This is a genomic window from Marinitoga sp. 1138 (assembly GCF_013363265.1).
In the GTDB taxonomy this organism is placed as follows: domain Bacteria; phylum Thermotogota; class Thermotogae; order Petrotogales; family Petrotogaceae; genus Marinitoga; species Marinitoga piezophila.
On the sequence record NZ_LBFA01000006.1, the window covers coordinates 1 to 57,671 of the forward strand.

General features: G+C 29.5%; 57 protein-coding genes, 6 tRNA genes and 1 riboswitch (1 of these 64 running past the window's edge). Of the genes, 40 read left to right on the top strand and 23 right to left on the bottom strand.

Translation table 11 applies throughout. The features are described from left to right. From XO11_RS01865 to XO11_RS01895, 7 genes are all read left to right on the top strand, one after another. A partial coding sequence (locus tag XO11_RS01865) for a PD-(D/E)XK nuclease domain-containing protein (protein WP_175418076.1) occupies nt 1-283 on the top strand: 283 nt, incomplete at its 5' end. 188 nt (nt 284-471) lie between these two features. Then, nucleotides 472-2,214 carry a DUF262 domain-containing protein gene (locus tag XO11_RS01870; protein ID WP_175418077.1) on the top strand — a complete coding sequence of 581 codons (1,743 nt, stop codon included), beginning with the start codon at nt 472-474 and terminating at the stop codon, nt 2,212-2,214. Nucleotides 2,215-2,241: 27 nt separating this feature from the next. After that, on the top strand, nt 2,242-2,409 hold the full coding sequence (locus XO11_RS01875) for a hypothetical protein (RefSeq protein WP_175418078.1): 168 nt from the start codon (nt 2,242-2,244) through the stop codon (nt 2,407-2,409). Nucleotides 2,410-2,646: 237 nt separating this feature from the next. Then, nucleotides 2,647-3,564, top strand: a complete 918-nt coding sequence (locus XO11_RS01880; RefSeq protein ID WP_175418079.1) for a carbohydrate kinase — start codon at nt 2,647-2,649, stop codon at nt 3,562-3,564. Next, on the top strand, nt 3,554-6,505 hold the full coding sequence (locus tag XO11_RS01885) for a glycoside hydrolase family 38 C-terminal domain-containing protein (protein ID WP_175418080.1): 2,952 nt from the start codon (nt 3,554-3,556) through the stop codon (nt 6,503-6,505). The genes XO11_RS01880 and XO11_RS01885 overlap by 11 nt, the downstream gene beginning before the upstream one ends. A gap of 551 nt (nt 6,506-7,056) precedes the next feature. Then, nucleotides 7,057-8,787 carry an ABC transporter ATP-binding protein gene (locus tag XO11_RS01890; RefSeq protein ID WP_175418081.1) on the top strand — a complete coding sequence of 577 codons (1,731 nt, stop codon included), beginning with the start codon at nt 7,057-7,059 and terminating at the stop codon, nt 8,785-8,787. Further along, entirely contained in the window at nt 8,788-10,542 is a 1,755-nt protein-coding gene (locus XO11_RS01895) for an ABC transporter ATP-binding protein (protein WP_175418082.1), read from the top strand. It begins immediately after the preceding gene. Nucleotides 10,543-10,640: 98 nt separating this feature from the next. Here XO11_RS01895 and XO11_RS01900 read toward each other — a convergent pair whose 3' ends face one another. Further along, on the bottom strand, nt 10,641-11,915 hold the full coding sequence (locus XO11_RS01900; protein WP_175418083.1) for a TrpB-like pyridoxal phosphate-dependent enzyme: 1,275 nt from the start codon (nt 11,913-11,915) through the stop codon (nt 10,641-10,643). Nucleotides 11,916-12,266: 351 nt separating this feature from the next. Here XO11_RS01900 and XO11_RS01905 point away from each other — a divergent pair, with 351 nt between their 5' ends. After that, nucleotides 12,267-13,076: a hypothetical protein gene (locus XO11_RS01905; protein ID WP_014295813.1), complete on the top strand. Its 810-nt coding sequence runs from the start codon at nt 12,267-12,269 to the stop codon at nt 13,074-13,076. Between the two features lie 41 nt (nt 13,077-13,117). Here the strand turns inward: XO11_RS01905 and XO11_RS01910 are convergent. The 3 genes from XO11_RS01910 to XO11_RS01920 all read right to left on the bottom strand — a co-directional run bounded on the left by XO11_RS01910 (nt 13,118) and on the right by XO11_RS01920 (nt 14,684). Further along, a tRNA-Glu gene (locus tag XO11_RS01910) sits at nt 13,118-13,192 on the bottom strand. Nucleotides 13,193-13,238: 46 nt separating this feature from the next. Continuing rightward, a complete protein-coding gene (locus XO11_RS01915; protein WP_254873287.1) occupies nt 13,239-14,096 on the bottom strand; it encodes a sugar transferase in 858 nt (285 codons plus the stop codon). Nucleotides 14,097-14,162: 66 nt separating this feature from the next. Continuing rightward, nucleotides 14,163-14,684 (bottom strand): DUF402 domain-containing protein, encoded by a 522-nt coding sequence (locus XO11_RS01920; RefSeq protein ID WP_041638434.1) that lies wholly within the window; start codon nt 14,682-14,684, stop codon nt 14,163-14,165. Between the two features lie 157 nt (nt 14,685-14,841). On the opposite strand from XO11_RS01920, the gene XO11_RS01925 reads away from it, so the two are divergent. From XO11_RS01925 to XO11_RS02020, 20 genes are all read left to right on the top strand, one after another. Continuing rightward, the gene (locus tag XO11_RS01925; protein WP_175418084.1) at nt 14,842-16,452 is read left to right on the top strand and encodes a DNA repair protein RecN; all 1,611 of its coding nucleotides are present in this window, start codon (nt 14,842-14,844) and stop codon (nt 16,450-16,452) included. Nucleotide 16,453: 1 nt separating this feature from the next. Beyond that, nucleotides 16,454-17,068, top strand: a complete 615-nt coding sequence (locus XO11_RS01930) for a hypothetical protein (RefSeq protein ID WP_014295871.1) — start codon at nt 16,454-16,456, stop codon at nt 17,066-17,068. Continuing rightward, nucleotides 17,053-17,973 carry a UDP-N-acetylmuramate dehydrogenase gene (gene murB / locus XO11_RS01935; protein WP_368494355.1) on the top strand — a complete coding sequence of 307 codons (921 nt, stop codon included), beginning with the start codon at nt 17,053-17,055 and terminating at the stop codon, nt 17,971-17,973. The genes XO11_RS01930 and murB overlap by 16 nt, the downstream gene beginning before the upstream one ends. A gap of 27 nt (nt 17,974-18,000) precedes the next feature. Beyond that, entirely contained in the window at nt 18,001-18,771 is a 771-nt protein-coding gene (locus tag XO11_RS01940; RefSeq protein ID WP_175418085.1) for a YdcF family protein, read from the top strand. Between the two features lie 17 nt (nt 18,772-18,788). Continuing rightward, complete coding sequence (gene yqeH / locus XO11_RS01945) at nt 18,789-19,910, top strand: ribosome biogenesis GTPase YqeH (RefSeq protein WP_175418086.1); 1,122 nt, start codon at nt 18,789-18,791, stop codon at nt 19,908-19,910. Nucleotides 19,911-19,928: 18 nt separating this feature from the next. After that, nucleotides 19,929-20,516 carry a phosphate propanoyltransferase gene (pduL, locus tag XO11_RS01950; RefSeq protein WP_014295875.1) on the top strand — a complete coding sequence of 196 codons (588 nt, stop codon included), beginning with the start codon at nt 19,929-19,931 and terminating at the stop codon, nt 20,514-20,516. A gap of 98 nt (nt 20,517-20,614) precedes the next feature. Continuing rightward, nucleotides 20,615-20,692 (top strand) — tRNA-Thr (locus XO11_RS01955). A 65-nt stretch (nt 20,693-20,757) separates the two neighbouring features. Then, on the top strand, nt 20,758-21,504 hold the full coding sequence (locus XO11_RS01960) for a class I SAM-dependent methyltransferase (RefSeq protein WP_175418087.1): 747 nt from the start codon (nt 20,758-20,760) through the stop codon (nt 21,502-21,504). A gap of 1 nt (nt 21,505) precedes the next feature. Further along, on the top strand, nt 21,506-22,135 hold the full coding sequence (locus tag XO11_RS01965) for a sigma-70 family RNA polymerase sigma factor (protein WP_014295877.1): 630 nt from the start codon (nt 21,506-21,508) through the stop codon (nt 22,133-22,135). Next, nucleotides 22,132-22,755 (top strand): hypothetical protein, encoded by a 624-nt coding sequence (locus tag XO11_RS01970; RefSeq protein ID WP_014295878.1) that lies wholly within the window; start codon nt 22,132-22,134, stop codon nt 22,753-22,755. Before XO11_RS01965 ends, XO11_RS01970 begins: the two co-directional genes overlap by 4 nt. A gap of 72 nt (nt 22,756-22,827) precedes the next feature. Then, a complete protein-coding gene (gene leuS, locus XO11_RS01975; protein ID WP_014295879.1) occupies nt 22,828-25,308 on the top strand; it encodes a leucine--tRNA ligase in 2,481 nt (826 codons plus the stop codon). Nucleotides 25,309-25,331: 23 nt separating this feature from the next. Next, nucleotides 25,332-26,015 carry a redox-sensing transcriptional repressor Rex gene (locus XO11_RS01980; RefSeq protein ID WP_014295880.1) on the top strand — a complete coding sequence of 228 codons (684 nt, stop codon included), beginning with the start codon at nt 25,332-25,334 and terminating at the stop codon, nt 26,013-26,015. A gap of 22 nt (nt 26,016-26,037) precedes the next feature. After that, nucleotides 26,038-26,124: transfer RNA gene (locus XO11_RS01985), tRNA-Leu, on the top strand. Nucleotides 26,125-26,182: 58 nt separating this feature from the next. Beyond that, a complete protein-coding gene (gene rsmI, locus XO11_RS01990; RefSeq protein WP_014295881.1) occupies nt 26,183-26,872 on the top strand; it encodes a 16S rRNA (cytidine(1402)-2'-O)-methyltransferase in 690 nt (229 codons plus the stop codon). Continuing rightward, a complete protein-coding gene (gene xseA, locus XO11_RS01995; protein WP_175418088.1) occupies nt 26,859-28,277 on the top strand; it encodes an exodeoxyribonuclease VII large subunit in 1,419 nt (472 codons plus the stop codon). The genes rsmI and xseA overlap by 14 nt, the downstream gene beginning before the upstream one ends. Next, on the top strand, nt 28,264-28,518 hold the full coding sequence (locus XO11_RS02000) for a hypothetical protein (RefSeq protein ID WP_014295883.1): 255 nt from the start codon (nt 28,264-28,266) through the stop codon (nt 28,516-28,518). The genes xseA and XO11_RS02000 overlap by 14 nt, the downstream gene beginning before the upstream one ends. Before the next feature lie 22 nt (nt 28,519-28,540). Further along, complete coding sequence (locus XO11_RS02005; protein WP_014295884.1) at nt 28,541-29,314, top strand: hypothetical protein; 774 nt, start codon at nt 28,541-28,543, stop codon at nt 29,312-29,314. A 2-nt stretch (nt 29,315-29,316) separates the two neighbouring features. Beyond that, complete coding sequence (locus tag XO11_RS02010) at nt 29,317-30,450, top strand: glycosyltransferase family 2 protein (RefSeq protein WP_014295885.1); 1,134 nt, start codon at nt 29,317-29,319, stop codon at nt 30,448-30,450. Nucleotides 30,451-30,509: 59 nt separating this feature from the next. Beyond that, nucleotides 30,510-31,415, top strand: coding sequence for an aldo/keto reductase (locus XO11_RS02015; protein WP_175418166.1), 906 nt, complete (start codon nt 30,510-30,512; stop codon nt 31,413-31,415). A gap of 19 nt (nt 31,416-31,434) precedes the next feature. After that, nucleotides 31,435-32,358: a 1-phosphofructokinase family hexose kinase gene (locus tag XO11_RS02020; RefSeq protein WP_075780251.1), complete on the top strand. Its 924-nt coding sequence runs from the start codon at nt 31,435-31,437 to the stop codon at nt 32,356-32,358. A gap of 28 nt (nt 32,359-32,386) precedes the next feature. Here XO11_RS02020 and pyrE read toward each other — a convergent pair whose 3' ends face one another. The 9 genes from pyrE to XO11_RS02065 all read right to left on the bottom strand — a co-directional run bounded on the left by pyrE (nt 32,387) and on the right by XO11_RS02065 (nt 38,546). After that, nucleotides 32,387-32,947 (bottom strand): orotate phosphoribosyltransferase, encoded by a 561-nt coding sequence (gene pyrE / locus XO11_RS02025; protein ID WP_175418089.1) that lies wholly within the window; start codon nt 32,945-32,947, stop codon nt 32,387-32,389. 12 nt (nt 32,948-32,959) lie between these two features. Further along, a complete protein-coding gene (gene pyrF, locus XO11_RS02030) occupies nt 32,960-33,718 on the bottom strand; it encodes an orotidine-5'-phosphate decarboxylase (RefSeq protein WP_014295889.1) in 759 nt (252 codons plus the stop codon). 3 nt (nt 33,719-33,721) lie between these two features. Further along, nucleotides 33,722-34,612, bottom strand: coding sequence for a dihydroorotate dehydrogenase (locus XO11_RS02035; RefSeq protein ID WP_014295890.1), 891 nt, complete (start codon nt 34,610-34,612; stop codon nt 33,722-33,724). Further along, complete coding sequence (locus tag XO11_RS02040; RefSeq protein ID WP_083635623.1) at nt 34,606-35,316, bottom strand: FAD-binding oxidoreductase; 711 nt, start codon at nt 35,314-35,316, stop codon at nt 34,606-34,608. The genes XO11_RS02035 and XO11_RS02040 overlap by 7 nt, the downstream gene beginning before the upstream one ends. After that, nucleotides 35,300-36,508: a dihydroorotase gene (locus XO11_RS02045; protein WP_175418090.1), complete on the bottom strand. Its 1,209-nt coding sequence runs from the start codon at nt 36,506-36,508 to the stop codon at nt 35,300-35,302. Before XO11_RS02045 ends, XO11_RS02040 begins: the two co-directional genes overlap by 17 nt. A 9-nt stretch (nt 36,509-36,517) precedes the next feature. Beyond that, on the bottom strand, nt 36,518-38,092 hold the full coding sequence (locus tag XO11_RS02050; RefSeq protein ID WP_175418167.1) for a bifunctional aspartate carbamoyltransferase catalytic subunit/aspartate carbamoyltransferase regulatory subunit: 1,575 nt from the start codon (nt 38,090-38,092) through the stop codon (nt 36,518-36,520). 199 nt (nt 38,093-38,291) lie between these two features. Beyond that, a tRNA-Phe gene (locus XO11_RS02055) sits at nt 38,292-38,367 on the bottom strand. 12 nt (nt 38,368-38,379) lie between these two features. Further along, nucleotides 38,380-38,455 (bottom strand) — tRNA-Val (locus XO11_RS02060). A gap of 15 nt (nt 38,456-38,470) precedes the next feature. Then, nucleotides 38,471-38,546, bottom strand: a tRNA-Glu gene (locus XO11_RS02065). Nucleotides 38,547-38,732: 186 nt separating this feature from the next. Beyond that, nucleotides 38,733-38,834: riboswitch (purine riboswitch) on the top strand. Between the two features lie 75 nt (nt 38,835-38,909). On the opposite strand from XO11_RS02065, the gene purE reads away from it, so the two are divergent. The 10 genes from purE to purD are packed head-to-tail and all read left to right on the top strand — an operon-like array spanning nt 38,910 to nt 48,775. Beyond that, the gene (gene purE / locus XO11_RS02070; protein ID WP_075780252.1) at nt 38,910-39,320 is read left to right on the top strand and encodes a 5-(carboxyamino)imidazole ribonucleotide mutase; all 411 of its coding nucleotides are present in this window, start codon (nt 38,910-38,912) and stop codon (nt 39,318-39,320) included. 2 nt (nt 39,321-39,322) lie between these two features. Further along, a complete protein-coding gene (gene purC / locus XO11_RS02075) occupies nt 39,323-40,024 on the top strand; it encodes a phosphoribosylaminoimidazolesuccinocarboxamide synthase (protein ID WP_041638732.1) in 702 nt (233 codons plus the stop codon). Then, on the top strand, nt 40,021-40,287 hold the full coding sequence (gene purS / locus XO11_RS02080) for a phosphoribosylformylglycinamidine synthase subunit PurS (RefSeq protein ID WP_014295896.1): 267 nt from the start codon (nt 40,021-40,023) through the stop codon (nt 40,285-40,287). Before purC ends, purS begins: the two co-directional genes overlap by 4 nt. Beyond that, entirely contained in the window at nt 40,287-40,958 is a 672-nt protein-coding gene (gene purQ / locus XO11_RS02085) for a phosphoribosylformylglycinamidine synthase subunit PurQ (RefSeq protein WP_148265185.1), read from the top strand. The genes purS and purQ overlap by 1 nt, the downstream gene beginning before the upstream one ends. Further along, nucleotides 40,945-43,101, top strand: a complete 2,157-nt coding sequence (purL, locus tag XO11_RS02090; protein ID WP_075780253.1) for a phosphoribosylformylglycinamidine synthase subunit PurL — start codon at nt 40,945-40,947, stop codon at nt 43,099-43,101. The genes purQ and purL overlap by 14 nt, the downstream gene beginning before the upstream one ends. Before the next feature lie 2 nt (nt 43,102-43,103). Then, entirely contained in the window at nt 43,104-44,459 is a 1,356-nt protein-coding gene (gene purF / locus XO11_RS02095; RefSeq protein WP_014295899.1) for an amidophosphoribosyltransferase, read from the top strand. A 17-nt stretch (nt 44,460-44,476) separates the two neighbouring features. Continuing rightward, nucleotides 44,477-45,442, top strand: a complete 966-nt coding sequence (gene purM / locus XO11_RS02100) for a phosphoribosylformylglycinamidine cyclo-ligase (RefSeq protein WP_014295900.1) — start codon at nt 44,477-44,479, stop codon at nt 45,440-45,442. A 14-nt stretch (nt 45,443-45,456) separates the two neighbouring features. Further along, nucleotides 45,457-46,044 carry a phosphoribosylglycinamide formyltransferase gene (gene purN, locus XO11_RS02105; RefSeq protein WP_175418091.1) on the top strand — a complete coding sequence of 196 codons (588 nt, stop codon included), beginning with the start codon at nt 45,457-45,459 and terminating at the stop codon, nt 46,042-46,044. Beyond that, entirely contained in the window at nt 46,025-47,524 is a 1,500-nt protein-coding gene (gene purH, locus XO11_RS02110; RefSeq protein WP_175418092.1) for a bifunctional phosphoribosylaminoimidazolecarboxamide formyltransferase/IMP cyclohydrolase, read from the top strand. Before purN ends, purH begins: the two co-directional genes overlap by 20 nt. A 9-nt stretch (nt 47,525-47,533) precedes the next feature. Then, nucleotides 47,534-48,775 (top strand): phosphoribosylamine--glycine ligase, encoded by a 1,242-nt coding sequence (gene purD, locus XO11_RS02115; protein WP_175418093.1) that lies wholly within the window; start codon nt 47,534-47,536, stop codon nt 48,773-48,775. A 56-nt stretch (nt 48,776-48,831) separates the two neighbouring features. Here purD and XO11_RS02120 read toward each other — a convergent pair whose 3' ends face one another. Both XO11_RS02120 and XO11_RS02125 read right to left on the bottom strand, forming a co-directional pair. Further along, entirely contained in the window at nt 48,832-49,404 is a 573-nt protein-coding gene (locus XO11_RS02120) for a lysine exporter LysO family protein (RefSeq protein ID WP_014295904.1), read from the bottom strand. Then, the gene (locus XO11_RS02125; protein ID WP_041638440.1) at nt 49,401-49,676 is read right to left on the bottom strand and encodes a LysO family transporter; all 276 of its coding nucleotides are present in this window, start codon (nt 49,674-49,676) and stop codon (nt 49,401-49,403) included. The genes XO11_RS02120 and XO11_RS02125 overlap by 4 nt, the downstream gene beginning before the upstream one ends. Before the next feature lie 319 nt (nt 49,677-49,995). On the opposite strand from XO11_RS02125, the gene XO11_RS02130 reads away from it, so the two are divergent. Together XO11_RS02130 and XO11_RS02135 are read left to right on the top strand one after the other, a co-directional pair. Next, nucleotides 49,996-51,507 carry a sodium-dependent transporter gene (locus tag XO11_RS02130; protein WP_014295906.1) on the top strand — a complete coding sequence of 504 codons (1,512 nt, stop codon included), beginning with the start codon at nt 49,996-49,998 and terminating at the stop codon, nt 51,505-51,507. A 12-nt stretch (nt 51,508-51,519) separates the two neighbouring features. Next, nucleotides 51,520-51,618 (top strand): MetS family NSS transporter small subunit, encoded by a 99-nt coding sequence (locus XO11_RS02135; protein ID WP_014295907.1) that lies wholly within the window; start codon nt 51,520-51,522, stop codon nt 51,616-51,618. A 37-nt stretch (nt 51,619-51,655) separates the two neighbouring features. Here the strand turns inward: XO11_RS02135 and XO11_RS02140 are convergent, their stop codons facing one another. The 8 genes in view from XO11_RS02140 to XO11_RS02175 are tightly spaced (at most 43 nt apart) and all read right to left on the bottom strand, a layout consistent with a single transcriptional unit that may run on beyond the window. Continuing rightward, entirely contained in the window at nt 51,656-52,765 is a 1,110-nt protein-coding gene (locus XO11_RS02140) for an SLC13 family permease (RefSeq protein WP_014295908.1), read from the bottom strand. Nucleotides 52,766-52,805: 40 nt separating this feature from the next. Then, nucleotides 52,806-53,762: a HAMP domain-containing sensor histidine kinase gene (locus XO11_RS02145; RefSeq protein WP_014295909.1), complete on the bottom strand. Its 957-nt coding sequence runs from the start codon at nt 53,760-53,762 to the stop codon at nt 52,806-52,808. A 1-nt stretch (nt 53,763) separates the two neighbouring features. Further along, the gene (locus tag XO11_RS02150; protein ID WP_014295910.1) at nt 53,764-54,441 is read right to left on the bottom strand and encodes a response regulator transcription factor; all 678 of its coding nucleotides are present in this window, start codon (nt 54,439-54,441) and stop codon (nt 53,764-53,766) included. Between the two features lie 10 nt (nt 54,442-54,451). Continuing rightward, nucleotides 54,452-55,114, bottom strand: coding sequence for a phosphate signaling complex protein PhoU (gene phoU, locus XO11_RS02155; protein WP_175418094.1), 663 nt, complete (start codon nt 55,112-55,114; stop codon nt 54,452-54,454). 13 nt (nt 55,115-55,127) lie between these two features. Further along, a complete protein-coding gene (gene pstB, locus XO11_RS02160; protein ID WP_175418095.1) occupies nt 55,128-55,910 on the bottom strand; it encodes a phosphate ABC transporter ATP-binding protein PstB in 783 nt (260 codons plus the stop codon). Further along, the gene (pstA, locus tag XO11_RS02165; protein WP_175418096.1) at nt 55,900-56,724 is read right to left on the bottom strand and encodes a phosphate ABC transporter permease PstA; all 825 of its coding nucleotides are present in this window, start codon (nt 56,722-56,724) and stop codon (nt 55,900-55,902) included. Before pstA ends, pstB begins: the two co-directional genes overlap by 11 nt. Beyond that, on the bottom strand, nt 56,711-57,550 hold the full coding sequence (locus tag XO11_RS02170) for a PstC family ABC transporter permease (protein WP_175418168.1): 840 nt from the start codon (nt 57,548-57,550) through the stop codon (nt 56,711-56,713). The genes pstA and XO11_RS02170 overlap by 14 nt, the downstream gene beginning before the upstream one ends. A gap of 43 nt (nt 57,551-57,593) precedes the next feature. Continuing rightward, a protein-coding gene (locus XO11_RS02175; protein ID WP_175418097.1) for a phosphate ABC transporter substrate-binding protein PstS family protein crosses the window boundary here: on the bottom strand, nt 57,594-57,671 show its end. The gene runs 753 nt beyond the window's last position; the window shows 78 of its 831 coding nt (coding positions 754-831); its start codon lies beyond the right edge, outside the window; its stop codon occupies nt 57,594-57,596.

Consider the following 57,671-nt stretch of genomic DNA (forward strand, 5'->3'; position numbering starts at 1 on the left):
AAAATATTATCACTCATTGATATTTACAATAATAGCCTCGGCAGGAATAGATGTAAAAGCAGAAGAATTGACAAATCTTGGAAGAAGTGATTTAGTAATAGATTTTGACGACAGGATATATTTATTTGAGATAAAACTGGATCAAAGTAGCGACGAAGCATTAAAACAAATAAAAGAAATGAAATACTATGAAAAATACAAAGGCAAAGAAATATATCTTATAGGAATGAATATTAATTCTGAAAAGAGGAATATTGATGATTATGTAATTGAAAAAATTTAATATTTCCACTCCAATCCCCGTTTAAACGGGGATTTTGTTATAAAAAAATCAAAAATAAAATATCCAGAAAATTACTTTTTAAAAACACCAAAAAATTTTGCTTTTTTAAGACATAGTGATATAATAAAAGTACAATTAAGTTAATTTTTTGTTTATAGAAAATAATTATAAAAAAGAGGTGTATTAATGTGAATAATTCGACAATGGTTTTTAATCAAAAAACTTACCAATTGTATAATTTGGTTTCAGATATTGAAAGCGGAATTATAGCCCTTCCAGATATTCAAAGACCTTTTGTTTGGAATCAAACAAAAGTTAGGGATTTGGTGGACTCTTTATACAAAGGATTACCTGTAGGAACAATCATTCTTTGGGAAGTAACAAATGTTGATAAATTTCATTCAATTGGAAATAATAAACTTAGGGATCCAAAATATCTTGTAATTGATGGTCAACAAAGATTAACTTCATTATATTCGATAATAATGAATAAACCTATAATAAATAAAAATTTTAAAGAGATTAAAATAAAAATTGCATTTAATCCTTTTGAAGAAAAGTTTGAAGTAAGTAATGCTGCATTAGAAAAAAATCCAGAGTGGATATCCGACATAAGTCAGGTTTTTAATAGTTCAACATATTCATTTATAACAGAATATCAGAGAAAATTACTCAAAAAAAATAGTGAAATAGAAAATAATGATGATAAACTTGAATTTGTTGCTGAGAGAATTTTAAAACTACGAAGCATATCAAATTATACTTTTTCTGTTTTAGAACTTTCTTCAGAATTAGATCCAGAAGAAGTAGCAGAAATTTTTGTTAGAATTAACAGCAAGGGAAAAACCTTGAATCAATCAGATTTTATATTGACTTTAATGTCTGTTTATTGGGATGAGGGAAGAAAGGAAATAGAAGAATTTTGTGAAATGTCGCAAAAGTTTTCTGAAGATAAGCAATCCTCTTTTAACCTAATACAAATTAAACCAAATCCAGAACATCTGGTTAGAAGTATAGTCGGTTATTCATTTTTGAGAGGAAGATTAAAATATGCTTATCTAATATTAAAAGGAAGAGATTTTGAAAATAGAGTGTTTTCAGAAGAATTAAGAATTAAAAACATGGATCTTTTTAAAAAAGGTCATAAAAAAGTTTTAAACCTAGTTAATTGGCATGATTATATAAAAATAATATATGATGCGGGATTTGTCAATGAAGATATGATAACTTCTAAAATAGCTTTTTTTATTACATATGTTTTATATCTTATTGGAAAAGAAAAAATTGAATTTCATGAATTAGAAAAAATTATAAAAAAATGGTTTGTTTTCTCTTTAATTACTCAAAGATATTCTGGTTCCCCAGAAAGTATAATAGAAAAAGATTTATTAGGAATAAAAAATGGTAATTTTGTAGAAGTGTTAAATAATATAATAAATAATGAATTGACGGAAAGTTTCTGGCAAATTACTTTACCTAAAGAAAAATTAATAACCTCTAATACTTCAACATATGCACTTTCTATATATGATGCTGCATTAATATATGAAGATAAATTTATTCCTTTTTCTAAGACCAAAATAAGAGAAAGAAGAAGTGGATTTATAAAAGAAAAAAAGAAAACAATTGAAAGGCATCATATATTTCCAAAAAATTATTTAAAAAATATTGGAATTACGGATACAAAAGAAATAAATCAAATTGCTAATTTGATTTATCTTGACTATAAAAATAATATAAATATTGGAGATAAAGCTCCTGAAGAATACTGGGAAATATTAACAAAAAATCTTTCAAATGAAGAAATAAATAAAATCTATACAGAATATGATTTACCGAAGGAATTCTGGAAAATGAGGTATCATGAATTTTTGGAGCAAAGAAGAAAACTAATGGCTGAAAGAATTAAAAAGTATTTTGAAAGTCTATAATAGTATATTTTTAAGAAGGTGATTCTTTTGAATGAACAAATGATTTTTGACAATAAAATAAATAAAGTTGGGGATGATTTAAAAAGAAGTATAGAAAAAGGTGATACATTATTTGTATTTACTGATGAAGCAGGTGATGATGGATTAAACAGTCAAGATAAATATAAAATAATAGTTTTTAACCACTCTTTTTGAGATAATTATTATAATCCATAAAAAATAGATGTATAATCAAACAATATATTTAATAATGACTGATAATATTTAATATTCAACATGAAATAGTGCAACAGTTTGTTGCACTATTTGTTTTTTCTATAAGAAAAATTTCTTAATATCTAAATTACGAAGCAAGTTGCTTCGTAATTATGGTAAAATTATATTAAAAGATATGTATGTTAATTTTAATGTGGATTGGTGGTGGGATAGGTTATGAAAAAAGTTTTAACCATAGGGGAATTGCTTATAGATTTTATATGTCTTGACAAAAATAAAAATATAATGGATGGAAATAGATTTGAGAAAAAAGCTGGAGGAGCTCCTGCTAATGTTGCTGCTGTTATATCTATTTTGGGTGGAGAAAGTTCTTTTTTAGGAAATGTGGGAAATGATCCTTTTGGTTTGTTTTTGGTAAATGAATTGAAGAAATTTAATGTGGATACATCTTTAATTACTTTTGATAATAATTTTAATACTACACTGGCTTTTGTTTCTTTAATGGATGATGGTGAAAGGGATTTTGTGTTTTTTAGGGGTGCAGATGGTAATTTAAAAATGCCAGATATGGATATTTTAAAAAGATATGATATTTTTCATTTTGGTTCAGCAACCGCTTTTTTAGGAAATGAATTAGAAAAAACTTATTTTAAAGTTTTTGAATTTGCAAGGAAGAATAAGAAGTTTATTTCTTTTGATATGAATTATAGGCAAGATTTATGGAAAGATACAGAAAAACTAATTTCTTTAAGCAAAAGAATAATTGAATATTCTGATTTTGTGAAATTTAGTGAGGAAGAATTGAGATTATTATCAAATAAAGATAGTATTGAAAAAGGGATTAAATTTGTTCATTCTATTGGAGCGAAAATGGTAGCGGTTACTCTGGGAAAAGAAGGATCAATTATAAGTGATGGGAAAGATATTAGAAAGATAGATAGTATTGAAATTAAGGCTGTAGATTCTACAGGAGCAGGAGATGCTTTTGTAGGAGCATTTTTATATAGGATAGCCCGGGGAGAAAATGATTATTTTAAGATTGCAAAGTTTGCCAATGAAATAGGTGGATTGGTTTGCACACAAAAGGGGGCTTTAACAGCTTTAAAATCTGGGAGGGAAGAAGATGTATCATAAATTAAATAATGAAATTAAAAGAATTAATAATGTTATAGAAGAATTATTGCCATATCAATATATGAAAATCATTGAAATTAATGATTGGGATTTCACTCAGAAAGATGTGTCAAAAAGAGTTAATATTGGTTATAATTGGGATTATAATCATTTCCCTGTAAAATTTAAGAAAGAGATTGATATTCCAAATGAATATTACGGAGAGTTCTGGTTTGGTGGCGAAACGTTAATAAAAGTTGATGGAAAACCATATGGTGAAATAAATGAATATCATAGAGAAATTGCTTTACCTTCTGGAAAGCATTTGATAGAGGCTGAAGTTGTTCCATATAATTTATTTGGAAGACCTTCAAAGGCTATTTTTGAAAGGGCAAATTTGATAAAAATAAACTTTGAAGTTAAAAAATTAATACGATATTTTACGGGTATATCTCAGATAATGCAGAATACTGATGATACTGCATTAATAGATGAATTGTCAGATTTAATAGACAAAACTTTTGGAATAATAAGTATTCCCAAAGAAACAAATACATATTTGAACTCTATTGAAAGAATGAATTTAAATTATAGGCAACTTTCAAATATCTGGTCCAGACCACGGTTTAATAAATTTCCCGGTGGGAATCTGGATGTATCAGAAGCTTTGAAGTACCTTGAATTAAGGTTAAAAGATTTGAGAAGCAAATATCCGAAAATTGGAAATATTTATGTAACAGGTCATGCACATATAGATTATGCATGGTTATGGCCTATAGAAGAAACAAAAAGGAAAATATTAAGAACCTTTTCTAATGCTGTTTTATTGGCAGAAAAATTTGATAAATTTACATTTACACAATCCAGCGCACAAATGTATGAAGATATAGAAGGTTCGGATTTGTTTGAGAAAATAAAAGAATTAGTTGAAAAAGGGAAATGGGATCCCAACGGCGGAATGTGGGTAGAATCAGACACAAAAATTCCATCTATAGAATCATTGATCAGACAATTTTATTATGCACAAAGATTTTTTAAGGAAAGATTTGATAAATATACTTCTGTCTGCTGGTTGCCCGATGTATTCGGATTTTCGTGGATATTGCCTCAAATAATTAAACAGGCAAAAATAAATTATTTTTTCACAACTAAGCTAACATGGAATGAGAAAAATCCTTTCCCTTATGACATTTGTTATTGGAAAGGCATAGATGGAACTAAAGTGTTATATCATAGTTTTTATAATCCCAAAGGAGGATATAATGGTTACTTAGATGCAGAATGTGCCATAAAAACTTTTAATAATTTCAGAGATAGAAAAATCTTTGATGGAACATTATTAACCTATGGTTATGGTGATGGTGGTGGAGGTCCGTCCGAAGAACATATGATGGATTTTGAAGTAACTAATAATCTACCATATGTTCCGGAATTAATACCAACAACTGGCGATAAATTTTTCAGGATATTAAACGAGAGTATAAAAGATAAAGAAATTCCTGTGTGGGATAATGAATTATATTTTGAATTTCACAGAGCAACACATTTTACTCAATTGAATATGAAAAAATATCATAAGTTGCTGGAGGATGAATTGTTTTTTGCAGAATATATTTTGGCAATTAATAATATTGAATATGATTTTTCTGATATATGGAAGAAGCTATTAACCAGGGAATTTCATGATATTATTCCAGGCTCTTCCATTAAGGAAGTATATGACGAAGCTGTTGATACGTTGAAAATGGAAATTAAAAATTGCAAAGATATTATAGATAGGAATTTAAATGATTCTGAGGAATGTGTTTTAATTAATTACAGTAATTATAATAGTGATATGTATTTTGAAAGTGAAAATGAATATAATTTACCTGCCCAAAAAACATATGATGGAAGATATATTTATGAAATAGAATCTATACCTTCATTTTCTAATCGAAATTTGGAAAGCGGAGAACCTATAATTGATAACTATAAAGAAGATGATGATTTGATTTTGGAAAATGAGTATTATCTGGTTATGGTATACAATGATGGAATTGAAATATACGATAAAAAGAAAGATAGAAATCTTTTTGAAGGAAAAGGGAATGTATTGACGCTGTATGAAGATATTCCATTTGCATGGGGAGCATGGGATATAGATTATAATTACAAAAAATTTGGAGAAATATTAAAAGCAAAAAAGATTTCGGTTGTGGAAAGTGGTAAATTAAGAAAGGTTATTAAACTCGAATACGAATATGAAACAACAAAAATAATTCAATATATCTCGCTCGCCAAAAACTCAAAAAGAGTGGATATTAAAACAGAAATCGACTGGCATTTGAGAAAAAAATTATTGAAAGCTATATTTCCAATAGATGTATTTTCAAGATATGCAAGATTTGATATATCAGGAGGTTACATAACAAGACCTTTACATAAAAATACTACATATGAACAGGCAATGTTTGAAGTATATATGCACAGATGGTTTGATATTTCAGAACCGGATTTTGGAGTGGCTATATTAAATAATGGTATTTATAGCACCTCAATCGATAATAATGTTTTTGGTTTGTCTTTAATACATGGTCCAATATATCCAGATTTATATGCAGATGAAGGGAAACATGAATTAATGTATTCTATTATGAGTCATTCAAATAATATTAGAGAAATAAACGAAGAAGCAGAAAAGATAAATAAGCCTTTGAGAATTTTAAAAAAGAAAGTAGAACTAAAAGATAAAATTCTCGATTTTAATCCTTTGAAAGTTGTAGCTGTTTTTAAAAAGGATAATAATTTAATAGTAAGGCTTGTAGAGGTTGAAGGTAAAAGAGGAATGTGCAAGTTTAATATAAAACATATGTATAATAATGTATATTTATCCAATATACTTTTAGATGAAAAACACCTTCTTTCAGAAAATGAATTTGAATATAAACCATTTAAAATATATACGTTAATTTTTGAATAAAATATTGATCAATTTATGGAAAAAATTTTTATTAGCTTAGAATAAATTAGATTTTTTAGTATAATTTAAAATAATCACATTTAATCCCAATCTATTAATTATTATAGCATTTTTTAATATAAAAAAAATATGTTATATTGTAAATAATGAAAAATTTCACGGAAGGAGGGTATCACATGAATAAATTAGCATTTGTAAGATTTGAATTATTACAATTTGATAGTGGGAGAAGTGTGTCTACTTCATGTGATAACCTCGCTCAAATAAAGGTCAATTGTTGTTGAATATAGACATAAAATTTGGGCTATGGTTATCACACCATAGCCCATTTTTTATATTTATCTACATAAAGGGCTATGGTGTATTTATACCATAGCCCTTTTTTATAAATTTTTCACAAAATTTAAGGAGGGGATTTTTATGAAAAAGTATAAGCATGATTTTTTGCTGAAAAACAAAAAAACATCATATTATGAAGGTTTTGACGTTATGGACAAGTTAAAAGATATTCTAATTGAACTAAAACGCTCACAGATTTAGGAGGTTATATCATGAAAAGTATTTTAAAATATGTTTCTCAACAGAAAAGATTTATTATTATTGCATCTTTATGCCTAATTGGCGGAGTATCAGCAGAGCTGATACTCCCATACCTGAATAAAATTGTTATAGATGACATTATCGTTGGTGGGAAAAGAAACTTATTATTTCCTGTTTTAGCCGGTATATTTTTTATAACTATCTTCAGAGCATTAATGGGGTATTCTCAGGAATTTTTATTTGATTTTACTGGTTCTCAGATAAGCAAAAATATCAAAAACGACCTTTTTAAACATATTCAAAAGTTACCTTTTACCTATTTTGATAAAACTAACACTGGAGAATTAATGTCCAGAATAGGAGAAGATGTAGATAATATCTGGAATGCTCTTGGTTTTGGAATAAGTATTGCTGTTGAGTTTGCATTATATTTTATTCTTGGAAGTCTTGTTTTATTTTATTTAAACTGGAAACTCGCTTTAATTAGTTTAATTTCAGCTCCTGCTATTGCATATCTTGCAACTAAATTAGAAAATGAAATAGGAAAAGCATTTGATAAGATAAGCGATCAGGCTGCTGTGATAAATACCACAGCTCAGGAAAATATTTCTGGCGTTCGTCTTGTTAAAGCCTTTGCAAGAGAAAAATATGAAATCATGAAATTTTTAAAATTAAATAACGAAAACTATGAATTAAATCTTGAAAAATCTCGAATATGGGGCAAATATTTTCCCACAATTGAATTTCTTGGCAATGGCGCTTTAATACTAGTTGTAACTGTAGGTGGAGCTTTAGTAATAAAAGGAAATATATCTATTGGTACTCTTGTTGCTTTCAACGGTTATATGTGGATGATTGTATGGCCAATGCGACTAATAGGATGGCTTTCCAATATTTTTTCTCAGGCAAATGCTTCAGCTAAAAAAATAGAAAAAATTTTAAAGGAAGATACGGAAGATTTTAAAGGAATAAAGATTGAAAAATTAAATGGTGAGATTGAATTTAAAAATGTAAGTTTTAAATATGATAATGAATACGTATTAAAAAATATAAATTTTAAGATTAAACCTGGAAAAACACTTGCAATAATGGGTCCAACTGGATGTGGAAAAAGTACATTAATAAGTTTATTATCCAGATTTTATGAAATCGATGAAGGTGAAATTTTAATTGACGGAATAAATATAAAAGATTTTTCTTTAAACACACTTAGAAAAAATATAAGCTATGTTTTCCAGGATACTTTTCTATTTTCAGATACAGTAAAAGAAAACATAAAATATGGAAAAGACAATATTGATGATAAAGAAATAATAAGCGCCTGTAAAGAAGCACAGGCTTATGATTTTATTATGAAATTACCAGAAAAATTTGACACAATTATTGGAGAAAGAGGGTTGGGATTATCGGGAGGCCAGAAACAAAGATTAACAATTGCAAGAGCGCTTATAAAAAAAGCTCCTATAATAATTTTTGATGATGCAACTTCAGCTCTTGATATGGATACAGAATATGAATTATTAAAAAGTATATATTCAAAAGAACTACAAAACACAAAAATTATTATTGCTCATCGAATCTCTGCTGTAAAAAATGCCGATGAAATAATTTATCTTGATAATGGCGAAATCATCGAAAGAGGAACACATGATGAATTATTAAATATGAAAGGAAGATATTATGAAATTTATGCTGAGCAATTTAAGGACTTTGAGGATTTAATTGAAGATGAGGTGGTATAAATGAATTTAAAATTTGAAAAAACAAAAACTATTTTAAGAATATTTTCATACTTAAAACCGTTCTTTAAACAAACAATTATGGTTATTTTTCTTATGATTATAGTAATGGGTATTAATTTAATAAACCCCTATTTCTTTAAAATAGCTATAGATAAATACATTGCAAATAATAATCTCAACGGTTTAATAATAGTTGGAGTAGCTGTAATGTTTTTAAACCTGCTCTCACTTTTTATTTCAAGAATGCGCATTATATTAATGGGTAAAATTACAAATAAAATCGTTGTGAATATTAGACATGAATTATACGAACACATACAAAAACTTTCATTTTCTTTTTTTGATACTAAACCTGTAGGAAAAATTTTAGCACGTGTTGTGAATGATGTAAATTCACTTCAACAACTATTTTCTAATAGTATAACAAGTTTAGTACCTGAATTTTTAACTCTTGTTTTTGTAGCAATAATAATGTTTTCGATGAACTTTAAACTAGCCCTTGCATCAATGATAATATTACCATTTCTGCTTTTTGGTTTATTTCTAATTGAAAACATTAGTAGAAAACGATGGATGAATTATAGAAAAAACCGTTCTGAATTAAATGCTTTTACACATGAAGATATATCAGGAATTAGAATTATTAAATCGTTTACTGCTGAAAATAAAACAAATAAAAAATTCAGATTTTTAACTCAAAAAAAGATGAATTCATTTGTTAATGCTGTAAAAATAAATGATTGGTTCTGGGCAATGGTTTTGGTTTCCTGGGGGATTGGAAGTGTTGTTGTATTTTATTTAAGTACCAAAATGATAGATTTAAATGAAATAACCGTTGGAACTGTTGTAGCTTTTATTGGTTATATAGGTATGTTCTGGAGACCTATTATGAATTTAAGTAATTTTTATAACTCGCTTGTTACCAATATTTCAGCAGCAGAAAGAATATTTGAGATACTGGATACTAAACCACTTATTGTTAATTCAAAAAATGCCAGAATTATGCCTGAAATAAAGGGAAAAGTTGAATTTAAAAATGTATATTTTTCATACGATAAAGAAATTATATTAAAAGACATGTCTTTTAAAGTAAATGCAGGAGAAACTATAGCTCTAGTCGGACCAACCGGTGCAGGAAAAACAACTGTAATTAATTTAATTAGCAGATTTTACGATCCCCAAAAAGGTAAAATATTAATTGATGGAATAGATATTAAAAACGTGGATCTTGAATCTTTACGCTCTCAAATGGGAATTATGCTGCAGGATACATTTCTATTTTCAGATACTATAAAAGAAAATATTAGATATGGAAAATTGGATGCCACAGATGAAGAAATTATCAATGTTGCTAAAGCTGTTCATGCTCACGAATTTATTATGAAATTAGAAAAAGGTTATGATACAAAAGTTAACGAAAGAGGTGTAAGATTATCAATTGGAGAAAGACAATTAATCTCTTTTGCAAGAGCCTTACTCGCAAATCCAAAAATCTTAATTTTAGACGAAGCGACATCAAATATTGATACACACACAGAAAAATTAGTACAAGATGGGATTAAAAAATTATTAAAAGGTAGAACATCATTTGTTATTGCTCATAGACTATCCACAATTAGAAATGCCGATAGAATATTTTATATTGATAATGGAAAAATCATTGAATCCGGGAATCATGATGAACTAATGTCTAAAAAAGGATTTTATTACAATTTATATCTTTCACAATTTAAGTTTCTTGAAATAGGTGCATAAACAAAAGTGGAACCTTAAAAATTAGAATATATTGTGATAATAAATGAGTTTATACTATAATTTAAGCCAGCCAGGATCAATCCTGGCTGGCTTTTTTATTAAGAATACGCTGTTAAATCAAGAAGCCCATGACCGGACAATGTAAATACAATAACCTTCTCTTCTTTATTTTCTTTTGCTTCAATTGCTTCCTTAATTGCACCAGCAATTGCATGGGAAGATTCAGGAGCTGGAACAATACCTTCTAATTTCGCAAACAATTTTGCAGCTTCAAAAGTTTCATCCTGTGAAAAAGCTACAGCATCTAAAAGCCCTTCGTGTTTTAACCTTGCAATAATTGGTGCAGAACCGTGATAACGCAATCCACCTGCATGAATCTTAGGAGGAATAAATTCCTTTCCCAATGTATACATCTTCATTAATGGAGTTAAACCTGCAGTATCACCATTATCGTATCTATACTCACCTTCAGTTAAAGAAGGACAGGACTTCGGCTCACATGCAAGAAATTTAATATTATCATTAGAAAGTTTTTCTGGAACAAACGGCAAAATTGTTCCACCAAGATTGGAACCTCCACCGTGACATCCTATAACAACATCAGCACTTTCATTAATCTTTTCAAGCTGTTTCTTAATTTCAAGTCCTATTATACTCTGATGCAATAAAACATGATTTAAAACACTGCCGAGAGCATATTTTGCATTCTTTTTGGTAAATACAACTTCCAATGCTTCACTAATTGCTATTCCTAAACTACCTGGATTATCTTCATCCATTGAAATCATCTTTTTACCAAATTCAGTATCTAAACTTGGACTTGGAGTAACCTTACCATTAAAAAGATTAATAAGATGTTTCCTCATTGGCTTTTGCTCAAAACTTGTCTTAACCATATATACCTCTATGTTCAATCCAAATTTTAGACCTGCATAAGATAAAGCGCTTCCCCATTGTCCAGCACCTGTTTCAGTGACAAGAATATCAACACCAGAAATTTTATTATAATATGCCTGAGGAATAGAAGTATTAGTCTTATGACTACCGGTTGGAGAAACACCTTCATATTTATAATAAATCCTTGCAGGTGTTTCAAGGTATTCTTCAAGATTAGTTGCTCTAATAAGTGGTGTTGGCCTGAAAATTGCATATTCCTCTAAAACTGCATCAGGAATCTTTATATATCTCTCCTTTGTAACTTCCTGCTCTACAATTGGTTTTGGAAAAATTGCCTCTAATTCTTCTGGTTTCATTATTTCCTTAGTTTGTGGATTTAAAGGCGGATCAAGTTCAAATGGCAAATCAGCTAATGCATTATACCAGTATTTTGGCATCTCCTCAACAGACAAATAAACTCTTTCTCTTTTACCCATAAAATCAACCCCTTTCTTTCAAATTTGTAATTTAAAATAAAAAAACCGGATATCCAATTTGGATATCCGGTGACTGCCTACATTAATTAATAATCACTCGCTTTAATGCCTCATTTTCCGAAGCATGACAAAGCAGTAGACACCCACCGGGCGTCCACCACCAATTTACTCTATTAAAATTTGTATTTACAACTATATTTCTATTATAATAATTTCCCATACACAAAACCTCTTTATAATAATTTTTGTATATTATACTACAAAAATTTCAAAAAGTAAAGTCTTCCACCAAAAATAATGTATAATATATTATATTAAATATAAAAACTCATGAAAGGAGAAAAATGGAAAATGAAAATAAATACAGAAATAATAGATACATATTTAATGGAAAAAAATTTAAAAAAAATCTCAAACAATAAAATCTTTTCTCTTATTGAAAATGGAAAAATTTTATTTGAAGCACCTCCAGAGGAATCTTATCAAAAAATTAAAAACACTTATAATTTATTCAAAAATATCATTTTTTCATTTAAACCTTGTAATTATAATATATGGAAAAATATATTTGAAATATCTGATAATACAGATAATAGCTTCATTATTTTCCCAATCATTGGCGCTCCATCTCCCTACGAAGCAATGATAAGATATGATGAAAACGGAAATACTTTGATGATTTTCGATATATATTTACTTGGAAAAAATATTGACAATCTTCCAAAGTTAAAAGAAAATATATCCTTATTAATCACTCATGAATTAGCTCATTACTACATTCATCAAAGATTTCAATATCCACAAAAAATCGAAAATCAATTAAAATATTTATTTTTTGACGAGGGATTTGCACATTTTTTATCCTATTCAAATAACATAGAACAAATTAATTGGAACGAAAAAAAATATATTAAAAAAAGAGAATATTCATATGAAATGTTAAAAGAAAAATTGAAAAATAAATTAGATAAAAATCTTTTAATAAAGGGAATTACAGCAAATAATTATTGGGATAAATATATTGCAATATCAGGAATGTTCGCCATTATAGATTTCTGGCATTCAAACAATAAAAAACTTGATTCATTAAAATTATTATATAAAAAAGGACCAGAATATCTGTGGAATTTCTGGGAAATCAATTATTTAACAAAAACTTGATAAAAAAACAGCGACGTTTTAATAAACGTCGCTGTTTTTTATGGCAGCCCCACGGGGAATCGAACCCCGACTCTCGGACTGAGAATCCGATGGACTAGCCGTTATCCTATGGGGCCATAAATTGCAATCCTATTATACCATAAAATTTTATATTTGTAAATATCATAAAGAACCTTGATCTTTAAAAATTGCTAAAAAGGTTAATAATAATATTTTTATATCGAGTAACAAACTTTTATTTTTTACATAATAAAGATCATATTCTGTTTTTATTTTATAATCCTCCAGGTTTGTTGTATATTTAAATTTAACCTGAGCCCAGCCTGTAATACCAGGATTTACCAAAAGACGATAATTATAAAATTCTATATTTTCCATGCACATATCATGAAATGAAATCATTTCCGGTCTTGGACCTATAAAGTTCATATTTCCTTTTAATACATTAAAAAATTGCGGCAATTCGTCAAGCCTTGTTTTTCTTAAAAACTTACAGAATTTATTAATATGATTATTGTGTATTGTTCTAAATTTATACATCAAAAATTTTTTTTCATTTTTCCCAACTCGAGTTTGTTTGAATATTACAGGTTTCCCTAACATAAAATAGTTTATGGTATATATTACTATTAATAATGGTGAAGCAATAATTAAAAATAATAAAGTTATAATTATATCAAGAAATCTATTTTCACTTTTTTCAATAAAAAATTCAGAATAATAATATTTGAATTTTTTTAATACAATTAAAGGAATTCTCTGTAAATATTTTTCAGCAATTTCAGGTAATATTTCTATAATATAACCATTCTTTTGTGCATCTTCTAACTCTTTTTTTATATAATGTTCCAGTGAAGGATCGGCAATTAAAATCCTATCAAAATACTTTAGGTTTTCTTTAAACGAGGTCGGATTCGGATTTAAATATCCGCCAAATTGCATTTTATTATTTGTTTTTAGTGTTATTTCATCTAATATTTTTTTAAAATCTTCCTTTTTACCAATTACAAGATATTTCATTTTAATCGCTCCTGAATTTACATTAAATAGGCTTCAATAAATATTTCACCGTAGTTTTCAATAATCCTAAATATTTAATAACCATTCAATAGATTCATCAGACAAATTTTGTTTTAATGTGTTTAAAACACCAAGTTGTTCAAAATGATTTATTAAAAATGTGCTATATTCCAATACATTAAAGAAATCAGATTGCTGGATATTTTTTCTTCTATATTCCAAAATCAATTCATCCATATCATCAATTACAAATTTCAAATCTCTTTTTATAATAATATCCAATTCTAAATCTATAAATTCAATACTGTTATTTTTTGATGAATATTTACCGAAGTCAATGTAAATCAAATAATCTTTAAGAGGTGAATTAAAAGCTGTTTTAAATGTGGTAAGCATTATTAATTTTTCAGGTATAACTAATCTTTTAATTTTTTCTATGGAATTATGATTATCAAGTGTTATCCACTTTCTTTCTATACCATAATAATTATCAAATTCCATTATTTCATCAATATTAACCTCTACTTTTCTTGTAGGTGAAACAAGAGTTTCTTTTTTTTCATTTAAATAGAAAATATAATCTTTCATTTTCATCTCTCCCTCTTAAACTAAAGTAAAATTAAGGTTAAATTTATTATAACATAAATGATTACAATCGTCAAATTTTTGAATTCATTACAATGATTTCTAAAATTAAAGAAAATGAGGTAAAATATAAATAATCTACGGATGTTGGAGGTGCCATATGATTCATTCATTATCAATAAAAAATTTTGGATTATTTAAAGATATTTCTGTTGATTTCTCCGAAGGGTTAAATGTTATAACCGGAGAATCTGGTGCTGGAAAATCCATGTTTATTAAAGCCCTAATATCATTATTAAGTGGTAATATACCAAAAAACTTGAGAGGAGAAAATGGATCTATTTCAGCTTTTATTACTGTTTCTGATGAAATAAAAAAAGAAATTGAAGATTTTTTAAATTTAGAAAATGACGAGATTATTTTAAATGTAAATTTCACCGAAAAAAGAGCTGTCTTTAGAGCTAATGGAACTATTATCCCAAAAAGTTTTTTAGAAAAAATTGGTTCATATGTTATGGAAGTTCATACTCAAGATTCCCAAGTATTATTAAGGACACCTTCATATCACAATTTATTGGCATATAATATACTAAAAAAGGAATTGAATTCTCTTATTGAAAAATATAATTTAAAATTTAAAGAATATACTACTTTAAAAAACAAAATGAGTAAAATTCCTGATGATCCTTCTGAAATTTATAGAAAAATTGATATATTAAAATACCAAATTGACGAAATAGAAAGCATTTCCCCAGAAGAAGATGAAGATGAAAAATTACGTGAAGAATATAAGAAATTAAGCAATATAGAAGAAATCAAGAATAAACTTTCGAAAACATTAGCTTTATTAAAAGATGAAGAAGAAAACATAGATGTTTTAATTGGAGAAGTTGTTGATGATTTATCTGATATTTCTGAATATGGATATTCTTCAGAACTCGATATTGCCGTTTCAATTCAGGATTTAATAAACGAATTATACAGTGAAGTTGAAAATAAATTATACGAAATTGAAAGTGACCCGGAAAAATTTGAAGAAATATCAAATAGATTAAGCGAAATCAATAATTTAAAAAGAAAATATGGGCCTACTCTTGAGGATGTCTTTGAACATTATAATTCATTTAAAAAAGAATTAGATGATCTTCTTTCATTGGAAAAGCTTATAAATGAATTAAAACCAACTATGGACAAAATAAAAAAAGAGTTATTCAAAATTGGTGAAGAAATAAAGATTCAGGGGGAAAAGGTTCTTAAAAAAATCGAAAAATCCATTAAAACAGAACTCAAAAATTTAAATATGGAACATACAGAAATTAAGTTTGAATTTTCAAAATTAGAAGAACCTTCAAGATATGGAACATATAGTATAAGATTAAAAGCTAAAACTACTAAACAATCGCCATTACTACCTATTGAAAAAATTGCTTCAGGCGGTGAACTCTCAAGGATTGTTTTAGCTATAGAAAAGGCGCTTGGAGATATGCATATTGTCGAAACAATGCTTTTTGATGAAATTGATTCTGGTGTTGGCCAGAGAATGGCTGATATTATAGGTAAAAAATTAAAGGACTTTTCTAAAAACAAACAATTAATTGTAATAACACATATGCCTCAGGTTGCCAATTATGCCGATAAACATTTTAAGATTTACAAATACGAAGAGGATGGAATAACCTTCTCAAACTTAAAGGAATTAAACAAAGATGAAAGAATAGAAGAGATAAAAGAAATGTATGGTGAAATAGTATTTGAAAAAGAGGTGGAATAATATGAAAAGAGAAGATGTTATACAAAGAATAATCGAGGAAAAAGGTGTAACAGCTATTCCTATATTGATTGATATGATGGAAGACAGTGATGCTGAAACATATGAACTAATAATGGATATAATAGATATAATGGGTGCTGAAGCAAAAGAATACTTATTTAAAGAATTTTTAAAAAGATTCAATCAAAAAAATCTTGATGATGTAGTCATGTTATATTTAATAGACATCTTATCAGAATTAGAATGTAAAGAATTAGCTCCATATCTTGAAAGAATGCTCGAACTTTATTCTGATGAAAGAGCTTTTCCAATAATCATAGAGGCACTATTAAGACTAACAAAAGATGAGAAATATCTTGATATTCTTGCTACTTATTTAAACGATGAAGGCGAAATACAGGAATTGGCTGTTATGGCAATGGCTGAACTTCCTGTTAGCAAAAGCATTAACTATTTACTCAATAAATATACTGAAAATATTTCTAAACAGCAAAAAGCATTAATTCTTGATTCTATACAAAAAATGTTGGTGAAAAATAAAGATTTATTACCTATAGTTAAAGAACATCCAGCAGGTGATGAAATATCAGAAATGCTGGAGTGGATGTTGAAATGAACAACCTTGAAACAATAGCAAAAGATTTATATCTTATGGGTTGTAATGTTTTAATAAACGAACCCATGTCTAAACACACAACTTTTAGAATTGGGGGAAAAGTAGCATTATATGTTACTCCAAAAACAAAAAATATTTTTATTGAGGTTTTGAATTATCTTGATAAAAATAATATAGAGTATAAAATAATAGGTGGTGGTGCTAATTTAATTGTTAGCGATAAATTTCATGATTTTGTTGTTATAAGTACTGAATATATTTCTGGATATGAAATTGAAAATGAAAAAATTATTGCTGAAAGTGGAATTCCGCTTTCAAGATTGTCTTTTATAGCATTGGAAAATAGTTTAAGCGGAATGGAATTTGCATGTGGAATTCCCGGAAGTTTAGGCGGTGCAATATTTATGAACGCCGGTGCTTATGGTGGAGAAATGAAAAACATAATCGAAACTGTTGAAGTTTATGATCTAAAATCAAAAAAAATACTTTTTTTAGGTAATTCAAACTGTAAGTTTGGTTATAGAACAAGTATTTTTCAGAAAAATAATCTGATTATTTTAGGGGCAACAATTGCATTAAAAAAGGGAATTCATGAAAAAATAAAACAAGAGATTTTTAATTTGTTGGAAAAGCGCTGGAGTAAACAACCTTTAGAATATCCAAGTGCAGGAAGCATATTCAAGCGACCAGAACCAACTTTTTATGTAGGCACCACAATTGAAAAACTCAATTTAAAAGGATTTTCAATTGGAGGAGCTCAAATTTCCGAAAAACACGGAGGTTTTATTATAAATAAAGAAAATGCTACTTTTGAAGATGTTCAGCAACTTATTAATCATGTAAAAAAAATTGTTAAAGAAAAATATAATAAAGACTTAAAAGTTGAACCGGAAATCTGGGATTAATTTTTCAAATGCTAAAAGGAGGGTTTTATGGTAATAATAATAAGAAAAATTATACAATCTTTTATTGAATTACCGGGTTTATTTGTTGCCCTTGTAATTCTCCTTTTATTAAAATCAAAGGAACAGAAAAATTTCAAAAAGTATGTTATAATTGTCGCGGCTATAATTTACCTATTATCAATTCCATATAGTGCAAGATATATTACTCGCCCTTTGGAAGATTTATATCCACCAATTAACTATGAAAAAATAGATAAAAATATTCCTTCTATAATAGTGATTCTCGGTGGAGGTTCTATTCAAAACATTCCTGGTGAAGAAATAGGAGAATTATCTGATCAGGCTTTCAAAAGGGTTTTTAAGGGATATGAATTATATAAAAATACAAAATTTCCTATAGTCATTAGCGGTGGAAGTTTACCAGAAACTGATTATATACCAGAAGCATTAGTAATGAGGGAATATCTTGTAAGATTTGGGGTTTCACCATCAGACATATTTATGGAACCTGATTCGATGACAACAAAAGAAAATGCTATTTTTGTAAAAAACTTAATTGATAATATGAAATTAGAAAAGGTATATCTTGTTACATCGGCTATTCATTTACCACGTTCATATAAAATTTTTAAAACATATATAAAAGATGTTGAAATTATTCCTGTTCCTTCAAACTATTTAGTTACCAGAGGAAAAGTTACATGGATAGATTTTAAACCTGATATATCTGCATTATATGCTAATGCGCTCGCATTTCATGAATATCTTGGTTTAATTTTCTTTTCAATAACAAAATAAAAATGGGGTGATTGTATATGAAATGTCACGGTTGCGGAGTTGAAATACAAACTGTTGACCCTCAAAAGCCTGGTTTTTTACCTGAACATGTTTTTGAGAAATTCCTTTCAAATGAAGAAGAAGCATTATGCCAGAGATGTTTTAAATTAAAACATTATGGCGAATTAATGCCTATGAAAATCGATATTAATTTCCTTTCTGAATTAAAAAAGATTATCAAGAATTTCGATACCGTTCTATGGGTTATTGATATAATTGATTTTGAAGGTACCTATGACAAACAAATACTTGAATTAGTAAAAGATAAAAATGTATTCTTAATCATCAACAAAGTTGATCTACTTCCCAAAAGCGTTGCTTTTGCTGAATTAAAGGATTGGGTATTAGAAAGAGTAAAAAATGACTTAAATATTAAAAAAGATAATATTCGTTTAATAAGTGCGAAAAAGAATTTTGGTATAAATAGATTGATGAAGATTTTAAAAGGGCAAAATATTAATAAGGCTATTGTTGTTGGCACAACAAATGTTGGGAAATCATCTTTACTTAATACAATAACAAATGTAAAAATAACAACAAGTTCATTTCCAGGAACAACTTTAGGAGTTGTAAGGAGAAAAATTTCTGATTATGGTATTGAATTATATGATACACCTGGAATTGAAACAAATAATAGATTTACAGATTTTTTTGACATATACACTCAGGTTGAAATGATTCCTAAAAGAACTATTAGCAGAAAAACATTTAAACCCGACGTTGGAAAAGTTATATTTATCAGTTCACTATTTAGATTTAAGATATTATCACCTGCTCATGATGATTTAAAACCAATATTCTTAATATTTGCACCTGAAAATATTTCTTTCCATCAAACCAAAGAAGAACGCGTGGAAGATTTATTGCAAAATAGAATAGGCGAAGTTTTATATCCGCCATATGAGAAAAATTATCCTTTAGATATTGAATATGAAAAAGAAATAGTGATGATTGAAGAAAACGAAGAGTTGGCATTGCCGGGCCTTGGGTGGATATCTGTAAGAAGAGGTCCTTTGAATATTGAAGTAGTAAAACCTAAAAATATAGAAATGGTAATAAGAAAACCTTTAATTTCTCCTAAAAAAGGAAATATTATTTAAATACGGAGGTGTATTATAATGAAAGTAAAGGAACCAGGCATTGTTGTTGGCGTTTCAAACAGACATGTTCATCTTTCAAAAGAAGATTTAGAAATTTTATTCGGTGAAGGATATGAATTACATCCAATTAAAGATTTAAAACAGCCAGGTCAGTATGCAGCTGAAGAAGTTGTTACTCTTGAAGGCCCTAAAGGAAAAATAGAAAGAGTAAGAGTTTTAGGTCCTGTTAGAAAAGAAACACAGGTTGAAATTTCACAAACAGATGCTTTCAAATTAGGAGTAACAGCACCTGTTAGAGATTCAGGAGACTTAGATGGAACACCTGGAATTAAATTAATAGGACCAAAAGGTTCAGTTGAAATTAAAAAAGGTTTAATTCTTGCAAAAAGACATATTCACATGTTACCAGAAGATGCAGAAAAATATGGCGTTAAAGATAAAGACCTTGTATATGTAATTGTTGATAAAGGAGATAGAAAACTTATTTTTGGTGACGTTTTAGTAAGGGTAAGTCCAAAATATGCTTTAGAATTTCATGTTGATACAGATGAAGCAAATGCTGCATTATTAAAAACAGGAGATGAAGTTAAAATAGTTGAATTATAAGAAGCCGGGTAAAACCGGCTTTTCTTTATTTTTATAGATTATTTTTTTAGAAAAACTCTTGACTATTTTATAAGTTTATAGTATAATAGACTGGGTTTGCAGGTGTAGCTTCAACAGGTTAGAGCGCTGCCTTGGTAAGGCAGAGGTTGTGGGTTCGAGTCCCATCACCTGCTCCATAGTAACACCCCGATTAATTCGGGGTTTTTATTTTATATTTTTATTTTTCTCTGGAGGAACATTTATGAAATCATGGGAATATTACAACAAAATAGCAAAAGAATATGATGAAATGTATGAGGATTCATACTGGCAAATGCATAATGCTGTTTCTGAAAAAATTATTTTTAATAATATAGATATTTCTAATGGGAAATTGCTCGACATTGGAGCAGGAACTGGTTTTTGGAGTAAAATTTTCCTTGATAACGGTTTCGATGTTTATGCCTTAGAACCTGCTGAAAATATGGTTAATACGCTTAAAGAAAGATTTAAAAAAACAAATTTAAAAGTTTTTAAAGGAATTGGAGAAAATTTACCTTTTGAAAATTCCTCATTTGATATTATAATTGCTATGGGAGATGTATTAAGCTATTCTGAAGATATAAACTTATTTATCTCAGAAGTATACCGTGTTTTAAAAAAAGACGGTATCTTTATTGGAACTGTCGATAATTTAAATAAATTTATCCTCGATGCTTTTTTTTCAAAAGAATTTGGTATAATAAAATCAATGGAGAAATTCAAAACTGCGAAGGTGGGGGTTTCAAATATAATGTCATTTAAATCTAACCTTTTTACTTATGATTCCTTATATAATCTTTTACACAAAAAATTTAAAAAAGTTGATATTTTCTCAATAATGCCATTTACCTGGGAATTTAATGAAGATTTCTCAAAATATTGGGCTGACGTATTAGAATTAGAATTGCATTTTTCAAAAAGTTTTTATGATACTGCTGAACACCTTTTATATATGGTTGTGAAATAATATGAGTAAATATAAATTACGTACCTTAAGAGAAAAAGCACTTGTTAAATTAGCACAAGCTGGAGATAATGAAGCATTAAATATGATCATTGCTAAATTCGAGCCAATGATCATATCTATTGCTTCTAAATATTTTGGTGCCTGGGCAGAATTTCAAGATTTAATGCAAATTGGTTATGTTGGATTAATTCAGGCTGTCTATTCATATAATGAAGAAAAAACCACCAAATTCTCTACATTTGCTTATCTTAATATTTCTTCTGAAATAAAATCTTTTATTACATATCTCAACAGAGAAAAAAATAAAGTTCTTTCTGATGCTGTAAGTATTGAATCAATGTTTGAAAACTATTCTGAAGATTCCGATTATTACTTTGAAGTACCTTCAGAAGTTGATCTTCATCAATCGGCTATATATAATTATATTTTTGAAAGAACTATAGATCAAATGAAAGACCTGGAAAAAGATATTGTAAAAATGTGGTTGGAAAATAATTCATACGATGAAATTTCACAAAATATTGGCGTTCCAAAGAAAAAGGTTGATAATACCATTCAAAAATTCAAAAAAATAGCAAATAGAGTAATGAAATATGTAAATAATACCATATCCAATGGAGGGACATTATGAAGTTCACACGCATTCTTTTATACATAGCAATATTGCTTTCAATAATATCTATTACATTATCAATTTCTAATGAATTTAGATATGCTAAATTCAAAAATTATATGGAAAGTATGTTCAATAGACAAAATGCCAAGGTAACTGACTCACTTTCACAAATGAATTTGAAACTATCAGAATTAGAAAAATATTTTGCTCCTAATGGCGTTGTTGAAAAATTTATAAACTATAAAACAAACCTTGAAAAACATCTAAGCGACCTTGAAAAACTTCTAACTCTAGCTCAGGAAGATCAGAATGTAGGATACTTTCAAATATATATTACCGGCTCAAGAGAAGTCTGGATAGGAATTAAAAATAAAAATAGCAAATATATATTTCAGGGAATGCTAAAACCAGGATTAAATCCTTATAAATTTTATTTTTTTAAAGATCCGTCTGTAAAAACCTCATATACAATTGATATACCTTATGACGCCAAAATACAAACAGCAAATCCAGATAATGTTTACTTTTTAATTCAAGAACCTGGCCAACGCAGATTAAAAAAAATGCCTTCTTCAAAGCTTGATAATATTTCAGAGGACCTAAACCTTTATATTCCAACAATAAGAGGTAAATAAAATTTGATATTTCACAAAAAATCTGGTATAATAAATGAGAAAGTTATCACTTGGGTAATAGGAGGGAAGATCATGGAATTCGATCATATTCAAATAGAGAAAAAATGGCAAAAAAAATGGTCCGATAAAAATGTTTTTAAAACGGAACAAAGGAATGAAAAAGAAAAATATTATGTACTCACAATGTTCCCTTATCCTTCAGGAACTATTCATGTTGGACACGTTAAAAATTATGTTATAGGTGATGTTGTTGCAAGATATAAAAAAATGCAGGGATACAATGTTTTGCATCCTTTTGGTTATGATGCATTTGGATTACCTGCAGAAAATGCAGCAATAAAACGTAACGTAAATCCTGGAGAATGGACATTTAAAAATATTGAAACGATTAGAGAACAGATTAAAAAAATCGGTATAAGTTATGATTGGGATAGAGAAATTGCTACATGTACAGAAGATTATTATAAATGGACACAATGGATATTCTTAAAATTATACGAAAAAGGACTTGCATACAAAAAACATGCAGCTGTAAACTGGTGTCCAAGCTGTAAAACTGTTCTTGCAAATGAACAGGTAGTTAATGGGAAATGTGAAAGATGTGGAACAGATATTGAAATGAAAAAACTTGAACAATGGTATTTCAAAATAACAGATTACTCTGAAAGATTGTTAAATGATCTCGAAAAACTTGAAGGATGGCCTGAAAATGTAAAAGTAATGCAGAAAAACTGGATAGGAAAAAGTGTTGGTGCTGAAGTTAACTTTAAAATCGACGGAACAGATAAAGAATTAAAAGTATTTACAACAAGACCTGATACATTATGGGGTGTTACATTTATGGCATTAGCCCCAGAATCACCACTTGTTGAAGAATTAACAACCCCTGAACAAAAAGAAGAAGTAGAATCATTCTTAAATAGAGTAAATAAAGAAGATAAATTTAAGAGAATTGCGCAGGGAGCTAAAAAAGATGGTGCATTTACTGGAAGTTATGCTGTTAATCCTGTAAATGGAGAAAAAATCCCTATATACGTTGCTAATTACATTTTATTTGAATATGGAACTGGTGCTATTATGGCTGTCCCAGCTCATGACCAGAGGGACTTTGAATTCGCTAAAGAATTCAATCTTCCAATTAGAGTTGTTATTACTCCAAAAGATAAAGAATTAAAAGCAGAAGATTTAGAAGAAGCTTTCACAGAAGATGGAATAATGATTAATTCCGACAAATTCAATGGAATGAAAAACAGAGAAGCTCTTACAAAAATTGTAGAGTGGCTTGAAGAAAATGGTTATGGTAAAAAAAGTATTCAATACAAATTAAGAGACTGGTTAATTTCAAGACAGAGATACTGGGGAGCACCTATACCTGTAGTGTATTGTGAAAAATGTGGAACAGTTCCTGTTCCTGAAAAGGATTTACCTGTAAAATTACCTACAGATGTAAAATTCGAACCTACTGGAAAAAGTCCATTGGCAACAAACGAAGATTTTATAAATACAACATGTCCAAAGTGTGGAGGTCCCGCACGAAGAGAAGTTGATACAATGGATACATTTGTTGACAGTAGCTGGTATTATTTGAGATATATTAATCCAAAAATGGAGGACAAACCATTCGATTCAGATGACGTAAATTACTGGCTTCCCGTAGATCAATATATTGGTGGTGTAGAACACGCTATATTGCATTTGCTTTACTCAAGATTTATAACAAAGGTTCTTCATGATCTTGGTTATGTTAATTTTGAAGAACCATTCTCAAATCTCTTTACTCAGGGTATGATTTACAAAGACGGAGCAAAAATGTCAAAATCTAAGGGAAATGTAGTTTCACCAGATGAAATGATAGAAAAATACGGTGCTGATACCTTGAGATTATACATGTTATTTATGGGTCCTCCTGAAAAAGATGCTGAATGGAATGATGCAGGATTAGAAGGTGTTGCAAGATTCATGAATAAAGTGTGGAATTCAATGACAAAGATCATTGAATTCTCAAAAGATGGCAATATTAATAATATCAACTTAACAACAAAAGAAGAGAAGAATTTAAGAAGAAAATTACATCAAATGATTAAAAAGATAACAAATGATATTGAAAAGAACTTCCAATTCAACACAGCAATTAGTGGTATGATGGAGCTTATTAACGAATTAAATGCCTATCTAAATTCTGTTCCACAAGAAAAATGGAATAAAGATTTACTTAAAGAATTATCTGAAGATTTTGTTATACTTATTTCACCATTTGCGCCACATCTTGCTGAAGAATTGTGGGAAATGATGGGACATGAAGATTTCGTGCTAAATGCACAGTGGCCTACAGTTGATGAAGAAGCTCTAAAAGTTGATGAAATTGAAATTGTTATCCAGATTAATGGAAAAGTTAGAGATAAAATGATTGTTGATGCATCTGCAAGCGAAGATGAAATAAAAGAAAAAGCATTTGAATTAGATAAAATTAAAAAATATGTAGAAAATGCAGAAATTAAAAAGGTTATCCTTGTAAAAGGAAAATTATTAAATATCGTTGTGAAAAATAAATAAATTTTTATAGGCAGGGGGTAATTATGAAAAATCCAAAAATACCTAAACCAACAATTAAAAGATTGGCAATATATTATAGATGCCTCGAAAACAAGGAAAGTGCTGGAATAAAAAAAACATCATCTAAAGACCTTGCAGAATCACTTGGAATAAAAGCAAGTCAAATAAGAAAAGACTTATCTTATTTTGGAGAATTTGGAAAACGCGGTGTAGGATACGATATTCCAAAACTAATGAAGTCAATTAAAAATATTCTTGGTTTACACAGAAGATGGAATGTAGCTATCATTGGTGTAGGTAATCTTGGTTCAGCTATTGCAAATTATACCGGTTTGGAACAAAATGGTTTCTTTATAAAAGCTGCTTTTGATAAAGATAAGAAAAAAATCGGAACTCAAATCGCCGCAGGAGTTCTTGTGTATGATATCAAAGAGTTAAAAAAAGTTTGTTCTGAAAAAAATATAGAAATCGCTATATTATCAGTTCCTGGTAAAACTGCACAAAAGGTTGCTGATCAGTTAGTTGAAACAGGAATAAAGGGAATTTTGAATTTTACACCTATAGCTTTACAATTGCCGGAAAATATTGCTGTTGAAAATGTTGATTTCACAGTTTCATTAAAGGCATTAACTTATGAAATTGTTTCTCAATATAAAGAAATATACGAAGTTGTCGAAGAAAACAATAATAATACTGAAGAACAATAAAGTCATTCAAAAATAAAATTGTGCCGAGATGGCGGAACTGGCAGACGCGTATGACTCAGGATCATATGGGCTTTTGCCCGTGCGGGTTCAAGTCCCGCTCTCGGCACCACCAAACCGGCTAAATGCCGGTTTTTTCTATTAATTATTTTTTATACTGAGGTGAATTTATGGGAAAATTATACATAATTGGAACACCAATTGGAAATTTGAAGGATATATCTTTAAGAGCTGTTGAAACTCTAAAAGAATCCGACGTTATTTTCGTTGAAGACAAGAGAGTTACCGTAAAATTACTAAATAGTCTTGAAATTGGAAAAAAAGAATTATTTACTTTTAGCGAATATAATGCAAACAAAGTACTTAAAAAAGCTCTTGATATTGTAAAGCAAAAAAACATTTGTTCTCTTGTTAGCGACGCTGGTATGCCTGTTATTTCTGATCCGGGATACCAATTGATTAATAAATGCTGGGAGGAAGGAATAGAAATTGACATTATTCCGGGTCCAAATGCTCCTTCTGCTGCAATTGCTTTAAGTGGATTCCCTGGATCTAAATATATGTTTTATGGCTTTTTACCAAGAGGAAAAAATAAAAGAAGAGTTTTAAGAAATATAAAGGATATCGATATACTTTTCGTATTTTTCGAATCCCCACAACGTCTTGTCAATACATTAAAAGAAATTCTGGAAATTATTGGCGATAGGGATATTTTTATAGCTCGTGAAATGACGAAAATACATCAGGAATTATTTAGAGGAAAGGTAAGCGAAGCATTGGCTCATTTTTCTGAAAATAAGGTTCGTGGTGAAATTACTGTAGTTTTATCCGGGAGAGATAGCAATAATGAAACAGTTTAAAGATTTAATTTCTTTAATAGATTGGGTAAGTTCAGAATTAAAAACAACTGAATTATTTTCTGATTCTATTACTTTTATAGGAGATATATCAAGAGCTAAATTAAGTACCTCAAAAGATTTATTTATTGAGGTGTCTCAGCGTTTAGGAACTGGTAAAACATACAAAATAAACATATTCCTTTCACGTTATTATGTAAAAACTTTACTTGAAAATTTAGAATTAAAAGATGTTTCTGATTTAGAAAATAAAAGCTGGAAAATTGTTGGAAGATTATCTTTTTGGCCATCATCTTCAAATATTGCTATTACTTTAAAATCTCTTTCACCAGTAGGTGAATCCAAACTTGAAAAACGTAGAAGAGTCATTTTAAATAAGCTTAAATTGGAAGGTCTTTTAAGAACAGCAAATAATACTTTGGAAATGTTACCTCCAATAAAAAAAATAGCTGTAATTTCTTCAGAAACTGCAGCTGGTTATGGAGATTTTGTAAAAAATATAAACAAAACAAAATATCCACCATTAATCCATCTTTATCCATCACCCATGCAGGGGGTAGAAGTTCCTGTAGGGATAATAAGTGCTTTAAAAAATATTTTAAAATCAAAAATAGATTATGATTTAGTAGTTATTATAAGAGGTGGCGGTTCTCAGGCTGATTTAATGTATTTTGATGATTTTAATCTGGCTCAACATATAGCTTATTTTTCAAATAACAAAATTCCAATTGTTACTGGTATAGGGCACGAACAGGATACCACAATTCTTGATTTTGTTTCATATATAAGATTTTCAACTCCAACCGAAGTTGCAAGGGCTATTAATAATCAAATTGAGTTCTTTCACCAAACATTACATGAAAAATTTCAGAATATTATATATGAAATAAACTCTAATTTTACAACAACAGAAATTAAGCTAAAAAACTTATCTGAAAATCTATCCATTTATTTTAATAACATCACAAAAAATCAAGAAAAATACTTAAAGGAAATGTCGAATAAAATCAATAACATAAACAAATTCTTTGAAATGAATGAGAAAGCACTTAATTCCAGATTAGATTTTATAAACTTAATTTCAAATCATATTAATAATAAACTGATAAACTTTTCTTCTGTAATTAATAATGAAAAAAATCTTATTCAAAAAAATATGGAAAATAAATTAAATATGTCCTTTCAACGCATTGATGAATTATATATCAAAATAACTCAAAATAGCCCATTTAGTGCATTTTTAAGCAACGGTGCAATTGTCATTCAAAATGGAGAAATTGTCAATACCATAAAAAATTTAAAAATAGATCCTGTAGAAATCAAATTCAAAGATGGTGAAGCCAAAGGGAAAATAGAAAGTATAAATTATTATAACAATATTGGAGGAGAAAAAAATGACAATAGATGAAATTTTATCCTTAAAGAAAAGTGATATTAAAAAAATGACCTTTAAAGATATTTTGTCTATGCTTGAAATGATTTCATATACTTTTCAACATAACAATGATCTTGATGTGGAATATGCTTTGGAAATATACAAAAAAAGTCTTGACCTTCTTATAATAGCAAGAGAAAAACTAATTCTTGCAAAAGAAGAAAAAGAAAAAATAGATAAAGCTTTCGAAGAAATTAAAAAAAATTTTGATTGATTTCAATTAAGGAGGCGTCCTGTTGAAAGTAGTTGAATATATAAAAAAAGAAAGTTATGAAGTTTCAAAATTTCTCTTTAAAGAACCAGAAATACGAGAAGCTTTATTTTCACCAAATAAAAAGTATTATAAAATAATTCATCATTTTAACTTATTCTTTTCTCTTATAAATATAATTCCCATCATTGGTTCAATTTACAATTTTAATCTCCCATATTTTATTGGATATACAATATACGCATTAGGAGTTTATTTTGTATGGGCTTTTGAATGGATGACAAATTTTGTTATTTTTGAAGAAATTAAAACTTTTACCATAATTCAAATAGCTCTACATAGTTTTTTTGGACTTTTCCTTGATTTTTACGACAAATATGATGCTTTTGATGATATTTTGCATTTAACGGGAGGAATATGGCTGGCATTAATTATTTTCCCGCTGATATTATCTCTTGAACTAACTTTTTCAAGACAAAAAATCCCTACTCTTATTTTAAAAGTCAACTTTTATACCTTTTCAGTTGCATTAAGCATGGGAACAATTTGGGAAATATTTGAATTTACTTCTGATTTAATCTTTGCAGGATATCCCGGTTATCGTTTAGCTCAGGAAGGAAGCTTATTTGATACAATGATGGACTTAATATACGATTCAATAGGTATTATTGTAGGCATATGGTTATTCTGGACCATATTAAAACGATTAAATAAAAATAGAGATATGTATTCTTTACTTGAAAAAATTGGATTGGCATTAAGAAAATTCATTGATAAAAACCAATTAAACGAGGGATGAAAATGTTGCAAATAATATTATATTCACTTATTTTATCCATGATGTTCCAGTTGCTGGGTAAATATATAAATTTATATAGAACAATGTTTAAAATGAAAGATTTAAAGGATATACAACATCCTAAAATCACTATAATCATACCAACTTATAACGAAGAAAAGGTTATAGAAAAAAGTATTCTAAGTATTGAAAAGAATTCATATAAAAATTACGAAATAATTGTAATTGATGACAATTCAAAAGACAATACTTATAAAATATTAAAAGATTTAGAAAACAAATTTTCAAATCTCAAAGTTTTTAAAAAAAAGGGAAAACAGGGAAAACCACAATCATTAAATGAGGCCTTTGAATATGCTTCAGGGGATGTTATATTATTCTTAGATGCTGATGCTATTCTTCCAGATGATTATCTTGAAAAACATATAAGATACTTTGCCAATAAAAATACAGAAATGATATATGTAGACTTTGAAGCTTATAATTACCATAAAAAATTAATCTTTGATTATCAGGAAATCTATTTTGAATTTAGTAGAAATATTTTATATTCAAATATATTTTCAAAAGCTGTTTTTATGGGAAACGGTGTATTTATTAAAAAAGATATTCTTAAAAAAATTATGCCAATAGATGTAAATACCCTTGTTGATGACGTACACATGGCAATAAAATTAAATGAAATAGGTATTACGCAGTTTTTTATCATTGAACCAAAAACAGAAATTCAATACGCAACTTCTTTAAAAGATTTATTTTTTCAACATAAAAGATGGTATATTGGAGGATTAGAAGAATTTTTTAAAGCATCTGTTAATAAAAGGTTTGATGTATTTATATTAAATGCTTTCGTTATTATAATGCTTTTTATTCCAATTTTTGCTGTTGCTATATCCTTTAAATATCCATTACTCACAAAAAATATTTTATTATACTACTTTACAATAATCTGGGGAACTCTATTAGCCTCTGTTTTCTTAAACAAAAAAATTAAACTTCCTGGAATTATTTTTAATTCATTAATCACAATACCTTTTATGATTATTTTTGAATATATTATTGTATTCAATTCATTTATTTCATTATTTAAAAAAGAAAGAATATGGTACAAAGTTAATAGAGATGAGGTAAAGTAACTCTCTAATATGGTATAATAATAATAACCTATATTATTATAAAATCAATATGGAGGGGGATTATGGTTGTAAACTTATCTAACAGCGGATTACATCTTTCAAGAATAATACATGGAATGATGAGATTAAACACCTGGGGATACACAATAGATGAATTTGAATATTTTATAGAAAAAGTCATGGATCTTGGTATTACCACATTTGACCATGCTGATATATATGGAAATGGAGAATGCGAAGAAATATTTGGAAGGTTATTAGAAAGAAATCCCAAAATCCGAAAAAAAATGCAACTTATTTCAAAATGTGGAATAATAAGAAAATCGGATAAATTTCCAGATAGGCGTGTAAAACACTATAACACGAGTAAAGAACATATAATAGAATCTGTAGAAAAATCTTTAAAAAATCTTCATACCGATTATCTTGATTTACTTTTAATTCATAGACCCGATCCGTTTATGAATCCAGATGAAATCGCTGAAGCCTTTTATGAACTAAAAAAATCAGGAAAAGTATTATATTTCGGTGTTTCTAATTTTACAATACAACAGTTTAAAACTTTGCAATCGCGTTTAAGTTTTCCTTTAATAACAAATCAAATAGAAATTTCACCATATAATCTAGAACACTTTTTCAATGAAAATATATATTTTTTACTTGAAAAAAGAATTAATCCAATGGCATGGTCTCCATTATCTGGCGGTAAATTATTTGACCCTGATGATGATAGGGGAGAAAGAATCAAAAAAGCTTTAAAAGAAGTGGCAAAAGATTTTGGAATTTCAGAAATTGAAAAAATAGTATATGCATGGTTATTAAACCATCCTGTTGGTATTTTACCAATTGTTGGAAGTGGGAAAATTGAAAGAATCAAAAATGCTGTAGAAGCTCTGGAAATAACCTTAACCCGCGAACAATGGTTTATGGTTTATGAAGCTTCATTAGGATATAAAGTTCCTTAATATATTGGGGGGGAGAACAATGATTTTTACATTAACAATGAATCCAAGTTTAGACAGGTATATTTATATTGACAAGCTTATACCCGATGACACAATAAGAGCAAAAAAAATAAAAGATTATCCAGCAGGAAAGGGAATAGACGTTTCAAGAGTAATAAAAGAATTAGGCGGTGTTTCAGTAGCTGTTGCATTATTAGGTGGGGATAACGGTCGAAAAATAGAAGAAATGCTTGACCAGGAAGGTGTAATATATTCTTCAGTTAGAATATCCCATGAAACACGTATGAATATAATCCTTGAAGAAGAAACTCAATACAGAATGAGTATGCCTGGAGAACATGTTAAAAGAGAAAAACTTCAAAAAGTTTTTGACATATTACAATCGCTGGTAAGAGAAGGAGATACTGTTGCTATATCAGGAAGTTTACCAAAAGGTGTTGATCCTGATTATTATACTGGTCTTATCTTTTCATTAAAACAATGGGGAGCAGAAGTTTTCTTTGATGCTGATGGAAAAAATTTAATTGCTGGTCTTGATGCTGAACCAGATTGTATTAAGCCGAATACTCATGAATTATCCCGTTTATTGGGAAAAGATGTCCCTGAAGATGATAAATATGAAATTGCCAGAGAAGCACGATATGTTCTTGAAAAATATCATTTAGATGAAATACTTGTATCAATGGGAAAATATGGAAGTGTTTATGCTAATTGGGATATGGCTATGTATGCTTATCCTGTTGATTTAGAAGTAAAAAGTGCAGTTGGAGCCGGTGATTCATTCTTAGCTGGATATATATTGAAAAAAAACGAAGGAATTGAAGAAGGATTTAGATGGGCAAATGCTGCAGGAAATGCTGCTGTATTAACTCCAGGAACAGAATTATGCAAAAAAGAAGATGTCTTAAAGCTACTTCCACAAATAAAAATTGAAATGTTATAAAAAACAGAGGCATATCGCCTCTGTTTTATTATTTTCTACTTCCAGGTTTTACTGCTGGAATATTCTCTTTACATAAGGGGCAATTGTCTGGTTCATATGTTTTTGCATCAATTTCTACCAATGATTGAATTTTAATATTATTAAGATCTTTTTTCTTGCTTCTATTTACAATACAACCAATGCCAATAATCTGCGGCTTATACTTTTCAAGAGCCTTTACAACCTCCAATGTGGATTTCCCTGTTGTAATTACATCCTCTATAATAATAACCTTTGCACTCTCTTCAATAAAAAAGTTTCTTCTAAGCTCCATAACTCCTTCCTTATTTCTTTCGGTAAATAAAAACGGTGTTTTAAGTCCTCTTGCAACTTCATATCCAATAATCAATCCTCCAAGCGCAGGAGAAACAACATAATCAGGTTTCTCATTAAATTTTTCTGACAAAGCTTTTCCAAGCATCTCTGCATATTCTGGATATTTTAAAGCCTGAGCACATTGAATATATGTATCTGAATGCAACCCTGAGGATAATAAAAAATGTCCATTTAATATTGCATTTGTCTTTTTCAATATCTCCATTATTTCCATTTTTTAACCCCCTTAGAAATTATAGTATTTTGAAATTAATTCATTGTATTCCTTAGCCTTTTCACGTGGATTTTCATTGAATATAATACCCCTTGAAACATTTATTACAATATTCTTATATCCTTTAAGATTTCTGAATAATTTCTCTACATTTCCCTGCTGTGCTCCGATTCCCGGTATTAAAAAAAGCATGTCTTCTGAATTTTCAACTATTTCATCAATAAATTCACTATTTGTAGCTCCCACTACAATTCCAATTTTATTTTTATATTCCTTATTCTTTTCATTCATCATCTTTGTTATTTTCAAATATAATTTTTCCGGAATTTCAAAATCATAAGCCCCTTTGTTTGTTGTTAATGCCAATGCAAATAGATGTGCATTTTGATATTCGAGATATGGAAGCATTGTATCAAATCCCATTAGAGGATTTACCGTCAATGAATCAACTTTTAATACATTAAAGTAATAATATGCATAAGCTGCTGCTGTATTTCCTATATCACTTCTTTTAGCATCGAGAATTATTGGAATACTCTCATCCTGTTTTATATATTCAATTGTTTTTTCCAGTATTTCAATACCTTTATGTCCCATCTTCTCATAAAAAGCTATATTTAATTTATAACCACATACAATATCAGAAGTTTCATCAATAATCTTTTTATTAAAATCCAGAACATCTCCATCTATTTTTTCAAAATCACTATCCAATCCCGCAAACAAAACGGATTTTTTACTTTCTCTTCTTTTCAAATATTTTTCAAGCATCTATTATCCCTCCAATGCGCAGTTAAATATTTTTTGATAGTCATGTACTTTAAAATATTCTTCTAATTCTTTTATAATATTTATTGGTCGTTCTGGATCAGACATAACTCCTGCTCCAATTCCAACAAGATTTGCCCCGGCCATTATAAACTCTATTGCATCTTCAAAAGTAAATACACCACCCATTCCTATAATTGGCAAATCTCTAAAGACTTTTCTTATTCTATACACAGTTGCAAGTGCTATAGGTTTTATAGCCGGTCCGCTAAAGCCACCAACTGCTCTTTTTAATATTGGTTTTCCGGTATTTATATCTATTTTAAGACCTTTGGGTGAATTAATAAGCGTTACTCCATCAACTCCACCTTTTACAGCACTTTCAACAAGATCTTCAAGAAATGTTTCCACACCAAGTTTTATAAATATAGGTTTTTTGGATATCTTCTTTGCTTCTTTTACAAGCGAATAAATACCTTCTTTATCAATTCCAAGTGGAATTCCATTTTTACCTACATTTGGACATGAAAGGTTTAATTCAAATATAACTGCTTTACTATCGTTTAATCTTTCTATTAGATTCAAATAATCTTCTTTTTTGTCACCACCTATACTTAAAATCACATTTGTATCCAGTGAATCAAGAAAATTCAAATCATCTTCTATAAATTTATCTATTCCAGGATTTTGCAAACCTATAGAATTTAATATACCAGCCTTTACATTTACAATACGTGGTGGTGGATTTCCTTCTTTTTCATCTGGTGTAACCGTTTTTGCTGTAAAACCTCCTAATTTATTTAAATCTATATATTTTGCCAATTCCTGACCATTTCCCCCGGGACCGGAAGCTATTATTATAGGATTTTTAAATTCTATCCCACATATATTTACCATTCTAAATCCACCTCACTTAAATCAAAAACGGGACCATCTTTACAAATCATCTTAATTCCATCTTTAGTCTTTATAGGACATCCTTTACACATTCCGACGCCACATCCCATTCTTGCTTCTAATGATGCATAAACCTTATATCCTTTAAATTCATTTTTTACTGCTTTTATCATATTTAAACTTCCACACACAAGAAATCCTGTATTCTTTGATGGATTTTCTCTTTTTATTCTTTCAATAACTGAAATTCCTTCTTCCTCGTCAATATGTAATTTATCCGTATCCAAAATACTTTTTATCTCATTTGTTCTAAAACCATAATATTCATTTTCCACAAGCTCAGGATATTCATTTTTAAAATGCATAAGAGGTGCTGAACCACAATCTCCGCCTATGAGAATATATTTTTTATTTTTATCTATAGTTTCTATAAATGACTTTCCATAAGGCCCTCTAATATCAATAAAATCTCCTATCTTCAATTTTTTTAATCTTCCTGTTAAATCTCCAACTACAGCAATTAAAAATTCTATTACCTTTCCTTTTTGAAAAATAACTGAAAATGGTTTTGGAAAATCATAATCCTCTGTTTTTACCATAAAAAACTGACCTGGTAAAACATTTATTATTTCAGATGTTTCTACTGAAAGAAACAAATAATTCTCTGTATTCTCTTTTCCTATAACCTTACATTTCATTTTCATTCATCCTTTCATCGTATTTTATTTCACCATTTACAATAGTCATTACTACTTTACCTTCCAATTCCTTATACGGCATATTTTTTCCTTTTGAATATATTTTTCCATCCCATTTTGAATTCAAATCTACAATAGTTATATCTGCAAAATATCCAGTTTTTATATCTCCTACCTTCTCTAAATTAAAAATCTTCGCAGGATTATATGTAACCTTTTCTACAATATCTGACAATGGAATATTGTATTTTCTGGATACTGTATAAATTGCCGGAAAAAATATATCAAGCCCGGATATTCCTGGTGGCGCCTGATTATAATCCCTTGATTTTTCTTCCATTGAATGTGGTGCATGATCGCTAATTATAATATCTATATATTCAAAATTATCTATTAAGTATTTTTGTGTATTTTTATCCGGCAATGGCGGATTTATTTTGTATATTGGATTACTTTTCCCGTGATTTTCGAATAATAAATGATGAAATGTAATTTCGCATGTTGCCTTTATTTTATTGCTTTTTGCGTATTTTAATAAATCTATTGAATTCTTAGTTGAAATATGGGCTATATGTATATGTGCATCTAAATACTTTGCTATCTCTATATTTCTTGCTATATTTAACGATTCAAATAAGGGTGTATTTCCAAATCTACTATCTTCACAATGGTCAATAACTATTCCATCATATTTTTTTGTTTCTTTTAATGCTTTAAACATTATTTCTGAATCATAAACCGGGGAGCCATCATCTGAAAAGAATTTAAATCCATTTTTTATATGTTCTTCAATATTAACAAGATCTTTTCCTTTTCTTTCCTTAGTAATTGCGCTTATAGGCATAACCTTTGCAAGATTTACTCTTTTGCTTTTTTCTACAACAAATTGAAGCGTTGTTAATGAATCCATTGCCGGAGAAGTATTTGGCATTACTCCAACAGTAGTTACTCCTCCATGAACAGCGGCCTTAAGGCCGCTTTCTATTGTCTCTTTATATTCAAATCCAGGTTCTCTTAAATGAACATGCATATCTATAATCCCCGGAATAATAGTTAATCCTTCTGCATCAATTATTTTATCAACATCATCTTTAATATTTTTCGCTATATCAACAATAATATTATCTTCAATTAAAATATCCTTTTTCCCTGATGTTGAATGTGAAATAATATCCCCATTTTTAATTAAAACTCTCACATCAACCACCTAAACATTCCAGATTTCTTCAAATGTATGAGGTGTTTCACAGAATTCACATACCAATTTACCTTCCTTATTTTTTATAAACGATCCTTTTATTCCTTCACCATTATTTGGATGTGAAATACAATTTTCATTTTTACATCTCAATTCTTCAAAACCATATACTCTTGGCGGAAGTGTAATTCTATATTTTTCAGTTACTCGAGCATTTTTTATAATATTAACTGTCACATTTGGTGAGATAGCTGATAACTTTTTAATTTCCTTTTTAGTTAAATATCTATCCGGCAAACTAATATATCCCTTAAACACACCATCCTTTGACTTAAAAATTCCATCTGCACTATCTACATCATATAACTTCAATATTTTTCTAATCTTCATAATCATATGATAAATTTCTTCTTCCGTTTTACCCTTAGCAATATGATCTATTACAGTTCCATTTTCTATAGGTTTAATTCCTCTTTTCCCTTCCTTTTGCACTCCATGCGTTCCATCAACAATAGGAGCTTTCACAACAAAATCCTCCTTTATTTCTTTTACGCTTTTCGAAGTATCAAAATCTGCTTTCAATGCTCCACCAAACATTGACAATAAAATTATTCGTGTCCAGTATCCGTTAATTGCCTGTCTTTCCCAACCATTTAATGGCAAATCATCTAAAAATGTTGGAATAGTAGGATAAAGTTTATGTCTTGGAAGAGGATGATAAAACTTAATATTATCAGGAATTTTTTCAAGGTAGGATTTCTGGAAAGTAACTGCTTTTCTTAAAATATGCTCTTTTTCTAAAATATCTTCACCCATTCTTTCTAATTGCAAACGTGTAAAATACCATATATTTGCAACGTCACCATGTTTTAAATACGAATCTATAGACTCAAATATTCTTACTTCAAAACCATTTTCTTTCATCTGGGAAATATAATGTGAAGGCATAGAAATTTCTTGCGGAGCAATAAGGTCAACCTTAACATTTTTGAAGATTTTTAATCCATTGACCTTGGAGTGTACTGTTCTACCATGGAGAAGATCGCCAACAAGCGCAATATGAATAAAGGAGTTATCGAAGTTATTTTGTTCAAGGAAGGTAAATTCGTCGAGGAGTTCTTGAGTGGGGTGTTCGTGTTTTCCATCACCGGCATTAATAAAAGAAGGAATAGGAAGGTCATTTCTAAGTGCAAATTTTGAAACAGATTGTTCTAAATATCTACATGTTCCTTCAAGTTTAGAACGTATCACAAAAATGGAATAATCACTGTAACCGGTTAGCATATTAAATGTATCTAAATAGCTTTCTTTCTTATTAAACGAGGAATGATTGGAATCAAAGATAGTAACTTTAGCTTTTTTGTGGAATTTTGCAGCATTAATGAAGGATTCTTTAGTGCGGGTACTTGGTTCTATAAAAACAATATAAATACCAACATTCTTATTAATCATAAATTCGGATAAATCCTGTTTCTCAAGCCATTTTTTCTTTAATTGTTTTGTTTTTTCATAAAGGAAAAGTTGTTCCTGAATAGAAAGATCGTTAATAACCGCAAGTGTTCTTCCAAGAAAATCGTGTTTCACGTTTTCCATACATCCACCTCCAGGAAAAAATTTTTTCCTGAAAATCATACAGAATTTTTCAGAAAAAATCAATTAAAACAAAGTAACTTTAATGTTAAAAAATAATATATTAGTATCAAAAATTATTTCAAACACTACTAAATAATGAGTTTAATAACTTTAAAATAAAAAAATCCCCGAACTAAGTTCGGGGATTTTTTGGTGGCCAGGGACAGAATCGAACTGTCGACACCTGGATTTTCAGTCCAGTGCTCTACCAACTGAGCTACCTGGCCACTATTTAAAAATGGTGGGTGCTGCAGGGATCGAACCTACGACCTTCTGCTTGTAAGGCAGACGCTCTCCCAGCTGAGCTAAGCACCCACTCATGTTTTTATCTGGCGCCCCCAACGGGATTTGAACCCGTGTCTTTGGCGTGAAAGGCCAATGTCCTAGGCCGCTAGACGATGGGGGCAATCTCTTTCACAACCGAGTTATATATTACCAGATTTTTCTTTAAAATTCAAGGAAGCAAATATTGAATTTATGTAAAAATTTGTTATTGTTGAATTCACGTTATTTTAATTATTTGGTTATTCCATTTTCATATTTTTTTTGATAGAATGCCGGTGTAAGGATATTTAAATTTATATAAGTTAATAAAAAATGTTTTTCCTCTTCCTGTATAATCCCGGGAATATGGCTCGGGAGTCTCTACCAGGCAGCCGTAAACTGTCTGACTACAGGAAGAGGGGTGTGGGATTATTGTATAGAATCACGCCTCTCTTCCTGAGAGGCGTTTTTTGTTTTTATTAAGATTTTTAAAAGGAGGTCTATTATGTCAAAAGTTTTAATTATTGCTGGTAGTAAATCCGATGAAACTTTTGTAAAACAGGCTCTTGATTTATTTGATGAATGGGGCATAGAGTACGAATTTAAAATTTACAGTGCCCACAGAAACCTCAAAGAATTAACAGAATTCCTCTCTACTCTCTCCTCCGAGTTTAAAGTTATCATAGCCGTTGCCGGTCTTGCCGCTGCTCTCCCAGGCGTTGTTGCTTCATTAACTACTCTTCCCGTAATAGGTGTACCAAATGCTGTTGGACCTCTTAATGGTGTTGATGCTTTACTTTCCATAGTTCAAATGCCCAAAGGTGTTCCAGTAGGAACAATGGGAATTGGAAATCACGGAATGAAAAACGCTGCATATTTTGCAAAAAGAATTCTGGATCTGGAGGGGAAAAAATGAATATAGAAAAATTTGAAATGTTATATGAAGGAAAAGCAAAAAAAATATTCAAATATAACGATGAAGAAGTTATTATATATTTCAAAGATGATGTAACTGCTTTTAATGGCATAAAAAAAGATTCTATTTCCGGGAAGGGAAAAATCAACAAAAAGATAACAACATTTTTCTTTGAACTGGTAGAAAAAGAGGGAATTCCAACACAATTCGTAAAAGATTTAGATGAAAATTCTTTTATCGCTAAAAAGGTTGAAATTATTCCTCTTGAAGTTATTGTAAGAAATTATACCGCGGGTAGTTTTTGCAAAAGGTATGGAGTAGAAAAAGGAATAAAACTGGAAAATCCTATAGTTGAATTTTCATTAAAAGACGACTCTTTAGGTGATCCCATGATATGTGAAAATGTCATTTTATCCTTAAACCTTGTGGAAAAAGACGTTCTTGAAAAACTTAAAGAATATGCTTTAAAAATAAACGAAATACTTTCAAAATTCCTTACAGAAAAAAATATAATACTTGTTGACTATAAGCTGGAATTTGGAAAATACAATGATAAAATATTATTAGCCGATGAAATTTCTCCTGATACTTGTAGATTCTGGGATAAAGATACAATGGATTCACTTGATAAAGATGTATATAGAGAAGAAAAAGGTGATTTAATTGACAAATACACAGAATTTTTAAGGAGGATTGACATATGAAAATATATAGATTTGAAGCTTTAATTACATTAAAAAACGGAATTTTAGACCCTCAAGGTGCAGCTACTCAAAAAGTATTGAAAAGATTGAATTATAAAATCGATAATGTAAGATTTGGTAAATTAATTACTTTTGATCTTGAAGCCGAGAATGAAGAAGATGCTAAAAAAATCGCCGAAGAAATAACATATAACTCTTTAATCAATCCAGTTTTGGAAAATTATGAATTAAAATTACTTGAAACAAGGGAGTTAGAAAAATGATAAATGCAGGAATAATAGTATTTCCAGGATCTAATTGTGATAGAGATGCGGAGTTTGCATTAAGAAAAGCTGGATTTAATACAGAATATGTATGGCATGATTTTAAAGAAATTGGAAAATACGATTTAATATTTATTCCAGGTGGATTTTCATATGGAGATTATTTAAGAGCAGGAGCTTTAGCAAAGTTTTCTCCTGTAATGAATGAAATAGAAAAATACGTTTCAAAAAAACAGGGATTTGTTCTTGGAATATGCAATGGATTTCAGATATTAACTGAATCTGGAATATTACCAGGTGCTTTAACTAAAAACACATCATTAAAGTTTATATGTAAAGATGTAGATGTAAAGGTAATTAACAAAACATGTTCATTTACAAAATTCGTTTCAAAAGAAGTTTTAAGAATACCAATTGCTCATGCTGAAGGAAATTATTATATAAGCGAATCAGAATACATAAAGTTAAAACAAGAACACAGAATAGCCTTTGAATATGTGGAAAATCCAAATGGTTCTGTTGGAAATATTGCAGGAGTTTATAATGAAAATTTTGCTGTGCTTGGAATGATGCCACACCCTGAAAGAAATTCTGTAAGAACACTTGGAAATGGTGATGGACTTGAAATATTGTTATCTATCAGGAGGTCTATAGAAGATGGAAAAAAATAAATTATATCTTGAATTGGGATTAAAGGATTTTGAATATGACAGAATAAAAGAATTGCTTAATAGAGAGCCAAATGAAGTTGAAACATACATGTTCTCCGCTCAATGGTCTGAACATTGTGGATACAAACATTCAAAAGAATTATTAAAAAAACTTCCAAAAAATATAGAAAATGAGAATGCAGGTTATGTATTAATAGACGATTATGCTGTTGTGTTTAAAGTTGAAAGCCATAACCATCCAAGTGCAGTTGAACCATATCAGGGTGCTGCAACTGGTATTGGTGGAATTGTCAGGGATGTACTCGCAATGGGAGCACGTCCTATTGCTTTACTTGACTCTTTAAGATTTGGAGACATTAAAGATCCAAAAGCAAAAAATATATTCGAAGGTGTTGTATCAGGAATTAGCGGGTATGGAAATTCCATAGGCGTTCCAACAGTTGCTGGTGAAACCTATTTCGACGATAATTACCAGACAAATCCACTTGTAAACGTAATGTGCGTGGGGCTTGTGGAAAAGGATAAAATAGCCTCTTCCAAAGCTCCTGCTGCAGAAAAATTATATGTGTATATTGGTTCTAAAACAGGAAGAGATGGAATACATGGTGCTTCATTTGCTTCAAAAGAATTATCTGGAAAGGACGAAAGGCCTTCAGTACAGGTTGGAGACCCATTCTCAGAAAAAAATCTCATTGAAGCAACACTTGAAATACTTGATATTCCTGGTGTTCTTGCATGTCAGGATATGGGAGCTGCTGGAATATTGAGCTCTTCATCAGAAATGTCTTTTAAAGGCGGATTCGGCTGCGAATTACACCTTGATAAAGTACCTTTAAGAGAAGAAGGAATGTCAGCATGGGAAATATTATTATCTGAGTCTCAGGAAAGAATGTTATTTCTTGTAGAACCAGGAGTTGAAGAAAAATTAGCCGAAATTGCAAAAAAATACTTCCTTGATTATGCAGTTATAGGCAAAACAATTGAAGGTAAAAATATGAAAATATACATGAATGGCAAATTAATGTCAGATATGCCTATAAATGCTCTTGTCGATGCCCCCTCCTTTTACAGAAAAACATCAACACCTTCATATATCCAAGAACTAAAGAAAGAAATTCCAAAAAGCGATATACCTTTAAAAAACGCCTTATTTAAAATATTAAAAGATCCTAATATTGCCAATAAATCCTGGATTTTCGAACAATATGATTATAAAGTAGGAACAAACACTGTAATAATTCCTGGAAAAGCCGATGCTTCTATACTCTGGATTAAAGAAACAAATAAAGGTATTGGTGTAACCATAGATGGCAACGGATTATACACATATATTAATCCATTCGAAGGAAGCAGAAATGTTGTATATGAAGCAGCAAGAAATCTTGTTGCTACGGGTGTAAAACCTCTCGGTGTAACAGATAATATGAATTTTGGAAATCCTGAAGATGACATGGTAATGTGGCAATTTGAACAGAGTATAGAAGGTATTACACAGGCATGTAAGGAATTATCTGTTCCTGTTACCGGAGGAAATGTTAGCTTTTATAATGAATCAGGTGAAAAAGCCATATTACCAACACCTGTAATTGGCATGGTTGGTGAAGCTGACTTAAATCATATTATGGATATGCAATTTAAAATGGCCTCAGATAAAGTATATTTAATTGGAAAAACTGAATTAGATAAAAATAAGCTTGGTGGAAGTCTTTACTTAAAAATCCTTTTTGATTTTATAGGAGGAGAATTGGATACAATAAACTCAGAATTTGAATTAAATTTACAAAACACAGTGCTTGAATTAATCAAAAATCATCTTGTAAATTCTGTTCATGATGTTTCAAAAGGCGGTCTTGCAATTGCAATAATAGAATCTGCGTTAAATGGCAAAAAAGGATTTAAAGGTAATATTGGCAATTCACTTGAAGAACTCTTTGGTGAAAATCAATCAAGATTTATTATTTCCGTTTCTCCGGAAAAAACAGAACTCTTTGAAACATTTATGAAGAAAACAGGAATACCATATAAAGCTATTGGTGAAGTAATGCCTATGAATTACGGTATAGACTTTGGATTTGGACAGATATATTATAAAAATTTATACGATGCATATTTCAATTCCATCAAGGAATATATGGAGGACTAAATATGTTAATGGAAGAATGCGGAATTTTCGGAACATTATTAAAAAACAATAATAACGCTGTGCCATATGTTGTTGAAGGGTTAATAGCCCTTCAACATCGCGGCCAGGAATCAGCAGGAATAGCATATGTCACAGAAGATGAATTAAAAGTATTTAAAAAAATGGGAATGGTAATGGATGTATTCCATAATGGAACAATGAAAAAACTAAATAGCCATATGGTTATAGGCCATGTAAGATATTCCACAAAAGGACGTTCTGAAATTCAAAATTCACAACCATTCCACGTTAGATTCAAAAATGAACATTTTGCTATAGCACATAATGGACAAATTGAGAACGCTGAACAGTTAAGAAAAGAACTTGAAGAACAGGGAACAATATTTTTGACAGAAACGGACACTGAATTAATATTACATATACTAATAAAAAAACTAAATAAAAAAATATCAGAATGGACATTCGAAGAAATAGCAAAAACAATATTTGAAAACATCTCACCTTCATATTCATTATTATTGTTATTTAAAGATAAGATAATAGCATTAAGAGATAAATATGGATATAGGCCTTTATATTACTATACAGACGAAAATGGAATATACATATCTTCTGAAGATAGCGGATTTTATTTTCTGGGACCAGATAAAAAAAATATCCAAGAAATAAAGCCTGGTGAAGCATATGAGTTTTCATTAAATGGAATTAAAAAATTTTCTGTAAATTCACAGGAAAAAAGATATTGTTTCTTTGAACATATATATTTTGCAAGACCAGATTCCAATCTCTTTGGGAAAAACGTTCATATGATGCGTGAAGAGCTTGGAAAAATGTGTGCAAAGGAAAATCCCGTAGAAGCCGATATTGTTGTCCCGGTACTTGATAGTGGTCTTTCCGCTGCATTAGGATATTCAAAAGAGAGTTGCATTCCCATAGACCTTGGTTTAATGAGAAATAGATATGTTGGAAGAACCTTTATTTCACCAAATCAAAGCGATAGAGAAATAGGTGTAAGAAGAAAATTACCTCCAATAGAAGGAGTTATAAAAGGCAAAAGAATAATACTTGTTGATGATTCCATAGTAAGAGGGACAACAATGAGAAAAATAGTGGATATGCTAAAAAAAGCCGGTGCAAAAGAGGTTCATGTTAGAATAGCCAGTCCCAAAGTAGTAAATATATGTAAATGGGGAGTGGATATTCCTGAAAAAGATGAATTAATTGCTGCAAATAAAAGCATAGAAGAAATGAAAAAAGCTTTTAATGCCGACTCTCTTGGATATGTCTCTCTTGAAGGAATTAAAAAAATACTAAAAGATGAATATAATAACTATTGTTTTCATTGTTTCATGAAATAAAAGCGAGAGGTGAAATTATGGATTATAAATCAAGCGGTGTAAATATAGATGAAGCAAATAGCATGATTTCAAAAGTTAAAGATAAATTAAAAGAAAATGCCGGGCTATATGCTGGACTTTTTCCATTAAAAAATATAATTAACGAATATGAAAATCCTGTACTCGTTTCAAGTACAGATGGTGTTGGAACAAAAATGATACTCCTTGAAGAAAGAAACAGATGGGATATAGTAGCTAATGATCTTGTTGGAATGGTATTAAATGATCTTGTATGTATGGGTGCAAAACCTTTATTCTTTTTAGATTATTATGCTACAGGAAAACTCGATGGAGAAAAAGGTGCTGCATTTTTAAACGAATTAATAAAAGTGCTTGAAAAAGTAAACTGCGAATTATTGGGCGGCGAAACTGCAGAATTACCAGGAATGCTTGTAAAAGACAGAGTGGATGTTGCTGGATTTGCTGTTGGAATAGTAGATAAAGATAAAATTCCAGGAAAAGAAAAGGTAAAAGAAGGAGATATCGTTATAGGGCTTCCTTCTTCCGGGTTTCATTCAAATGGATATTCACTTGTTAGAAAATTATTGGACGAAAATAGAATGAAATTTGATGAAAAAATCATAGCTCCTACAAAATTATATGTAAATGAAACACTTAAAATAAAAGATTATATACATGCTGCTGCACACATAACCGGTGGCGGAATTGGAGAAAATCTTTCAAGGGTTATTCCTGAAGGATATCTGGCAAATATTCATATTAACTGGAAAATACCTGAAGTATTCGAAAGAGCTCTAAACGCAGGTGTGAAAATAGAAGAGGCTTTTAGAGTATTTAATATGGGAATAGGAATGATTTATATATTACCTCAAGAAAATTTGCAAAAAGTAAAAGAAATACTCGAAGAAATGGATATTTCTATATATGAAATTGGAAAAATAATAAAAACAGATGAAGATGAAAAAGTTCGCATAAACCTTTAAAAGAGGTGAATTCAATGAAAAAAAGAATAATTGTACTTGCATCAGGAAATGGTTCCAATTTTGAAGCTATAGTAAAAAAGCTAAGAAACAAATATAAAATCAAACTAATAAGCGAAAATAAAAACGCTTATGTTTTACAAAGAGCCATAAAACTTGATATTGATTATGATTTAATAAACTACAAACTATATAAATCAAGAGAAGAATACAATCAAAAATTATTCGAATATCTAAAACGCGAAGAACCTGATTTAATAGTTCTTGCCGGATATATGAAAATACTCCCTGAATATATAGTTGAACATTTTGAAAATCAAATTATCAATATTCACCCCTCGTTATTGCCTGCATTCAAAGGCCTGAACGCTATAAAACAGGCCTTTGAATATGGCGTAAAATACACCGGTATAACCATACATTATGTTAATAATGAACTCGACGGAGGAAAAATAATAACACAGGAAGTTGTCAAAATAGAAAGAGAAGATACATTGGAAACACTTGAAGAGAAAATACATAAACTCGAACATAAATTATATCCAAAGGTAATAGATAAAATATTAAGACTTCAGGAGGTTGCATATGAAAAGAGCCTTAATTAGCGCTTATGATAAAAAAGATATAGAAATATTGGCAAAGAACCTTGTTGAAAATGGCTATGAAATAATATCAACAGGAAATACTGCAAAATATCTTGAAAAAAATGGAATAAATGTAATTCCCGTAGAAAGCATTACAGAATTCCCGGAAATACTTAATGGAAGAGTAAAAACATTACATCCCAAAATTCATGGAGGCGTTCTTGCAAGAAATATTGAAGAAGATTTAGAAGTTTTAAAAAAACATAACATAGAAAAAATAGATCTCGTATATGTAAACCTCTATCCATTTGAAGAAAAATTGAAAGAAGAACTTACAATACAGGAAAGGATAGAATTTATCGACATAGGTGGTCCAACATTAATAAGGGCTGCAGCTAAAAACTTCGAACACACAATAGTTATAGTTGATCCTGAGGATATTCCAATGGTTATAGAAAAAATCAAAGAAAATAATATTGACTTTGAAACAAGATTATCCCTTGCCTCAAAAGCTTTTAATCTTACAGCATATTATGATTCATTAATATCAAATTATCTCAACAAATTAATCAATAAAAAATTCCCAAAATATTATACCCCTTCATTAAAACTAAAAAACAAATTAAGATACGGAGAAAACCCTCATCAGGATGCAGTATTCTATGAAAACACATTTGAAGAAGGATTTTTCAACACCTTCGAACAATTAAATGGTAAAGAATTATCCTACAATAATTTAAAAGATATAGACGTTGCCTGGAAAGTGGTTAATGAATTTGATAATGAAAATGCATGTTGCGCTGTAAAACATCAAACCCCATGTGGTGTTGCAATAGGAAAAGATAATTTAGAAGCATATAAAAAAGCGTATGAATGTGATCCAATCTCCATATTCGGTGGAATTGTTGCCTTTAATCATACAGTAACTAAAGAAACGGCACTTGAAATGAAAAAACTCTTCTTAGAAGTAATAATTGCACCAGAATTTGAAGAAGAAGCATTAGAAACCTTAAAAAAGAAAAAAAATCTAAGAATTATAAAAGCTCATAAAAAACCATCAGAAAAAAGGGAATTTTCTACAATTGATGGTGGAGTTCTTGTTCAGGATAGAGATACAGAACTATTTAATAAATTTGAAGTGGTAACTGAAAAAGATATAGATGAAGAGCTAAAAAAAGAATTAATTTTTGCCTTTAAAGTAGTAAAACATGCTAAATCAAATGCAATTGTCGTTGCAGGTAATCAAATGGCAACAATAGGTTCAGGGCAACCAAATAGAATATGGGCAGCAATAGATGCATTAAAAAGGGCAAAACACCCAATAGTATTAGCTTCTGATGCATTCTTCCCATTTGATGATGTTGTTAGAGAGGCTGGAAAATACAATATAAAAGCTATTATACAGCCAGGCGGTTCAATACGCGATGAAGATTCAATAAAAGCTGCAAATGAACTGGGAATAGCCATGATATTTACAAAAATGAGACACTTTAAGCATTGAGGTGATAAGATGAAAGTAATGATTATTGGCAACGGCGGGAGAGAACATGCATTAGCCTGGAAAATATCTCAAAGTCCATTAGTCGAAAAAATATACTGTATCCCCGGAAATGGTGGCACATTTAATGAAAACAAATGCGAAAATGTCTATATAGACAATATTCATGACATAAAAGAATTCGCTAAAAATAATAATATAGCCCTTACAATAGTTGGACCGGAAAAATATCTTGTTGAAGGAATAGTCGATGAATTTGAAAAAGACAGCTTAAAAATTTTTGGTCCAGACAAACGCGCTTCAATGCTTGAAGGAAGTAAATCATATGCAAAAAACTTCGCTAAAAAATATAACGTTCAAACTCCAGAATATTCAGTATTTAATAAATTAGACGATGCAATAGAAAAGATAAAGGAAGTAAAATATCCAGTGGTAATAAAAGCCGATGGCTTAGCTGCTGGAAAAGGGGTAATAATCGCCAAAAATTACGAAGAAGCAGAAAAAGCTCTTTATGATTTTATGGAAAACAAAATATTTGAAGAGGCTGGAAAAACAGTTGTTATAGAAGAATATATTGAAGGTTATGAAATGTCTGTGTTTGTGCTTGTTGATGGAGAAAATTATAAGATATTCCAGACAGCAAAAGACCATAAAAAAATATTTGAAGGTGAAAAAGGACCTAATACAGGTGGTATGGGAGCAATTTCTCCACATCCCTTATTAAACGAAACATTATTTGAAAACATTAAACAAAAAATAATAAAACCAACAATAAAAGGTATAAAAGAAGAAAAATTAAATTACAAAGGTATTTTATTTATTGGATTAATGATAAAAAATAATGAGCCATATCTCCTTGAATATAATGTAAGATTTGGCGATCCAGAAACACAGGCTATGCTCCCATTATTGGAAAATGATATTGCAAAAATCTTTTTAAAAACAGTAGAAGGAAAATTAAATGAAGTAGAATTAAAATGGAAAAACAAAGTTTCATGCTGTGTTGTCGCAGCCTCAAATGGATATCCGGGAAAATATGAAAAAGGCTATGAAATAAATATCAATACAGAAGAAATTGTTTTTCATGCAGGAACAGCAATAAAAGATAATAAACTTATTACAAACGGTGGAAGAGTTTTATCATTAGTAACTATGGAAGATACACTTGAAAAAGCACAAGAAAAAGCGTATGAGGAAATCTCAAAGATTTCTTTTAAAGGAATATATTATAGAAAAGATATAGGAAAGTTATAGCTACAATATAACTAAAACCCCGGGAACTCTTAAATTCGGGTTCTCGGGGTTATTTTTTAAAAAATCAAAGTGATTATTATAGGAATTGATATTGAAAGCAAAACTCCATGACCAAAACTTATTAAAATCTTATCCTTATCAACACTTTTTGAAACAACTCCCAGAAGCGTATCCATAGACGGAGCACCTGCTATACCAATAGCTCCTAATTGAGAAACTCTTGCATATAATGGTATTAATAAAATTCCAAGAACTTCTCTAAATACATTGGACAAAAATGCCACAGCACCTAAAAACGGCGAATATAATGAGCTAATCATAACTCCAGATAAAGAATACCATCCCATTCCAGCAGCAGCACCCATTGCTTCTTTAAAAGTTAATTGAGTAAAAAACGAAACAAAACCACCAAAAACAAGACTTCCAAAAATTGTTAAAGATGTCTGGATTAATATTACCTTTAAACTACTCTTTAACTTTGATAATATACGTTCTTCAGATCCAATATCAACTCCAACTGAAAAAACCAATAGCATAAGCAAAACAGTAATTAAATTCGATGGAAGATTAATATCTATAAAAAATCCACTTATTATTCCTAATACAACAGCAGAAAGCAATAATATCATTTCACATCATTCCTTTTAAAAAAGAACTTTTCATATATTGTGGCCAGTAACGCACTTCCTAAAATTGCAAAAACAGCAATTATAAATGAAAGATATCCTATTTCAGAAAGTTGTTGTATTAAATCCTTATCAGAACCAAGTTCAAACCCCATAAAAAAAAGCAATAATACAGTGACAATAGTAACAACATTCCATTTTCTCAAAAATTGAAATTTATTCTTAATACCAAGAACAAACCCTAAAATAAATGCTGCCAGGATTAAATACAACATCCTATCACCCCTATATATAAAAAAATTGGCAACTGGAATTTCAGTTGCCATATATATTATATCACAAAAATCACTTTTTGTCAAGCAGATGGTTTATTAAAAGACTTTAATGTTTTGTTTGTTATTATTGTCACTTATATTACAGGGTATTGACAACAAAAAAATTTTATGGTATTATAGGATATGATTTACATGTATGAAATATTTTTCATGGAAATTTGTTATATTTTTGTACTAATTTTAATAAAGTAATTAAAATCGAAAACTTAAGATGTAAATATTAACATATATTATCTTTACATAGAAAGGGGTGTTAACTTTGGCTAGACAAAAGTGGGGTTCAAGATGGGCGTTTGTTTTAGCAGCCGTAGGTTCTGCCGCAGGTCTTGGGAATGCCTGGAGATTCCCATATATGGCATATTCCAATGGAGGTGGAGCATTTTATATTCCATATTTCATTGCTCTATTTCTTGCTGGTATACCAATTTTAATGGCAGAATTTGGAATAGGTCAGGGTTTACAAAGTAGTGCTCCAAAAGCTCTGGGAAAAATTTCGAAAGGTGCTGAATTTATCGGTTGGTGGGCTGTATTAACTGGTTCTATAATCGTATTTTATTATAACGTTATTATGGCCTGGATTTTTAACTATTTATACTTCTCATTTGGTCCTGCATGGAAAGGTGATCCAAAAGGTTTCTTCTTTGGTGACTTCTTAAAATTAACAGATGGCCCTGGACAATTAGGTGGATTAAGATGGCCAATAGTTATTGGATTATTAATTGCCTGGTTATGGGTATATTTAATATTAAGAAAAGGTACAGAATCAGTTGGAAAAACTGTTATGTGGACTGTTCCATTACCAATTATTCTCTTAGTTTTATTAGGAATCAGAGGTGTAACACTTGAAGGTGCAGCCACAGGTTTAAATTTCTTATTTGAACCAAACTTTGCAAAATTAGCTGAACCAAGAGTATGGGCTAATGCATTTGGACAGATATTCTTCTCATTAAGTGTTGCATTTGGTATTATGATTGCATATGGTAGTTATAATGATAAGAAAAATGATGTTGCTAATAATGCTATTATTACTGCTCTTGGTAACTCAGCAACTTCATTCCTTGCTGGTATCGCTGTATTTTCCGTTTTAGGATATATGGCTACACAAATGCAGGTCCCAGTTGATGAAGTAGTTAGCGGTGGAATTGGATTAGCATTCGTTGTTTATCCACAGGCTATTTCATTAATCCCTGGCGGTGCTGTAGTTCAGTCAATAATTGGTTTAGCATTCTTTATTATGTTATTAACACTTGGTATTGACTCAGCATTCTCACTTGTTGAAGCAACAGAAGCTGCAGCTGGAGACAAATTTAAAGTAAATAAGAAAACATTCTTAGTTGGTTTCTCAGTATTAGGATTTATCTTCGGACTCTTATTTGCAACACAAGGAGGATTATACTGGTTAGATATTATCGATCACTATATGGGAACATATGCATTATTGGTTGTTGGTATATTAGAATCAATTGTTATTGGCTGGGTTTTTGGTGCAGAAAAATTAAGAGAATACATCAATTCAGTTTCTGAAGTAAAAATCGGTGCTTGGTTTGACATTTCTTTAAAATACATTATTCCTATTGTTTTAATCTCCATTTTAGGATTAAATATCTATGATGAAATGAAAAATCCATACGGCGGATATCCAGCATGGGCATTAACAGTTGGTTTTGTTATTTTCTTAGCTGTTCCAGTAATTGGATATATACTTGCTAAAATGCCTTCAAAAGACGAAAAGTATAATGAAAAGGTTACTGAAATTACAGTAGAGGATTAAGGGGGCGAAAATATGTCAGGAAGCGCAATAGCATTCATGATTTTTGCAGGTGTTGTATTATTTGGAGGATTAGCCTGGTCATTAAATATAGCAGCAAAACACAATAAATAATTATATAAAATAAACAGGCGCGTAAATTCGCGCCTGTTTATTTTATTATTAATGATATTAATAACAATGAAATTAAAAAATATGGTATTGCATATTTATGATATGTTTTCATTCCATTTTCAATCTTAGAAATTCTCAATCCTATAATATTTGCAAGAGAACCTATTATAAATCCTGTTCCAGCCAAATTAACTCCATAACTTAAATAATACCAGTTATCTGTGTAGTTAGATAAAAATATAGTTGCAGGAACATTACTTATTATCTGCGACAATCCTGTACTAAACAAAAACAAATTTTTTCCATTATTCAAACCAAAATGTTCAATAAAATATTTTATTTCAGGTATCATGGATAATATATTAAAATTAATAAAAAACAGAATAAAAAGAAGAATTATATTCCAATCACATTTAGATATTACTGATTTTTTAGTAATTAAATAATAAACAAAAATTACTCCTAAAAACAAATAAAAAAAATCTTCGTAATTCGAAGAAATTATGTACATTAAAAGGATTATTAACGAATTAAAAAAAGCGTTATTATCGTATTTTTCATCACTAATAACTATTTCCATTTTCTTATTTTTCACAAGAAATGTTGCATATACAATCAAAAGGAAAAATTCCAAAAGAAAAAAAGGCATCATTTTTAAAATAAAATTAAACACACCTGTGCCATAATTATGCCATATAAATATATTTTGAGGATTTCCAATAGGAGTTAATGAAGAACCAATATTTACAGCTATTATTTCAAGAATTATTATTCGAGAAAAATCAAAATTTACCAGTTTTTTTAGTTTTATTGTTAAAGGAATTACAATAAAAAGCGTTATATCATTGGTCAAAATCATCGCCAGAAAAGTTGAAATTATTATTAAAAAATATACAAGATTCCTTTCATAATGCGCCTTTTTAACCATAAATATCGCTATATGGTGAAAATAATTTGATAGTTCAATTGATTTAGTAATTAATAATAATCCCGAAAGAAAAAATATTGTTTTCCAGTTTATTAATTCTGGATATTGAACTGGTGAAATTTTATACATAAATGAAATTATTATTAAAAAAACAAATAAAAATACTATCAGTTTTTCTTCCATTATATACTTTTTTACTCTATCTATTGCAATCACCATCCACTATGTAATTTGCATATATATTATATCATATACTTTTTTACATATCTGTATTCAAATGGATAATAAACGTAGAACCAACCATCCATTGAGAATTATATTCTATTTTATAACCTGCAAGATTACACAGATATTTTACTATAGCAAGTCCAAGACCGGAACCACGAGCATATTTTTTCGCATCAACTCCACGATAAAATCTCTCAAACACTCTTTCCTTTTCTTCATCACGTATTCCTATTCCTTCATCTTTTACTATTATTTTATCTTCAAAAATAGATACATATACCCTGGAGTTTTCATATGAATATTTTACTGCATTTGAAATAAGATTTCTCAATATTGTATAAATTACAAAAGGATCTCCTTTAAGCATTTCTACATTTAAATCCAGATCAATACTAACATTCTTTCTTTTAATTTTCTCCTCGAGATCATTTTTTACATCTTCAAAAATCTTTTGAGGATCAAAAATTTCGAATTTTAAAACATAATTCTCAAATTCAGCCAACGATAACAAAGTCAATTGATCAAGAATCCTCTCTATTTTATTAATAGAATCTCTAACCTTCTTTAATGGTTTAATCGCTTCATTATCGTTTAAAATATCCATAGCAAGATATATATTACCTTTTGCAACAGACAATGGTGTTCTTATTTCATGGGATAATGAAGTTATAAAATCAGATTTCACCTTTTTTACCAATTCCTTTTCTGTTTGATCCTTTATAATCAACACATTATAATTTGATAGATATTTTAAAAAACAATATTTACTTTCTCCCTGAAAAAAATAGACAGTGGTTTCTATTTCAAAATCTTCATTATTAATAATAGCTTTAATAAACTCATCTATTTCATTAAACGTAATTATGTTTATTAACTCAATTCCTTTCTTAAATCCAAAATCCATTGCCGATTTATTAATTTCCTTCACTTTTATCTTATCGAGTTCAATATACGCTTCTTCTATAAAATCCAGGATTTTCGTATCCATATTATTCCTCCACTTCCCATGCCTGAGGATTAAACTTATATCCAAAATTCCTTACAGTTTTAATCCATCCTTTTCCTATTTTAGATCTAATCATACTAATATGAACATCTACAACTCTATCTGTTATATAATCACTGTCAAACCAGATTCTATCAATAATTTCTTCTCTTGAAAAAATCTTCTTATTATTTTTAGCTAATAACAGCAAAATTTCAAATTCTTTTGCAGTTAAATCTATTACATTATTTTTATGTTTAACCACATAATTTCCAGAAAAAATTTCAAGTGGTCCAAATTCCAATTTCTCATCTTCGTTTTTAAGTCTTTTTAGAAGAGCACGCACTCTTGCAACAACCTCTCGCGGATTAAACGGCTTTGTTACATAATCATCAGCTCCACTTTCTATTCCATATATCTTATCCCTATCTGTATTCTTTGCAGAAACAATTATAATCCCGGTATTTCTATTTGCTGAACGAATATAAGGGAGAATTTCCACAGAATCTCCATCAGGAAGCATAATATCAAGAAGAATAATATCCACATGATTTTTAGAAAGAAATGCTTTCATTTCCTGAATATTTTCAACCTCAAAAACATCATATTTTTCAATTTCCAGATATGTCCTCAAAATTTCGCGAATATCACTATCATCCTCAACAATTAAAATAGATGCCATTATTCCCCTCCTAAATATATTTCAATATTTCCTCTCCTTTTTCAATATACACAATCTCCTCACAAAGATTAGTAACCTGATCAGAAATTCTTTCAATATCTCTTGCTATTAAAACATATGGAATAATAGAACGTTCATCGTATTTCCCATTTTTAAAATCTTCTAATATATTTTTTCTATTTTCTATTTCAAGTTCGTCTATAATGTTATCCTTTTTCCATATTTCTATTGCAAGTTCTATATTCCTTTCATTAAAAGCTCTGAATACCTCCTTAAGCATCTCTAAAGATAAACCTATCATTTTCAGCATATTTTCATTTAATTTTGCATGTTCGTTTAACTCTTCAAATTCAAATGTTTTTTGCGCTATATTACAGGACAAATCTCCTATTCTTTCGAGATTATTGGAAAACTTTATCATTGTGATTATATATCTTAACTCTTTTGCAAGGGGATTATACCTTGCAATTAATTGATAAACCTCTTCTTCTATCTTTCTATTTAAATTATCAATTTTATCATCAAGATCTAATACTCTTTTAGCCAGCATTTTATTATTTCCTTCAAGTGCTTTAATTGACATATTAAAAGACTCAAGAATCAACGATAACATCTTTGATATATCAGCCTTTAAAATCAAAATTTCATTCTCAAAATGATGTATATTTTTCATTATATAACCCCCATTATCCTATTCTTCCATTTAAATAATCTTCGGTAAGTTGATTTTGTGGATTTTCTATTATCTCAGAAGTTTTTCCGCTTTCTATTAATTCACCCTGATACATAAAATAAAGATAATCTGAAATTCTAATAGCCTGAGAAAGATTATGCGTTACAATAACAATAGTATATTTTTCTGAAAGTTCCTCTAAAAGCAACTCTATTCTCTGAGTCGCAATTGGATCTAAAGCAGAAGTAGGTTCATCAAGCAATATAACCTCTGGATCGACAGCAAGCGCTCTTGCAATAACAAGCCTTTGTTGTTGCCCGCCAGAAAGTGCAAGAGCAGACTTATGTAATTCATCCTTTACCTCTTTCCATAATGCTGCTTTCCTTAATGAAATTTCAACTATCTCATCAATCTTTTGCTTATCTTTCACTCCATGAATCTTCAAACCAAAAGCCACATTCTCATATATAGACATGGGAAATGGCACAGGTTTCTGGAATACCATACCAACCTTTTTCCTATATATTGTAAGATCAATTTTACTATCATATATATTCTTTCCTTCAAAACAAATCTCCCCACTAATTCTATATTCCGGTATAGTATCATTCATTCTATTAATGCTTCTTAATAACGTAGACTTTCCGCATCCAGATGGCCCTATAATAGCACTTATCTTATTCTCCTTAATAGTTATATTAATATCTTTAAGAGCCTGTTTATCACCATACCACGCATTAAAATTTCTTACAGTAATTATATCATTACAACTTTTAATTATTGTTTCAGTTGCCATTTATCTTCCTCCTCAATCTAAACGCAAAAGAATATATTATTAATACTACTATCATCAATACAGAAGCTGTTCCCTTTGCCATCCATTGTGCATCAGCTCCATATGCCATAACAATATTATATATATGTGTAGGCAAAGTCATTACAGGATCTTTTATACTTCCTGGCAATTGCGTTGAATAAAAAACAGCAGCTGTAAGCAAAACCGGGGCAGTTTCTCCCATAACCCTTCCAGATCCAATTAACACAGCTGTTAAAATTCTCGATTTAGCTGCAGGCAATATTACCTTAAATATCATCTCCGTTTTCTTTGCACCAAGTGCATAAGCCGATTCTCTTAATACATCTGGAATAGCCCTTAAAGCTTCTTTAGTTGCAGATGAAATTATTGGCAATGCCATAACAGAAAGCGTTAAAGCTCCTGAAATTAAAGATGTTTTTAATCCCATTGTAATAGAAAACAACGCGAGTCCAAAAAGTCCGAAAACAATAGAAGGAACTCCAGACAACGATGTTATAGCTATATCAAGTAATCTTCCAATTCTATTATCGCCATACTCTGAAAGAAATATTCCCGTTAAAACTCCAACAGGTATCGATATTGCAAGAGTTAAAAATAACAAATAAAAACTTCCCAATATTGCAGGAAAAATACCTCCTTCTGTCATCATATCTTTTGGAAATTGTATAAAAAATCCAAAAGAAAAAAACCTTATACCATCAAAAATAACAAACGCAAATATTATAAATACTATAGCAAAAAGCAAATAACTAATACTTCTAAACACAACAGATACAACCTTATCTCTTGCCATTTTCATAACTCCTCACAAAATTTTTTGAAGATATAGTAAGAATAACAGAAATTACCAATAACACAAGCCCTGAAACAAATAGAGCAGAATAATGAATACTTCCAATTTCCACCTCTCCCATCTCACTTGCTATTGCAGCAGTTAATGGTCTCACAGGATCAAAAATAGATTGTGGAAGCATATTCGCTCCTCCCGCAGCCATTAATACAACCATTGTCTCCCCAATTACCCTATTGATTGTTAAAATAATGGAATTAACTATTCCAGGCAACGCTGCAAGAGTAACAATCTTAAATACCGCTGTAAATCGTGTACTTCCCAATGCCAGCGCTCCTTCCTTCAAACTCTTATCAACAGAACTCAAAGCTTCCTCCATTAATGATGCTGTATATGGAAAAGACAATAAAACAAGTCCTGACACAGCTAACAACATATTTTCCGGAGACCATGCTCCTATTTCTAACATCAACGGAGAAAGATAAATTACAAGAAACATACCAATAATCACAGATGGAACTCCAGAAAGAAGATCTATTGCAGACTTTATTAATCTTTTTTCAAATGGCTTTGCATATTCATACATAAAAAAAGCTACAATATATCCTAAAGGGATAACTATAAGAGATGTAAAAATCGTCAATAAAATAGAATTAATTAACATAGTTAAAATACCGTATTCAGGCTCATCATAAGTTGGATACCAGTTAAAACTCGTGAATATTTCTATACCGGCACTTTTCAATGCCGGTATAGACTCATGAATAATAAAAACAAATATCAATATCAAAGCCCCTATCCCCAGAAATGCAGTTATATTAATAAGCATAAAATTCAACTTATCTTTTAACTCCCTCAAAAAAATCACCTCATTAAAAACCATATGCCGCTACATATCCTGCCTTTTCAACAAGTTCCTGTCCTTTTTTCGACAATCCAAACGTGATATA

Bases quoted from the DNA above. Each gene is read 5' to 3' on its own strand.
- XO11_RS01880 (WP_175418079.1), top strand. From the start codon at position 2,647: ATGAAAAAAGTTTTAACCATAGGGGAATTGCTTATAGATTTTATATGT.
- XO11_RS01885 (WP_175418080.1), top strand. From the start codon at position 3,554: ATGTATCATAAATTAAATAATGAAATTAAAAGAATTAATAATGTTATA.
- XO11_RS01890 (WP_175418081.1), top strand. From the start codon at position 7,057: ATGAAAAGTATTTTAAAATATGTTTCTCAACAGAAAAGATTTATTATT.
- XO11_RS01895 (WP_175418082.1), top strand. From the start codon at position 8,788: ATGAATTTAAAATTTGAAAAAACAAAAACTATTTTAAGAATATTTTCA.
- XO11_RS01900 (WP_175418083.1), bottom strand. From the start codon at position 11,915: ATGGGTAAAAGAGAAAGAGTTTATTTGTCTGTTGAGGAGATGCCAAAA.
- XO11_RS01905 (WP_014295813.1), top strand. From the start codon at position 12,267: ATGAAAATAAATACAGAAATAATAGATACATATTTAATGGAAAAAAAT.
- XO11_RS01915 (WP_254873287.1), bottom strand. From the start codon at position 14,096: ATGAAATATCTTGTAATTGGTAAAAAGGAAGATTTTAAAAAAATATTA.
- XO11_RS01920 (WP_041638434.1), bottom strand. From the start codon at position 14,684: ATGAAAGATTATATTTTCTATTTAAATGAAAAAAAAGAAACTCTTGTT.
- XO11_RS01925 (WP_175418084.1), top strand. From the start codon at position 14,842: ATGATTCATTCATTATCAATAAAAAATTTTGGATTATTTAAAGATATT.
- XO11_RS01930 (WP_014295871.1), top strand. From the start codon at position 16,454: ATGAAAAGAGAAGATGTTATACAAAGAATAATCGAGGAAAAAGGTGTA.
- XO11_RS01940 (WP_175418085.1), top strand. From the start codon at position 18,001: ATGGTAATAATAATAAGAAAAATTATACAATCTTTTATTGAATTACCG.
- yqeH (WP_175418086.1), top strand. From the start codon at position 18,789: ATGAAATGTCACGGTTGCGGAGTTGAAATACAAACTGTTGACCCTCAA.
- pduL (WP_014295875.1), top strand. From the start codon at position 19,929: ATGAAAGTAAAGGAACCAGGCATTGTTGTTGGCGTTTCAAACAGACAT.
- XO11_RS01960 (WP_175418087.1), top strand. From the start codon at position 20,758: ATGAAATCATGGGAATATTACAACAAAATAGCAAAAGAATATGATGAA.
- XO11_RS01965 (WP_014295877.1), top strand. From the start codon at position 21,506: ATGAGTAAATATAAATTACGTACCTTAAGAGAAAAAGCACTTGTTAAA.
- XO11_RS01970 (WP_014295878.1), top strand. From the start codon at position 22,132: ATGAAGTTCACACGCATTCTTTTATACATAGCAATATTGCTTTCAATA.
- leuS (WP_014295879.1), top strand. From the start codon at position 22,828: ATGGAATTCGATCATATTCAAATAGAGAAAAAATGGCAAAAAAAATGG.
- XO11_RS01980 (WP_014295880.1), top strand. From the start codon at position 25,332: ATGAAAAATCCAAAAATACCTAAACCAACAATTAAAAGATTGGCAATA.
- rsmI (WP_014295881.1), top strand. From the start codon at position 26,183: ATGGGAAAATTATACATAATTGGAACACCAATTGGAAATTTGAAGGAT.
- xseA (WP_175418088.1), top strand. From the start codon at position 26,859: ATGAAACAGTTTAAAGATTTAATTTCTTTAATAGATTGGGTAAGTTCA.
- XO11_RS02000 (WP_014295883.1), top strand. From the start codon at position 28,264: ATGACAATAGATGAAATTTTATCCTTAAAGAAAAGTGATATTAAAAAA.
- XO11_RS02010 (WP_014295885.1), top strand. From the start codon at position 29,317: ATGTTGCAAATAATATTATATTCACTTATTTTATCCATGATGTTCCAG.
- XO11_RS02020 (WP_075780251.1), top strand. From the start codon at position 31,435: ATGATTTTTACATTAACAATGAATCCAAGTTTAGACAGGTATATTTAT.
- pyrE (WP_175418089.1), bottom strand. From the start codon at position 32,947: ATGGAAATAATGGAGATATTGAAAAAGACAAATGCAATATTAAATGGA.
- pyrF (WP_014295889.1), bottom strand. From the start codon at position 33,718: ATGCTTGAAAAATATTTGAAAAGAAGAGAAAGTAAAAAATCCGTTTTG.
- XO11_RS02035 (WP_014295890.1), bottom strand. From the start codon at position 34,612: ATGGTAAATATATGTGGGATAGAATTTAAAAATCCTATAATAATAGCT.
- XO11_RS02040 (WP_083635623.1), bottom strand. From the start codon at position 35,316: ATGAAAATGAAATGTAAGGTTATAGGAAAAGAGAATACAGAGAATTAT.
- purE (WP_075780252.1), top strand. From the start codon at position 38,910: ATGTCAAAAGTTTTAATTATTGCTGGTAGTAAATCCGATGAAACTTTT.
- purS (WP_014295896.1), top strand. From the start codon at position 40,021: ATGAAAATATATAGATTTGAAGCTTTAATTACATTAAAAAACGGAATT.
- purL (WP_075780253.1), top strand. From the start codon at position 40,945: ATGGAAAAAAATAAATTATATCTTGAATTGGGATTAAAGGATTTTGAA.
- purF (WP_014295899.1), top strand. From the start codon at position 43,104: ATGTTAATGGAAGAATGCGGAATTTTCGGAACATTATTAAAAAACAAT.
- purM (WP_014295900.1), top strand. From the start codon at position 44,477: ATGGATTATAAATCAAGCGGTGTAAATATAGATGAAGCAAATAGCATG.
- purN (WP_175418091.1), top strand. From the start codon at position 45,457: ATGAAAAAAAGAATAATTGTACTTGCATCAGGAAATGGTTCCAATTTT.
- purH (WP_175418092.1), top strand. From the start codon at position 46,025: ATGAAAAGAGCCTTAATTAGCGCTTATGATAAAAAAGATATAGAAATA.
- purD (WP_175418093.1), top strand. From the start codon at position 47,534: ATGAAAGTAATGATTATTGGCAACGGCGGGAGAGAACATGCATTAGCC.
- XO11_RS02120 (WP_014295904.1), bottom strand. From the start codon at position 49,404: ATGATATTATTGCTTTCTGCTGTTGTATTAGGAATAATAAGTGGATTT.
- XO11_RS02125 (WP_041638440.1), bottom strand. From the start codon at position 49,676: ATGTTGTATTTAATCCTGGCAGCATTTATTTTAGGGTTTGTTCTTGGT.
- XO11_RS02135 (WP_014295907.1), top strand. From the start codon at position 51,520: ATGTCAGGAAGCGCAATAGCATTCATGATTTTTGCAGGTGTTGTATTA.
- XO11_RS02140 (WP_014295908.1), bottom strand. From the start codon at position 52,765: ATGGTGATTGCAATAGATAGAGTAAAAAAGTATATAATGGAAGAAAAA.
- XO11_RS02145 (WP_014295909.1), bottom strand. From the start codon at position 53,762: ATGGATACGAAAATCCTGGATTTTATAGAAGAAGCGTATATTGAACTC.
- XO11_RS02150 (WP_014295910.1), bottom strand. From the start codon at position 54,441: ATGGCATCTATTTTAATTGTTGAGGATGATAGTGATATTCGCGAAATT.
- phoU (WP_175418094.1), bottom strand. From the start codon at position 55,114: ATGAAAAATATACATCATTTTGAGAATGAAATTTTGATTTTAAAGGCT.
- pstB (WP_175418095.1), bottom strand. From the start codon at position 55,910: ATGGCAACTGAAACAATAATTAAAAGTTGTAATGATATAATTACTGTA.
- pstA (WP_175418096.1), bottom strand. From the start codon at position 56,724: ATGGCAAGAGATAAGGTTGTATCTGTTGTGTTTAGAAGTATTAGTTAT.
- XO11_RS02170 (WP_175418168.1), bottom strand. From the start codon at position 57,550: ATGCTTATTAATATAACTGCATTTCTGGGGATAGGGGCTTTGATATTG.